The organism is Serratia sp. 14-2641, from assembly GCF_001692375.1.
GTDB classification, from domain to species: domain Bacteria; phylum Pseudomonadota; class Gammaproteobacteria; order Enterobacterales; family Enterobacteriaceae; genus Chania; species Chania fonticola_C.
On sequence record NZ_LXKR01000040.1, the window covers coordinates 1 to 42,752 of the forward strand.

The 42,752-nt window shown below is 51.8% G+C and carries 32 protein-coding genes and 5 pseudogenes; 19 read left to right on the forward strand and 18 right to left on the reverse strand.

The window, feature by feature from the left end; translation table 11 throughout:
- Nucleotides 1-377: 377 nt before the first annotated feature.
- Nucleotides 378-826 (forward strand): annotated as a pseudogene (locus A6U95_RS30675) (transposase); the annotation flags it as partial.
- Between the two features lie 139 nt (nucleotides 827-965).
- On the opposite strand, the gene A6U95_RS14670 reads toward A6U95_RS30675, so the two are convergent.
- From A6U95_RS14670 to A6U95_RS14680, 3 genes and pseudogenes are all read right to left on the reverse strand, one after another.
- Nucleotides 966-2,249: an IS91 family transposase gene (locus A6U95_RS14670; protein WP_241810662.1), complete on the reverse strand. Its 1,284-nt coding sequence runs from the start codon at nucleotides 2,247-2,249 to the stop codon at nucleotides 966-968.
- Nucleotides 2,250-2,494: 245 nt separating this feature from the next.
- Nucleotides 2,495-2,617, reverse strand: a pseudogene (locus A6U95_RS31485) (hypothetical protein); the annotation flags it as partial.
- 372 nt (nucleotides 2,618-2,989) lie between these two features.
- The gene (locus tag A6U95_RS14680; RefSeq protein WP_065684977.1) at nucleotides 2,990-5,956 is read right to left on the reverse strand and encodes a non-ribosomal peptide synthetase; all 2,967 of its coding nucleotides are present in this window, start codon (nucleotides 5,954-5,956) and stop codon (nucleotides 2,990-2,992) included.
- Between the two features lie 341 nt (nucleotides 5,957-6,297).
- On the opposite strand from A6U95_RS14680, the pseudogene A6U95_RS14685 reads away from it, so the two are divergent.
- Nucleotides 6,298-6,480: pseudogene (locus A6U95_RS14685) on the forward strand (IS6 family transposase); the annotation flags it as partial.
- Between the two features lie 141 nt (nucleotides 6,481-6,621).
- On the opposite strand, the gene A6U95_RS14690 reads toward A6U95_RS14685, so the two are convergent.
- Entirely contained in the window at nucleotides 6,622-7,845 is a 1,224-nt protein-coding gene (locus A6U95_RS14690) for an IS91 family transposase (RefSeq protein WP_065684978.1), read from the reverse strand.
- Nucleotides 7,846-8,003: 158 nt separating this feature from the next.
- On the reverse strand, nucleotides 8,004-8,351 hold the full coding sequence (locus A6U95_RS14695) for a replication initiation protein (protein ID WP_065684979.1): 348 nt from the start codon (nucleotides 8,349-8,351) through the stop codon (nucleotides 8,004-8,006).
- A 788-nt stretch (nucleotides 8,352-9,139) separates the two neighbouring features.
- Between A6U95_RS14695 and tssI the strand changes: the two are divergent.
- From tssI to A6U95_RS14715, 4 genes and pseudogenes are all read left to right on the forward strand, one after another.
- Nucleotides 9,140-11,305 (forward strand): annotated as a pseudogene (tssI, locus tag A6U95_RS14700) (type VI secretion system tip protein TssI/VgrG).
- Between the two features lie 4 nt (nucleotides 11,306-11,309).
- Nucleotides 11,310-12,647: a VRR-NUC domain-containing protein gene (locus tag A6U95_RS14705; protein WP_065684980.1), complete on the forward strand. Its 1,338-nt coding sequence runs from the start codon at nucleotides 11,310-11,312 to the stop codon at nucleotides 12,645-12,647.
- Between the two features lie 16 nt (nucleotides 12,648-12,663).
- On the forward strand, nucleotides 12,664-13,818 hold the full coding sequence (locus A6U95_RS14710) for a type VI immunity family protein (RefSeq protein WP_083196375.1): 1,155 nt from the start codon (nucleotides 12,664-12,666) through the stop codon (nucleotides 13,816-13,818).
- Nucleotides 13,815-14,084, forward strand: a complete 270-nt coding sequence (locus A6U95_RS14715) for a PAAR domain-containing protein (RefSeq protein WP_065684981.1) — start codon at nucleotides 13,815-13,817, stop codon at nucleotides 14,082-14,084. Before A6U95_RS14710 ends, A6U95_RS14715 begins: the two co-directional genes overlap by 4 nt.
- A 389-nt stretch (nucleotides 14,085-14,473) precedes the next feature.
- Here the strand turns inward: A6U95_RS14715 and A6U95_RS14720 are convergent, their stop codons facing one another.
- A complete protein-coding gene (locus A6U95_RS14720) occupies nucleotides 14,474-15,088 on the reverse strand; it encodes a DNA-binding protein (RefSeq protein ID WP_065684982.1) in 615 nt (204 codons plus the stop codon).
- 281 nt (nucleotides 15,089-15,369) lie between these two features.
- Here A6U95_RS14720 and A6U95_RS14725 point away from each other — a divergent pair, with 281 nt between their 5' ends.
- Nucleotides 15,370-16,248 carry a restriction endonuclease gene (locus A6U95_RS14725; RefSeq protein WP_065684983.1) on the forward strand — a complete coding sequence of 293 codons (879 nt, stop codon included), beginning with the start codon at nucleotides 15,370-15,372 and terminating at the stop codon, nucleotides 16,246-16,248.
- A 27-nt stretch (nucleotides 16,249-16,275) separates the two neighbouring features.
- Here the strand turns inward: A6U95_RS14725 and A6U95_RS14730 are convergent, their stop codons facing one another.
- The 3 genes from A6U95_RS14730 to A6U95_RS14740 all read right to left on the reverse strand — a co-directional run bounded on the left by A6U95_RS14730 (nucleotide 16,276) and on the right by A6U95_RS14740 (nucleotide 20,223).
- Nucleotides 16,276-16,692 (reverse strand): type II toxin-antitoxin system VapC family toxin, encoded by a 417-nt coding sequence (locus A6U95_RS14730; RefSeq protein ID WP_065684984.1) that lies wholly within the window; start codon nucleotides 16,690-16,692, stop codon nucleotides 16,276-16,278.
- Nucleotides 16,689-16,919, reverse strand: a complete 231-nt coding sequence (gene vapB, locus A6U95_RS14735; protein WP_065684985.1) for a type II toxin-antitoxin system VapB family antitoxin — start codon at nucleotides 16,917-16,919, stop codon at nucleotides 16,689-16,691. Before vapB ends, A6U95_RS14730 begins: the two co-directional genes overlap by 4 nt.
- 298 nt (nucleotides 16,920-17,217) lie before the next feature.
- Nucleotides 17,218-20,223 carry a Tn3 family transposase gene (locus A6U95_RS14740; RefSeq protein ID WP_065684986.1) on the reverse strand — a complete coding sequence of 1,002 codons (3,006 nt, stop codon included), beginning with the start codon at nucleotides 20,221-20,223 and terminating at the stop codon, nucleotides 17,218-17,220.
- Between the two features lie 163 nt (nucleotides 20,224-20,386).
- Here A6U95_RS14740 and A6U95_RS14745 point away from each other — a divergent pair, with 163 nt between their 5' ends.
- Nucleotides 20,387-20,953 (forward strand): recombinase family protein, encoded by a 567-nt coding sequence (locus tag A6U95_RS14745; RefSeq protein WP_065684987.1) that lies wholly within the window; start codon nucleotides 20,387-20,389, stop codon nucleotides 20,951-20,953.
- 80 nt (nucleotides 20,954-21,033) lie between these two features.
- Here the strand turns inward: A6U95_RS14745 and A6U95_RS14750 are convergent, their stop codons facing one another.
- The 3 genes from A6U95_RS14750 to A6U95_RS14760 are packed head-to-tail and all read right to left on the reverse strand — an operon-like array spanning nucleotide 21,034 to nucleotide 25,526.
- A complete protein-coding gene (locus A6U95_RS14750) occupies nucleotides 21,034-22,398 on the reverse strand; it encodes a TolC family protein (RefSeq protein WP_065684988.1) in 1,365 nt (454 codons plus the stop codon).
- Nucleotides 22,399-22,401: 3 nt separating this feature from the next.
- Complete coding sequence (locus A6U95_RS14755; RefSeq protein ID WP_065684989.1) at nucleotides 22,402-24,348, reverse strand: MacB family efflux pump subunit; 1,947 nt, start codon at nucleotides 24,346-24,348, stop codon at nucleotides 22,402-22,404.
- On the reverse strand, nucleotides 24,345-25,526 hold the full coding sequence (locus A6U95_RS14760; RefSeq protein ID WP_065684990.1) for an efflux RND transporter periplasmic adaptor subunit: 1,182 nt from the start codon (nucleotides 25,524-25,526) through the stop codon (nucleotides 24,345-24,347). The genes A6U95_RS14755 and A6U95_RS14760 overlap by 4 nt, the downstream gene beginning before the upstream one ends.
- Before the next feature lie 697 nt (nucleotides 25,527-26,223).
- Between A6U95_RS14760 and A6U95_RS14765 the strand changes: the two genes are divergently transcribed.
- Nucleotides 26,224-27,039, forward strand: coding sequence for a hypothetical protein (locus tag A6U95_RS14765; RefSeq protein ID WP_065684991.1), 816 nt, complete (start codon nucleotides 26,224-26,226; stop codon nucleotides 27,037-27,039).
- Nucleotides 27,040-27,122: 83 nt separating this feature from the next.
- Entirely contained in the window at nucleotides 27,123-28,199 is a 1,077-nt protein-coding gene (locus A6U95_RS14770) for a DUF4238 domain-containing protein (RefSeq protein WP_083196376.1), read from the forward strand.
- A 728-nt stretch (nucleotides 28,200-28,927) separates the two neighbouring features.
- Here A6U95_RS14770 and A6U95_RS14780 read toward each other — a convergent pair.
- The 3 genes from A6U95_RS14780 to A6U95_RS31490 form a co-directional block, all read right to left on the reverse strand.
- Nucleotides 28,928-30,547: an AIPR family protein gene (locus A6U95_RS14780; protein WP_198927299.1), complete on the reverse strand. Its 1,620-nt coding sequence runs from the start codon at nucleotides 30,545-30,547 to the stop codon at nucleotides 28,928-28,930.
- Nucleotides 30,548-30,955: 408 nt separating this feature from the next.
- A complete protein-coding gene (locus tag A6U95_RS14785; protein WP_065684993.1) occupies nucleotides 30,956-32,071 on the reverse strand; it encodes a hypothetical protein in 1,116 nt (371 codons plus the stop codon).
- Nucleotides 32,072-32,135: 64 nt separating this feature from the next.
- Nucleotides 32,136-33,122, reverse strand: a complete 987-nt coding sequence (locus tag A6U95_RS31490; protein ID WP_241810663.1) for a hypothetical protein — start codon at nucleotides 33,120-33,122, stop codon at nucleotides 32,136-32,138.
- 553 nt (nucleotides 33,123-33,675) lie between these two features.
- Here A6U95_RS31490 and A6U95_RS14795 point away from each other — a divergent pair.
- The 5 genes and pseudogenes from A6U95_RS14795 (at nucleotide 33,676) to A6U95_RS31780 (ending at nucleotide 37,774) form a co-directional block, all read left to right on the forward strand.
- A complete protein-coding gene (locus tag A6U95_RS14795) occupies nucleotides 33,676-34,599 on the forward strand; it encodes a hypothetical protein (RefSeq protein WP_065684994.1) in 924 nt (307 codons plus the stop codon).
- Between the two features lie 96 nt (nucleotides 34,600-34,695).
- Nucleotides 34,696-35,049: a hypothetical protein gene (locus tag A6U95_RS14800; protein ID WP_065684995.1), complete on the forward strand. Its 354-nt coding sequence runs from the start codon at nucleotides 34,696-34,698 to the stop codon at nucleotides 35,047-35,049.
- Nucleotides 35,050-35,082: 33 nt separating this feature from the next.
- Nucleotides 35,083-35,736 (forward strand): hypothetical protein, encoded by a 654-nt coding sequence (locus tag A6U95_RS14805; protein ID WP_065684996.1) that lies wholly within the window; start codon nucleotides 35,083-35,085, stop codon nucleotides 35,734-35,736.
- 114 nt (nucleotides 35,737-35,850) lie between these two features.
- Nucleotides 35,851-36,534 carry a site-specific integrase gene (locus tag A6U95_RS14810; protein ID WP_241810664.1) on the forward strand — a complete coding sequence of 228 codons (684 nt, stop codon included), beginning with the start codon at nucleotides 35,851-35,853 and terminating at the stop codon, nucleotides 36,532-36,534.
- A gap of 431 nt (nucleotides 36,535-36,965) precedes the next feature.
- A pseudogene (locus A6U95_RS31780) lies at nucleotides 36,966-37,774 on the forward strand (tyrosine-type recombinase/integrase).
- A gap of 160 nt (nucleotides 37,775-37,934) precedes the next feature.
- Here the strand turns inward: A6U95_RS31780 and A6U95_RS31205 are convergent.
- The 3 genes from A6U95_RS31205 to A6U95_RS14830 form a co-directional block, all read right to left on the reverse strand.
- Nucleotides 37,935-38,549, reverse strand: a complete 615-nt coding sequence (locus A6U95_RS31205) for a hypothetical protein (RefSeq protein ID WP_065684998.1) — start codon at nucleotides 38,547-38,549, stop codon at nucleotides 37,935-37,937.
- 341 nt (nucleotides 38,550-38,890) lie between these two features.
- Nucleotides 38,891-39,148, reverse strand: coding sequence for a hypothetical protein (locus tag A6U95_RS14825; protein ID WP_065684999.1), 258 nt, complete (start codon nucleotides 39,146-39,148; stop codon nucleotides 38,891-38,893).
- The gene (locus A6U95_RS14830; RefSeq protein WP_048795501.1) at nucleotides 39,142-39,777 is read right to left on the reverse strand and encodes an AAA family ATPase; all 636 of its coding nucleotides are present in this window, start codon (nucleotides 39,775-39,777) and stop codon (nucleotides 39,142-39,144) included. Before A6U95_RS14830 ends, A6U95_RS14825 begins: the two co-directional genes overlap by 7 nt.
- Before the next feature lie 458 nt (nucleotides 39,778-40,235).
- Here A6U95_RS14830 and A6U95_RS14835 point away from each other — a divergent pair, with 458 nt between their 5' ends.
- The 4 genes from A6U95_RS14835 to A6U95_RS14850 all read left to right on the forward strand — a co-directional run bounded on the left by A6U95_RS14835 (nucleotide 40,236) and on the right by A6U95_RS14850 (nucleotide 42,426).
- Nucleotides 40,236-40,880 (forward strand): DNA methyltransferase, encoded by a 645-nt coding sequence (locus A6U95_RS14835; RefSeq protein ID WP_065685000.1) that lies wholly within the window; start codon nucleotides 40,236-40,238, stop codon nucleotides 40,878-40,880.
- A gap of 16 nt (nucleotides 40,881-40,896) precedes the next feature.
- Nucleotides 40,897-41,118, forward strand: a complete 222-nt coding sequence (locus A6U95_RS14840) for a hypothetical protein (protein ID WP_065685001.1) — start codon at nucleotides 40,897-40,899, stop codon at nucleotides 41,116-41,118.
- A gap of 422 nt (nucleotides 41,119-41,540) precedes the next feature.
- Nucleotides 41,541-41,966, forward strand: coding sequence for an antirestriction protein (locus A6U95_RS14845; RefSeq protein ID WP_065685002.1), 426 nt, complete (start codon nucleotides 41,541-41,543; stop codon nucleotides 41,964-41,966).
- A 55-nt stretch (nucleotides 41,967-42,021) separates the two neighbouring features.
- Complete coding sequence (locus tag A6U95_RS14850) at nucleotides 42,022-42,426, forward strand: DUF1380 family protein (RefSeq protein ID WP_065685003.1); 405 nt, start codon at nucleotides 42,022-42,024, stop codon at nucleotides 42,424-42,426.
- Nucleotides 42,427-42,752: the final 326 nt, after the last annotated feature.

Consider the following 42,752-nt stretch of genomic DNA (forward strand, 5'->3'; position numbering starts at 1 on the left):
CTGATTTCTTCAGTGCACCAAGCAAATTGATGCCTGCGAATGTCAGGTAGCAGGCATCACCTCGTCTACGGCATATTTCGTCCAGAGTAAATCTCCTGCCTCTGAACTCACCCACGTGCTAGGTTTTTTTTAATGCAAACAGGCTGCGCAATGCGCAGCCTTGATATGATTTGCAGGCTAATTTTAAATTAATACAAAGGTGGTATCTTTTAGACTTTGTAATAATTAATGATGTAGCCCCCTGAAACACCGGACAGTAGCTGTATCTCCAGATAAGAGATAGGCTTGAATATATGTCTAACACTAACGCCAATTTTGAGATGACCGGGATCCTATTAGGGTAAGAAGTCCGTAAACGTAAAACTCCTCAGGAGAAGATAGCCATTATCCAGCAGACGATGGAGCCGGGCATGAATGTCTCCCATGTCGCTCGCCTGCACGGTATCCAGCCCAGCCTGCTGTTTAAGTGGAAGAAGCAATATCAAGAAGGCAGCCTCACCGCCGTTGCGGCCGGAGAGGAAGTCGTGCCTGCGTCTGAGCTTACTGCAGCTCTGAAGCAGGTCCGGGAGCTTCAGCGCCTTCTAGGCAAGAAGACGATGGAAGTTGAGATACTCAAAGAAGCCGTGGAGTACGGCCAGTCGCGAAAATGGATAGCACACGCGCCCTTGTTGCCAAAGGACGGGGAATAGCCCAGGTCAGCCGCACCATGGGCGTGTCGCGTGCGCAGCTGTCACTGCGGATTAAGCGCTCTGCCGATTGGCAGGACAGGCGCTGTCACCGGCGTAATGACGAAGCAGACGCTGAAATCCTGTCGGCTATCCTCGATGGTTAGGAATCTCAAAAGCATTTTTTGGGGATCCCTAACCATCAACCGTAACGCGCAACTCCTTCTGATGGTGCGGTATCGCGATAGGTTATGCGTGAAAATGCCGGTTTTGCTGTGTTTTTAATCTAAAACCCATTTTTCAGGCGCACTTATCCAGAGCCGGTGCCTGAAGCCATCGTTTTTTCTCCATCCGCTGCAACCTGGCCGACAGTAATTCTGTCGCACATCTGCCAGCCTCGGCACCGGCAAATCTCAGCCGATCGCCGCACAAGATGCATTGGTACGGATCTGTACCCAGGAAGCCTTTCATCAACACCGCGAACCCGGGCCGTTTGGGCTTATCCGGCACCGTCATCGACAGCGCTTCGTAGACCTTCGGCAACAGTTGGCCCCGTTTGCGGTTGGCCAAAAAGCCGTAGTAACGCACTATCTTAAAATGCCGCGCCGGAATATGGCTGATATAGCGCTGCAGCATCTCTTCCTGGCTGATTTTCTGGCGTTTGTGCTGCTGCGTGCGGTGGTCGTAATATTGATGAACCACTGAGCCGCCACGGTAATGCCGGAGCTGGGAAGCCGCCACTGGCGGACGCTTCAGATAACGGCCAAGGTATTTCACGCTGCGCCAGGCGCCACGGGTCTTTTTGGCAAAGTGCACTTTCCAGGCTCGACGATATTGCGCATGGAGGTAGCGGTACCACCGATCCTCGTTACGGATATGGCCGAGGCCCGGCAGGCCACCGGGGTTGATGTGCGCATAGTTGTCACGCAGCAGGTAAATGACGGCGTTGCGCCAGATTTGCTCTACCTCTTTCTTTTTAAAGAACAGGTGTCGCCAGACGTTGTGTTTGACGTCGAGCCCGCCGCGGGTGACGGAGACGTGGATATGCGGGTGTTGATTGAGCTGCCGGCCATAGGTGTGCAGCGCACAAAATATGCCCACTTCGATACCCTGCCTGCGGGCCCAGTGGAGCATGGCGCGGGTGGCGCAGCGAAACAGCTCATTAAGCAGCGGCCAGTTGTTGTTGAAGAACGGCCACAGCAGATGTGGCATGGTGAACGTGATGTGCTGCCAGTCGCAGTCGGGCAGGATGTGCTGCTGTTCGGCAATCCACTGCTCGGTGGCCTTGAGGCCACAGCTGCTGCAGGCTTTGGACTTGCAGCTCTGGCAAAAGAAGCGGGCATGGGTGCAATCCGGTGAGGTGCAGCAGTAACGGCGCACGCCCATGGCACAGGTGCCGCAGGCGAGCATGCGCTCGACGGCGAGTTTGGTCCAGTCGCTGAGGGAGTCGCCATGTTTATCCAGGTACTGGCTCCAGCCGTCGTCATGCTGGAACAGCAGCTTTGTGGGGCGCGGAATATACATGGTGCAGAGTATAGAGGGTGGCAGGGAATGGGAAAAGAACCTCGGCGTCAGCGTGCTCACGTCGCAGACGTGCTCATTTTATGCGGGTGTTAACGCGGCAGGGGGCATGTGCCCCCGAGCGAGCGATAGGGCTGTCAGACGGCGCGGGAGTTGAGGTGAGGCTGGATCTTAAAGACGGTTGAGGCAGCAGCGCTGCCGTGCTCGCCCCGCAGGGGTGCTACGTTCTGCGATGATTGACGGACTGACACTGTTATCAGGCTGAATGAATGGGAATAGCAGACGTCACAAAATTTTGGCGGGTTCCCGCTTACAACCCCAAGTGGCGGGTCCAGGGGCTTCATCAGTTTAATCCAGTCCCATTTACGCTGGGAAAGCTTATCAGCGGTAACGGAGAGCAGGACGGTATCGATACTTTTGCGGGTCATCATGGTGGGGAGGCTCTGAGCAAAATATGTCGTCAGAACATACCTATTTCACTCAGAGTATGGCAACGCCGGGTCTGGCAGACGGCGGGGTTTTCAATTTGCAGCCGACAGGCTGCTTAGTTCTGTCTAACCTTTACATGAGACGTTTTATTATGGGCTGGAAAAGGTTGAGGGGGCAACGGAAAGAATCGCTGGAAAAATCATAACTCATTCTTTATTATTTAATATAATAACTTTATAAATATCATATTATTATAGATATTTACTGGCAGTATGGTCGTATAATTAGGCAGCTCTACTGCGAACAGTATCGTTTTTTTGAGTGATTGCATACCGAGCGGTAACAGACCGCATACCGCTCGGTATATTCTTGCTTTATACCTGTGAGTTGTAACAGATGGAGCGCTGTAAATAACGTGCCAGCAGATCGCGATTAAATAGTGGCTCCTGAACACTACTGCCTTGCAAGAAGTGTTTTACGTTGCTGCAATCCCATAGATAAGTGTCCTGATAAAGCTGAACGGTAGATTGCCCATCCGTCATGTTGTCCTTAAATAAACTGAGTAATGGATAGAGCGGGGCATCTGCGTTATGTTCCCATTGAGCCAGCCAATCAGTAAAGGGCAATCGTTTGAATTTAAAACCGAAATCGTTCTCCAGTTGCTGGAAAAATGCCTCCAGAGTCAGATTATTCTTTTGGTCATGAATCAGGTTGAATTTTCGACCCAGCGCCAGTGGGTTGCGGGTAATAGTGGCAATGGCCTGGGTCATGTAATCCACAGTGGTGAGGCCCTCGCGTAAATCACGCAATATAGGAACGGTTTTGGTGTCCAGACAGGTTTTCACCAACCTTCCCCACCACTGATAATCTGCGCTGACGCCAGTTTTGCTATGGCATGTTGCGTAGCCCAGCCGAAAGGTCATCAACGGAAGGCCGCGTGAGGCTGCCAGATCGGCAATTTTCTCCATCACCCATTTGCTGCGAACATACCCGATATCTGTAACAACGGCTGGTAAATTCTGGTCAATGTTGTCATCTTCCCGCATAACCTGTTTGCCTGTATGAAGATGTCCCCAACTATAAACGGAGATTGTGGAAAGCAGCATTAAGGGTTTTGTTCGTACCGAGGCGGCGAAACGGAGAATTTCCCTTAGTCCCTGTACGTTATCGCGCTTCATCCAGGAATAAGGCTGAATAAAATTAACTGCACTTGCGGAGTGATAAATAATGTCAGTCTCCTGGCATAGTTGCTGATAAACTCCCTGCTCCAGCGCGAAATAGGGTTCTGCCAAGTCACCTGCCAGCGGGTGAATGCGGTTATGTAGTTCAACGGGTAGAGTAATAGCGTAACGTGTCAACGTTTCGTTGATTCTTTTCCACGCCTGTTCCGTATTTTTACCGCGGACCAGACAATAAATGTTGGCATGAGTACTTTGCAGCAGATCAGCTAAAAGGTGAGAGCCGACAAACCCGGTTGTTCCAGTCAGAAATATGGTGTTTGGCGTACTGATTTGCCGTTCATCAAAAGGCATTGAAAAATGGATGTCGTCCGGTAGGAAAACATCGTCCTGTAGAATACGTAGGGGTTCGCTATCGGCTGTCAGTGGGGCGGAAAGGCTGCGCTCATCCAGCGTTTGTGCCAGCGAACGGATCGTAGGGGAATCATAGATATCTCGCACGTAGGCTCGGATAGCTGTTTGCGCTGTGATGGTTGCTGCTAATTTCGCAGCCAGCAGAGAGTGTCCTCCCAGATCAAAGAAATTATCGTCAGAAGTGGGAACATCAGCCCCCAGCAGGTTTTTCCATATCACTGCCAGAATCCCTTCCAGCCCGCGAAACACCGTATTTGATGCGTCTGGCGCATCTGACCGATACCCCGCCAGCAATGCATGCTTATCCGTCTTGCCATTCTGAGTCAGTGGCAGGTGAGGCAAAATCTTAATGACTGCAGGCATAAAGTAAACAGGCAGCGTCTCAGCCAGCTTGCCGCGTAAGATTGATTGGCTGACGTTTTCAGCAGCAACAAAGGCCAGTATTTTTTTCTCACCAGGTGACTCCTCTTCAGCCACTAGTACAACAGCTGCTGTAACGCCTTCAACCTGCATCAACACGCTTTCAATCTCGCCCAGTTCTATGCGGTTGCCGCGAATCTTCACCTGATCGTCGAGACGGCCAAGAAATTGTATGCGTCCGTCGGGCAGCCTGCGGGCACGGTCTCCGCTACGGTACAGCCGTTTTTCTGGCGCAGATGGCAGCGTCAGAAACTTCTCTTTTGTCAGTTCAGGTTTATTGAGATAACCACTGGCCAGTCCCGGACCGGCAATAAAGATCTCACCTGATTGCCCGTCGACCACTGGCAGCAGATGTTCATCCAGAATAAAAACCTCTGCGCCGGCAATGGGAAAACCAATGTTGGCCACTGGATTTTGTGTCGCGCATTCCACTAGGTTGCAGGTGGTAAAAATAGTGGCTTCTGTAGGGCCGTAGTAATCAACGAGTGGATATCGGATATGGCTGAGATTGACCGGGTTCAGTTTTTCCCCTGCGGTAAAGAGATAGCGCAACGCGATATCATCAGGTTGAGCCTGGTTGATAAATTCGGCAACCAGTACAGTTGGAATAAACCCATGTGTGATGCCGCGTGTAACGAAAAAGCGCAGCAGAATATCCGTCTGTAAGCGTGTTTCCTCGTTGTCAGGTAGGATTAGCGTTGCACCGCAAATCAGAGGCGACCAAATTTCCCATTGTGCGACATCAAAGCTTATGCCCGCAATGAGCGAACTACGGCTATGCAGATTCATCTCAAATCGCGAGTTATGCCAGCTTACCAGATTATACAGGGAGGTGTGAGACACCATGACGCCTTTCGGTACGCCTGTTGTACCAGATGTGAAAATTACATAGGCAGTGTCATCCGGCGCGACTTGAACTGGGGCTATGGGTAAAGGAGTGTTTTCTATGTCACGATCGATGGCAATTACACACTTGGCTGATGTACCAATGATAGAGGAAAAAACACCATGGCTTATTAAAATAACGGGTGCGTCGCATTGCTCTGTAATTTGAATGATACGCTTCTGTGGGTAATGAATATCAACAGGAATATAGCTCGCTCCAGATTTTAAAATAGCAATAATACCGATGATAAACTCTGGAGTGCGCAGTGTAATTAATGGGATAATATCGCCATGTTTAACACCAGCTTGTTGTAACAACCAACATAAAATATCGCTTTTATGATTAATTTCCCGATAGGTTATATTACTATCACCGTGGCTAATAGCAGTGCTATCAGGATGGTCATTTACTTGCTGCATAAAAGATATCAAAACATTGAACATTATATATTCTCCCGAGGGGAAGTATGAGTTCTATCTCTGATAAAATGAGTGTTAAGTATAGACAGGCTTTGATGAGCCGTCTAGGACGGTTGAACTAGATAATAATTCCGTATATATCTCCACGAAAAGTGCCACCTGATGTATTAAAATTATTTGGTATCATAAGGTTAAGGTATGAAGTTAGGTTGGTTCAGCATTTATTTCATTATGCAGATTTCTCGTCTTTGAGAATTTTTTAGATGTTGAACAGGTAATTATGAGCTTGCGGGCAATTTCTTTGGTTGTGTTGCATTAAGCAAAGACTCAGGTAATATCTCATTAATTTGCCAGAGTCTCTGCCCATGTCGCTGATACGAAAAGCCTTCAAACGTCTGCATTATCCCTTCGACATTATCGCCCAATGTGTTCGCTGGTATCTGACGTACTCGCTCAGTCTGCACCACCTCGAAGAGATGATGGCAGAGCGCGGTATCATCGTTGACCATTCCACCCTGTACCGCTGGGTTATCAGGCTAACGCCCTTGATGGTTAGGAATCTGGATCACGTTTTTTGAGGGTGACTGACCATGAACCGTAGCGCGCAGCTCCCTGTGATGGAGCGGTATCACGATGGGTTATGCGTAAAAATGCCTGTTTTGCTTTCTTTTTAATCCCCAATCTGTTTTTTAGGCGCACTGATCCAGAGCCGATGCCTGAAACCATCGTTTTTTCTCCATCCGCTGCAGCCTGGCCGACAGTAATTCTGTCGCATGCCTGCCAGCCTCGGCACCGGCCAATCGCAGCCGATCGCCGCACAGGATGCATTGGTACGGATCTGTGCCCAGGAAGCCTTTCATCAACACTGCGAACCCGGGCCGTTTGGGCTTATCCCGCACCGTCATCGACAGCGCTTCGTAAACCTTCGGCAGCAGTTGGCCCCGTTTGCGGTTGGCCAAAAAGCCGTAGTACCGCACCATCTTAAAATGCCTCGCCGGAATATGGCTGATATAGCGCTGCAGCATTTCTTCCTGGCTGATTTTTTGGCGTTTATATTGCTGCGTACGGTGATCGTAATACTGATGGACCACGGCGCCGCCGCGGTAATGTCGGAGCAGGGAAGCCGCCACTGGCGGGCGCTTCAGATAACGGCCGAGGTATTTCACGCTGCGCCAGGCGCCACGGGTCTTTTTGGCAAAGTGCACTTTCCATGCTCGATGATATTGCGCATGGAGGTAGCGGTACCACCGCTCCTTGTTACGGATATGGCCGAGGCCAGGCAGGCCACCGGGGTTGATGCGTGCATAGTTGACACGCAGCAGGTAAATGACGGCATTGCGCCAGATTTGCTCTACATCTTTCTTTTTAAAGAACAGCTGTCGCCAGGTGTTGTGTTTGACGTCGAGCCCGCCGCGGGTGACGGTGACGTGAATATGCGGGTGCTGATTGAGCTGTCGGCCGTAGGTGTGCAGCGCGCAAAAGATGCCGACTTCGATCCCCTGCCTTCGGGCCCAGCGGAGCATGGCCCGGGTAGCGCAGCGAAACAGGTCGTTGAGCAGGGGCCAGTTGTTATTGAAGAACGGCCACAACAAGTGGGGCATGGTGAAGGTGATATGTTGCCAGTCGCAGTCGGGCAGGATGTGCTGCTGCTCAGCAATCCACTGCTCGGTGGCCTTGAGGCCGCAACTGCTGCAGGCCTTGGACTTGCAGCTCTGGCAGAAGAAGCGGGCATGGGTACAGTCGGATGAGGCGCAACAGTAACGGCGAACGCCCATGAGGCAGGTACCGCAGGCGAGCATGCGCTCGACGGCGAGTTTGGTCCAGTTGCTGAGGATGTCGCCATGTTTATCCAGGTACTTGCTCCAGCCGTGGTCATGCTGGAACAGCAGCTTTGCGGGTCGCGGAATATACATTGTGCAGAGTATAGAGGGTGGCAGGGCATGGGAAAAGAGCCTCGGCGTCAGCCGGCTCACGTCGCAGGCGTGCTAATTTATGCGGGTATCAGTGCGGGGCGAGATCGCGAGGGGCTGGGCACGATCAGCCGCCACCGGCGTTGATGTGAGGCAGGGTCTTAAGGACGGTTGAGGCAGCTTTGCTGCCGTGCTCGCCCCGAAGGGGCGCTACGTTCTTCATACTCACCATCAGATGGAAAGAAGGTGACTGAGCTGTTCGACAAAGCATCAATACCTTTCCTGACATCTGTGCTGGCCGTAGCTTGGCTCACCTTGAACAAGCGTTGGTAATCAGCAACCCGTACTGTGAATGTGCCTGGGTGATCTTCTTGGCGATAAGTTTCCATAAGACATAGCCACAGTACACGCTTAGCCTGCAGCGAGAGATAATAAGCTGCCTCAGTGAGTTCATTCGATTGCGCAATAGCTGGGCGATTAGTTTTAACAATCCCTTTTTTTTCATTCATATAGCTATCTATGGGCAGTTTTTAATATACCCATAGTTGCATCAGGTGGTTGATGCGGTCAAGGCAAACTTGTGTCGTTTCCCATACCAGGTAATCGAAATAATAAACTTTAGCTATTTCCCATACGTTCTTTAGTTATTTCCCATAGCTACTTTGGTTGTTTCCCATAACTACTTTAGCTTCTACCCATAGCAAGTTTAGGCCTTTCCCATGTTGACCGGGCTGAAGCCCGTGCCCTGCAAGAGTTTCGACGCTGTCTAAAAAGCTTTTAAAATGTTTTAAAAATCAAAAAAAAATTTAAAAAACAATCCTGTATATATGTGGATAACTCTATTCATGGGAAACACCTAAAGTTTATTCGATACAAACACCGGTAGCCCCCACCGGTAAACCGGCGGGTCCCATGACCAGACACAACACACTCCAATAATATGCAGAAAGACTAAGGTAGCTCTTTTGCCTGTAAAGATTGCATCGCAACGGCTCGTTGCGATCTAAGCCACAGTGGAGTGTCTAGCTATGTCAAAAGCTTTGTCTAGCAGGATGGGGGAGGATCCTTCTTGATCCTTTCTAAATTAACTGGTCTGAGATCAGGGGGCAATAAAGCCAAATAGTAGTACTTTGTCAAACTAGCCAGGCTCATCGGAGAGCTTCTATCCACTCGTAACTGACCTGGAAAATACTTATTAGTTGTGCTGTTCTTTTATATGCATTAACATTTTGTATGTATACATACAAAATTTTTTTATTTAACGGAAACATATTCACGCCATAAATAAGGAAGGCGGATGGCAAGCTTGAGCAAGGAAGCCAGTGGGCTTCGCTTTACGCTGAGTGTGGGCAGTCTGGAACCAGAAACTTTCGTGGTATCAGGCTTTACGTTGCATGAACAGTTCTCTACGCCATTTATCCTTGAACTTGAGGCTGCCAGTGCCAATCCCAGCATCGAGTTCGCTGCTATTTTGGATAGAACCGCCACGCTGACTATCTGGCGCGATACCGAGGTACAGCGGATCGTCAATGGCATCGTGGTTGAAGTGGAACAGGGAGACACTGGACTCCATCAGACACATTACCGCCTGAGTATACGCCCCGCACTCTGGCGCGCAGGATTAGTCAGAAATTCACGCATCTTTCAACAGCGGAATGTTCAGGAGATCCTGGAAACGTTATTGAAAGAACATCATATCAGTCACTATGCTTTTGCTTTGCGTGATACCCATGCCAGGCGTGAATTCTGAGTCCAGTACCAGGAAAGTGACGCAGAATTTCTCGATCGCCTTGCCGCTGAGGAAGGGATTTTCTATTTCTTTGAGCATAAAGATCAGCAACACACGTTGGTCTTTGCCGATGATTGCGCCGCACTGGATACCGGGCCAACACTCCCTTACCATCCAGCCAAAAGGGCAGATTCGGACGAGTTGTGTATCAGTACTTTTCGTCGCAAAGAAAGTCTGCGCTCGTCTGAAGTCTTGCTGAAAGATTACACCTTCAAAAATCCAAGTTGGCAGGCAGAATCCCGTGAGTCTGCCAATGACCTTGAACACCAGGCTTTCGATTATCGCCATTATGACTATCCTGGTCGCTTCAAAGGCACTGGCCCAACAGGCGATCAATTTGCCCGCTGGCGCGTCCAGGCGTTGCGTAACGACGCGCATCAGGGAGAAGGCGCGGCCAACAGCCCGGCGCTCCAACCTTGTGTGTGGTTTAGATTGGAAAATCATCCGCTGGAAACCCATAACGCCCGTTGGCAAATCACCGGGGCTACGCACACCGGCAGACAGCCGCAAGCATTGGAAGAGGCCACCGGGGAACAGGGCACCACGTTGGGATGCCAGTTTACCTTTATACCCGACAAGCAAACCTGGCGTCCCCTTTCGCTGCCAAAACCGCGCATCGATGGTGCACAGGTGGCGATCGTCACCGGAGCGGGGTCTGAGGAAATTTATTGCGATGAGTACGGCCGGGTCAAGGTGCGCTTTCCCTGGGATCTCTCTGGCAGAACGGATGATACCAGCTCCTGCTGGGTACGGGTTTCGCATCCTTGGGCGGGAGCGGGCTGGGGCATGTTAGCTATTCCGCGTGTTGGTCATGAGGTCATTGTGGAGTTTCTCAATGGTGATCCCGATCAGCCCGTGATTATTGGCCGTACCTATCATGCTAACAATCTGCCACCCGGTGACTTACCGGCGACCAAAACCCAGATGGCCCTACGCTCAAAAACCCATAAAGGCGACGGCTTCAATGAGCTGCGGTTTGAGGATCTTCGGGGCGGTGAAGAAATTTATATTCATGCGCAACAGGATATGAATACCGACGTACTGCGGGATCAGACGACTACCATCAACCGGGATATGACACTGACGGTCGATAATAACCGCACCTCGGTGATCAAAGTCGATGATGACGAGTCTATCGGCGGATATCAGACGCTCACGGTGGCGAAAGATCAAAACGTCACCCTCGAAGGCCAGCAGACCACGGTCGTGAAGAAAAGCCGCTTTCTTGACATTGCAGACAATGACTCCCTGAAGGTCGGCAAACATATCTCGATCCACTCTGCCAGCGGCCAGATTGAGATCGGCAATGCCGGGGGCCGCATTGTGATTGATCCCATGGGCCATATCCGCATTGAAGGGCTGAGTATTACGCTGGCCGAACACGCTTCCGGTGTCATGCCCACCACTCCGCTGTTTAATTACTCTGCCCGTTATACGTTGCTGCATGAACGCACGGGAGCGCCACTGATTAATACGCCCTACACCATCAAGGGGGCCAACGGTCAGGTGGTTTCAGGCAAAACCGATGCCCTGGGCAGAACCCTGATGGTGCGTTCAGAAAAAGAAGACAATCTGGAACTCGGCCTACCGGAAACCCAAAAACCGGCGAAAGAAACCTATTACCAGGCCAGCGACAATGCACCGGTAGAACGTGTCATGGAATTCAAGGAGTAAGAAGATGAGCAATCCAGGCAATATTTGTCCGGCAGTGACCTCCATTACCTGCACGATGGAACGCGGGAGATTTCCTGGCGATGAAGACCCCTGTTATCTGGCACAGAAAGCCGAAATCGCCATGCGATTGCCACTGCGTATTGTCACCAAAGCCGGTTTGGTGCGCTTTTTAAACCAGTTGATCATGAGCGGTTTGATCCAGAACGAGGAGGAAAAGGAAGAATATCACTGGCCCTATAAAGCCGAAGTCGTCTTTGCGATGGCATACCCCGTTCCCCTGCCTATGCTGGCCACCAGTATCGCCTCGAAAGAGAAATACGGTGAGGATTTACCACAATCCCGCAACCCGTTTGCCCGGCCTTCCCGTGAAGATTGGATAAAACGCAAGGTTAAACGAATACGCCGACCGGACATCATTCTGGTTAAAGAAAAGACTGAACGCTGGCCAGGACGTGAAGCCACCTATTTTGATGACAAGTTTCATGCCGATAATTTGAAAATGTTGATCGAAGTGAAGTTCCCAGGCGATACTTTATCAGAAGATCAAGACCTTGATTATACACTAATCGCTACAGAATCCCGTTTTGGTGTTCTGCGCGTTGAGGATAACCGTACTGAGAAACAAAAAGAGTACGACAAACAATATAACGCCGCTTTCAGCCCCAGTGCAGAAAAATATACCTTACTGCCGCCGCACCAGGGTGAGAAGCCGCTCCCTGTCCCTGTGCCACCTCCCGAAGGGGGGCCGGGAACCCTTCCGCAGCCATTACATAAAAATCTGCCGTTATTGAGCACGTCCCCCTGGGATTTTATGCCCTCGGTGGAGGACTGGGTGGTATTAGGTCATGAGGTTTCCAGTCTGGCAGAAGAGGGCTGGGAATATGTCAGCGAGAGCACTCGGCAGATGTTTCACCAGTTTGGTGCCTGGGTCTCCGAGAAAGGGGATTGGTTCTGCCAGCAAGTGCTCGACCCTCTCACCCAGCAAACCCACTATGTGTTCTCCTGGATGAACAAACAAACCGGTGACATCATCACCTGGAGCGTTGCGCAGTGCCAGGATTTATGGCGAACCGTGCTGTTAGGGTCGGAGATCTCCCTGGAGTATTTAAAACAGATCGAATGGGTACAGATACTGTCCGATATTGGCAATGGCACGGTACAACTGGTTATCCAGGCCGCAGTGACTGGGGCTGTCATTATCGTGACGCTCGCCGTGGCCGCCGCCGTGGTGGCGTTGGTTGCTATTGTCGCTGCGGCTGTCGCCGCAGGGGGAGCTGCAGCAGCCGGACTGTTCGCCGCTCTGGCGGCGGTGGGTGGCGGTACAATGGCTATAGCGCAATAATTTATCAGGAATCACTATGCAACACACTGAATACACGGCATTACTGGAACAGCGCGTGCCTGAGTTTACCTTTACCGACAATAACGATGTTGTTATTAGCCGGTTGGGCCTGTCGATCACCCTGTTTTTTAAACGTGGCTACACCCTGGAGAAACGGGAGAAGATACTGGCCTGTTTTAGTCGCTTCCGTGCAGAATTCGGTACACATTTACGTTTTCATGCACATTCCTTTAAAGGAATGAAAAAATACAGTCCGGAAAATATCGCCAAGGTGGAAGACAGCATCCGGAATAAAGGCATTTATGACTACGGTGGTTGGACGATCAGTGATGCGAAAAATATGTCTGAAGCCCCCAACTGCTTGATGCGTTATCTCGATTCGGGTGATGATGATGATAACGAAAACTCTTATCTGAGTTTAGTCTTGCCCTGGTTTTACCTTAAAGAAACACAGGGTATGGCGCGTTTTAATGACTGGCTGACTTACCTGTGCCAACAATTGGAACCCGACAGCGGGGACTGTGGATATTGCCTGATATTACCGCGAGATTATCACGACTATTTCTCTATTGAGTATGAATTGGCCAAACGCTATCCCCCAATGCAGGTAAATTCAGCCGTACATACGGCATCAAGACAGTATACAAACAGTATTCGTGGCGTTAACTGGATCACCGTTTTAGATAAGCGCTATATCAAGCGGTTAGGCGGCGAGGACTGGGTACGCCAAGTGCTTTCCCGCGACCCGGCGATCAGCATTGAACATTATCCCGGCGGGCTGTTAATCCGCGCCGGACAATACCCGGACTTGACCCCGTTGACGGCAGGATTATCACCGCAGTATCTGGCCGTCAATCAGTTGATCCGCCCGATACGTGTCAAGCACCAAGAAGGCCACTCTCTGCACTTCTACGGTGTTAATCATTTCGATGAGTTATCGACCCAGGCCTGGTATGCCCGCTATGACCAGGGGCCACTATCCCTGTCGCCATTAGAGTCGGGTACCCCGGCGTTGGTGAGCGGTAACTGGACGACTCCCTCATTCCCTCACACCATGCGCATTATTAAGCAAGGCGAAATGGCCCCGGCAGGAAAAGAGGGGGAAGTCATTTGGTGGGATCTGGCCAGTGAAGTGGAAGATGACGGTACTACTCAGGCTCCACAGTCATGAGAACGATTATCCAGGGGAAAAAAGTGATCCTGGTGGGGGACACCACCACGACCGGGGGTAAAGTGCTCAGTGGCTCGCCCTTGGCCAATCAAACTCAGGCGCTCGCCCGCAAGGGCGATCCGGTTTTTTGCCCGGCCTGCAAAGCCACCGGCATGATCAGTGAAGGCAGCACACTGGCCAATATTGCCGGTGTTGAGATTGCCCTTGAAGGACACAAAGTTACCTGTGGTTGCCCTGATGGCTGCAAGTTGGTGGCATCAGCATAGTGGTACACCAGAGACGGCGGTTTATGGTTCGCCGTTCCCGCTTACAGCTGGCGGGCAGTTAAGTGAAATTACTCCACGGAGGCCTTCACTGCATTCCGACGTCTTGCGTTGCCAGTTCTGCCATTCCGGATCCTTTGCCAGAAGATCATCCGCTGTGCTGCGCAACCAGTTATAGGGGTTTGACGTCCCGCAATGTAAAAAACAACGCTAAGCAGCCTCAGAAATCGATTTTGATAAGTTCCAGCCTCAAAATGACCAACAAACAATATTTAGAACCGCTTTTTTTCCCAAAACATGCAGTTTAGTAAGTTTCTATATTTCATACTGTTAATTCACTAACGTAGTTTTTCGCATGGTTGGCCTTCAAACCCCTTTACGCAATTGCGGGGTCATGCATTCCCGCCAGTCAACTCTTGACGCGCCAGGGCCAGCAGTTCGCCCTGCAAGGTACGGTTTTCCTCCCGGGCGGCCTTCAGCTCAGCTTTCGTTTCCTGCAGCTGCGCCGCCTGGTGTTCGCCGGTGGCAGTCAGGCGGGCCACCTGCTCGCGTAGCGGCAGCGCTTCGGCCCGCAGCTCACGGACCTCTGCCAGCAGACGGTCCCGCTCGGTGACCACCTCACGCAGCACGGCCAGTTCGCTCTCAAGTGTTGCCACCTGCGCCAAGGCGGTGTCGCGCTCCTGGTCAGCCTGGGCGATATCCGCGTCGGCCTGCTCACGCGCCGCCAGGGTGTCCGCATCCGCCTGTTTGCAGGCCGCTTGCCACAGCAGCCCCAACTGGCCAGTGAGCAACTGAAGCAGCTCCGGCGGCAGCGCCGGGGCCTGTTCGCTGGCCCGCTCGCGCTGCCGGGCGCGGAACGCGCGCATCACAGGGGATATGTGGGACAGAGAGCCGCCACCGAGGTGCTGGCGTACCTGCTCGTTGGTCGGGTTCGGGGTGCCGGCGGCGATGAGGGCGGCGGCGGCGTCTTCAATGCGGCGTACGGTGTCGGGGGGAAGGCTGCTCACAGTGTCTCTCTTGGATGAGGGGTAATGGCGACAGTGTAATCGTTGGGTAGAATAGACACAATACATAAAATACAAATCGTACATACAGTACAGATAATACATTTAGTACATACAATACAGTTGATACATACATTATGAGTATTACATACCTACGGTACGCCTTTTCTCCGTCAGATCCGTTTTCTGGTAAAGTCGGAACACGCATAAGCCGGCGCAAAGACTCTTACTTAGTACCACCTACACTTTCATCCCGTTATACTGAGAAAAAACAGGAGGCTGGCGTGAAATTGAAAATGCAGGATCTGAGACTGTTCAATCTCGTATTTGAAAGTGATCCAGGCTGGATACTGGATTTCTCTAACCGCACGTTGTCAGCTTTTTTTGATGAAGAACTGAACATTGATATTGATGATGAGCGCTATCAGGAGGAGGGAACATCGAAAGCCAAACGAGTCAGAAGCTTACTAAAACAGGTGGATCGTGAGACCGCCCTGCGGGTTCTCAGCGCCCTCTGGCAATATAAAACTGAATCCATGCCTGAGCAGGATGAACAAAGCCGTAATGACTATCTTGCATTAATTTCCCGTCTGGAAAATACCGACGCTGATACAGCGAAGGGCGTCAAGCCTGTCCAGGCATGGCTCGGGATTGACTGGCCTTCACTTATCGCCGAAATGAACGAGATGAAAACACTGGCACCGCATCCACGGGGTTTCCGGTTTGAAACCTGGCTCGCTGAACTGTTCAGTACCTTTAAGCTTGCTCCCCGTTCATCTTTTCGAAACACAGGCGAACAGATTGACGGCAGTTTTCGGCTGAATGATGAATTTTACCTGATGGAGGCAAAGTGGCATCAGAACAGGACGCCGGCTGCAGATCTTCACATCTTTGAAGGAAAACTCAGTACTAAGGCAACCTGGACACGAGGCGTGTTCATCAGTTGGATGGGGTTTACTACTGAAGGCCTGACAGCCTTTGGTAAAGGGAAACGGGTTATTTGTATCAGCGGTTACGATCTTTATCATTCACTCAGTCACGGGATCGCACTGCCCGAACTTCTTGAGGCAAAACTTCGGCATGCAGCCGAAACGGGGGAGCCTTATGCGGAATTTGACAGGCTTTACACCCTTAAAAACAAAATACCCAGCACGCTGAAATAACCTACCGGGCGTTATGCAACCATCTGCTTACTTCACCCAGTCCTCCAACTTCAGGTCCGGTACCCGCGCAAATTCCCGCGTATTATTCGTCACCAGTATGGCGTCTGTCGCAATGGCATGCCCGGCAATAGCCGTGTCGTTGGGACCGATGGGGGTCCCGGCTGCAGACAGCGCCGCCTTAACTTCAGTGGTGGCGTCCACCGCCGCCCGGTCCCAGGCTAGGACGGCATCCAGGCGGGCGCAGAATGCGTCAACCAGTTGCGCGTGGCGCGGGGAGGCCTTTTTTCCGATAGCGCCGAAGCGCATCTCTGCGTAGGTGATGGCCGAGACCACGATGCGGTGATTGCGCAATACGGCCTGCTCAAGCCGCTTAATTACGGCTTCCGGCTGCTCGCGCATGATGAACGAGCAAATGTTGGTGTCCAGCATATAGGTCTTGTTCACAGGTCAAATCGTCCTTCGTCGCTGACAACGTCCTCACGCTCCGCCATAAAGTCCGTGTCGGCTTTTTCGAGTTGTGTGAACGATCCCCAGGTCGGCCGGATGGGACGCAGAATGATACGGTCCCCTTCCCGGACGATCTCCAACTCGCTCACCCCCTCAAAATCCAGATCGCGGGGCAGACGGATAGCACGGTTATTGCCATTCTTAAATATAGATACGGTTCGCATGTTGTCCTCCTGGAACTATGGCCTCATGGCCCTATGCATATGCTAAGTATAGGCTAATTCCTTAGTATATGCATATCCCTTTCCTATACAGACGCTATGCATATGTCTTAGCCTATCCTCGGCATATGTTATTTTCTCTTTTTTCACGTCAAAACCGAAAATCGGTGAAACTGGAAGCAAGAGGTACCCCGAAGACTCCGAATAAAATTTTTTCGGGTACCGACATCGTAGGCGCGACTGTTAATAATGGAGCCAAATCGGTATAGGGGTCTGACGCTCAGTGGAACGAAAACTCACGTTAAGCAACGTTTTCTGCCTCTGACGCCTCTTTTAATGGTCTCAGATGTCCTTTGGTCACCAGTTCTGCCAGCGTGAAGGAGTAATGGCCGAGCATATTGATATGTCCGTGGCAAAGCGGGGAGAGGCGTGCGATATCTTCATCATTCAGTGTTTCACCCTGCGCCCGGAGATGATCCAGTGCTGCCTGCATATAAATAGTGTTCCATAACACGACGGCGTTAGTGACCAGCCCCAGTGCTCCCAACTGATCTTCCTGACCGTCGGTATATCGTTTTCTTATCTCACCTTTTTGACCGTGACAGATGGCTCTGGCAACTGCATGGCGGCTTTCTCCCCGATTAAGCTGGGTCAGAATGCGCCGGCGGTAATCTTCATCATCAATATAATTAAGCAGATATAGCGTTTTGTTGATGCGCCCCACTTCAATGATTGCCTGCGTCAGTCCGGAGGGACGTTCACTTTTCAGCAATGAACGGACTAGCACTGAAGCCTGTACTTTGCCCAGCTGCAGGGAACCTGCAGTCCGGATCATTTCGTCCCACTGAAGGACTATTTTTCGGGGAACTGATTGCCCTCTGGCAATATCATTCAGCACGCCATAGTCGGCATCATGGTCCATTCGCCAGAAAACCGAAGCACCGGCATCAGCCAGGCGCGGAGAAAACTGGTATCCCAGCAGCCAGAAAAGGCCAAAGACAAGATCGCTGGCCCCGGCGGTATCGGTCATAATTTCGTTTGGATTCAACCCGGTCTCCTGTTCCAGAAGTCCTTCCAGCACAAAGATAGAGTCCCTCAGCGTCCCCGGTATAACGATGCCATGAAAGCCGGAATACTGATCGGACACAAAGTTGTACCAGGTGATCCCTCTGTTATTACCAAAGTATTTGCGGTTCGGTCCGGCATTGATTGTTCTGACTGGCGTAACAAAGCGCATTCCATCTGCAGATGCCACTTCTCCTCCACCCCATATCTGTGCCAGTGGCAGCGTTGCTTGAAAATCAACCAGTCTGGCATTAGCGCTGGTGATAGTTTCAGCCCGAAGATAGTTCGCTTTTGTCCAGTTCAGCCGGTGTCGGGTCAGTGCAGGAACATTTGATCTGATCAGTGGTTCCAGACCGATATTGCAGGCTTCAGCCATCAGCACGGCGCTGATGCTGACGGGCAGATCATCAACTCTGGCACTGGCTTCACTGGCGTGGAAAAACTCATCAGCAAATCCGGTATGGGCGTTAATTTCGAGCAGCAACTCCGTTAAATCTACCGGAGGGAGCAGATCACTGACCATTTTGCTCAGTCGTTTCAGACTGTCCGGCTCATCAAGACTGGCGAGGGGAGAAATTGTCAACCGGGGCTTCGGGCCAGAAACATCGAGTTCGACAGCCTCATTTTCGCCAAGACGTGCAGCAACCTGTCTGTAACGACTATCAAGCTGATGACCCAGAGATTTTATTGCTTCCTGCGGGTCTGTTGGGTGCCCCAAAGAACGATAAACCTTAATCCGGTTTGCCTGCCAGTCAGCACCCTGTAGTAATCTTGCACGGGGATCTCCCCACCGGTTACTGCCGGTAACGTAGACATCCCTCCGTCTCAGACTATCCTGCAGTTTACTGAGAAAGCAGATCGTGTATCCCCTGCGGGTGATATGTTTTTCCTTGTTAATCACCAGCCGTTTCCATGACCGACTGATGATTTCCGTTGGTGCGTCGTCAAAAAACTGCCGCCGTGAGCTGAACTCCCGGCTGAGGTAGTCACAGGCATTCAGAGTGGTAACCCCGGCAGGTGCGGATGAAAATTTAACGGTATTCAGCAGATGGGGCAGGAAACGACGAACGCGCCCGTACTGCTCCACCATTTCATCATGAAAGTTATCGTCTGAGGGGCGGGCAATTTCACGGACAAGCGCGATGATGTCGGCCAGTTTTTGCCTGGGGATGTGGCTGAACACCTCAGCCCGGATTGATTCGTCCGGCGTTTCTTCTTTCAGCAGGTACGAACACGCGCTGGCGAGCGCCAGTGCTGATTTATCGAGATCTTTCAGCGATCGGAGCCGTTTTTTCTGCCCAATCTTTCTGGCGTCACGGATGATGACAGCCAGCATGGCGTCCAGAACGTCCAGTGCATCATCCAGCGCCAGCGTCTCCCATGAAAGGACAAAGGCAACCAGTATCGCAGTTCTTTTCTGCGGTGCCATCCTCGCAATATTGAACACCGAAGTCATCCCAGCATAACGAGCGAGATTCTTCAGACGTACTGTCGGGATCGCATTCAGGCTTTCATTATGAAGGCCAAAATCGCTCAGCGTTTTCCAGCGATAAATTGCCTCATTAAACGCCGGGCCGCTGATGGTGACCGGGCCTTTCTTCAGTGATTCCAGTAAAGACAGGCGGCCGGAATCAGCGGGGTCCAGCAGCGTCTCCAGCTGTGAACGCTGCACGGCAGACGGTATCATTGCCAGCCTGTTCCACAGGCGCAGCGTTGCCTTTTCCCTTACCTCTGAAATCAGTCGGGTCAGCGTGGTGGTGCCGGGGAGAATAATTCTGTGCTGCATTAGCCACCCTGTCGCCAGGTCGAAAAGCAGGCCGGGACGTTCGTTGCTTATCCAGCTCCGGGTATATAAAAGACGGGTAAGACGAAAAGTCCAGGGCCAGGCAAATTCACGATAATCATAATACTGACGTATCAGCGCGGCATGCTCACGGCGGGTATTTTCTCTCTGGCCGTATTCTGCCAGCACGGTGATATCATGGATCGCGAGCTGTCTGGCGATAAAATGCCGGACGCCGGAAGGAATATGATTCATATCGGTAAGAAAGGTGCCCAGAAAACGCACGCTCCCTATTTGCAGGGCAATTCCCAGACGGTTGTGATCGCCTCTGCTTTTTCCGATAAATTCCTTGTCTGCTTCATCAAGATGAAAATAGCGTGCCAGCTGAAGCTCATCCGGTTCACCGGTGAACCGGCCATAGCCTTCAGTCTGCTCAGTGGTCAGAAAATCAACGGGCATATCGGGCTCCCTGCCTGACGGGCATCTGTTAACAATTCCGCAACCGTCCGAAATATTATAAATTATCAGACAGCATAAAACGGCAGGCACAGACTGTCTATTAAATCGTATTTTTGCCATAATAGACACAAGATGTCTGATATTCGATTTAAGGTACATTTTTATGCGAACTTTTGGTTATGCACGGGTCTCAACCAGTCAGCAATCCCTCGATATCCAGATTAAGGCACTCAAAGATGCAGGGGTGAAAGCCAACCGCATCTTTACCGACAAAGCATCCGGTAGCCATACTGACAGAGAAGGACTAGACCTGCTGCGTATGAAGGTGGAGGAAGGTGACGTCATCCTGGTCAAAAAACTCGACCGACTTGGCCGCGACACAGCCGATATGATCCAACTCATAAAAGCATTTGATACTCAGGGGGTCGCTGTACGGTTTATTGACGACGGAATCAGCACTGACGGTGAAATGGGAAAAATGGTGGTCACCATCCTGTCGGCCGTGGCACAGGCCGAACGCAGGAGGATCTTAGAGCGCACGAATGAGGGCCGGCAGGAGGCCAAGCTGAAAGGCATTATATTTGGCCGCAGACGTACCGTGGATAGGGACACAGTGCTGATGCTTCACCGAAAAGGCACTGGCGCAACGGAAATTGCCCGCCAGCTCAGTATTGCCCGCTCCACTGTTTATAAAATTCTGGAAGGCAATAAAATGATGCAATCAGCCTGAACTGACAGATTAATCGCATGATAATAAATAGTTTTAATCCATCAGATGTAATCTCCAGCGAAATGCGCTTGGAAACCCAACTATTGCTGTGAACCGCCAAACTCCAGATAGATTTTTGCCAAATTCTGGTACTGATTAAAGTGGTTTTCATCAAGTGAAAGCTCGGCCTGACGGCGTTTCTCCTGCGCATCCAGCCAGAAGGTAATGGGCACGGCACCCTGTTGGTAGCGGACTTCATTTAGCCGTTCTGACTTTCTCGCAAGTTCAAGCGCATTACGCAGATGTGTCTCCTGTGCCAGCAGTTGGGTGCGGTAAGAAAGCGCATCGTCGATACCGATCATGGCTTTGTAAAGTGCCTGCTTAAACTCCAGTACACGCTGCTCGTATTCGTTGCGAACGATCTTGATATCTACCTCTCTTTGCCGCCATTCCAAGAACGGCAGTGTCAGACTTGTCCCTACAGAGCTGACAGGATTATGTAGGAATGTCAGCAACGAGGAGCTGGAGGTTCCCAGAGAACTGGTCAGACTAAACGCCGGGTAATACTCTGTTCGTTTTATATCGACGTTCGCAAGCGCCTCGCGCACCCGCCACTCTTTGGCACTAATATCTGGTCGGTGGCTCAGCACGCTTGCCGGGATACCCGCACTTATCTGCGGCATGGGTCCCGCTGGCAGTCGTGCAGGTTCAACGACCGGGCTACCTGGCGGAGCACCCAGCAGTAGCGCCTGCTCATTAAGTGCCTGAAGGCGCTCGTGCTTGAGCGCTATAAGGCGATTTTCTTGGATCAACAGGCTCTGTTCGGCGTCGGCCACATCCAGTGACGAAACACTGCCTGCGCGGTAGCGAGCGTTAGCCAGCCGCAAGGTCTCTTTGGCATGGTCGATACTCTGTTGAAGCACATTCACTTGCTGGTTGATAAAGCCGATCCGCCAATAGTTTTTGCTGGCGTCGGAGAGCAGCGTCAGGCGCGCGGCTCTTAAATCCTCTTCCGTCGCCTGGCTTTCCCATTCCGCAGCGTCCTGCTGGCGCGCGATTTTGCCCCACAGGTCGACCTCATAGCTGGTGCTAAAGCTGGCAGAACTGCTTTTCGTCCATGCTGATGAATGGTTAAGCTCATTCGTACCACCAGTGTTCAGCGCAGCGCGCAAACCGGGATCGTTAACGATGCCAACTCGCTCCGCATTAAGCCTGGCACGGTAGACACGCAGCGCGGCGCCGGCAACGTCGTTGTTGCTTGCCATAACCTGCCGGATCCAGTTATCAAGTTGAGGGTCGTTAAACGCCTTCCAGTCAAACGGCACCGTCGTGCTGATATTGTCATCTTTGTGCCAACTGGCCGGGTAATTAACATGAGGCGTCCGGTAATCGCTTTTCAGGCTGTTTCCGCAGCCAGCGCTGAGTGCTGCGGCGAGGCAGACGGCTAAAGGTGATAAAATTTTCATGGGTTACTCGCTGGCCAGTGAAACAACCGGATCCATCCTTGCCGCCTTGCGGGCGGGGAGATAACCGAAGATCATGCCGATTAACGTTGAGCAGAAAAACGCGGCAGCAGCGGCCTGCCAGGAGTAGATAACCGTTAGCTTCCCTCCCGCCAGTGCGGTAAGCAACGGCCCGGCGGCATACGACAGTGCGATACCTAAAGCGCCACCGATCAGGCATACCAGTACAGCCTCAATCATAAATTGCTGCATAATGTCACTGCGCCGCGCGCCAACGGCCATGCGCACGCCGATTTCATGGGTACGTTCGGTGACAGAAACCAGCATAATGTTCATCACGCCAATACTGCCGATCATCAGGGAGATAGACGCTACCATCAGGATCAGAATGCTGAAGGTCATCGAGGTACGCTCGATAGATTTTCGAATCTGCTCGAAGTTGTAGACTTGGAAGTCCTTAACACCGTGGCGCTGGGTGAGCAGTTGAGTAATCGCACTGACCGCAGCCTCGTTAGCGACATCGTCCTTCAGCCGGATGCTGATGCCATTCAGCACTGGCTTGCCCACGATGCGGTACATTACCGTGCTGTAGGGCATCCAGACGTTGATGCGGTTTGCCTCATATCTCGAGCTATTGCTTTTGGCGATGCCGACTACCCGCGCCGGAACGGAGCCAAGAAAGACAGTTTGCCCCAGTGCTTCCAGCCCCGCGTCATCGAATAACGCCTTACGCGCGTTTTCGTCGATAATCACTTCCTGCAACGCATTGCGGTCATCCCGGAAGGTTGCCCCCTGCAAAAGTTCAATGCCGTTGACGCGAAAGTAATTGCGCCCAACTCCATTGATTGAGGCGGTGGCAGATTTGCCGCGAAAGCGGATTTTATCTGAAGCGCTAACCTCAGGACTCACGCTGTCGACAAAGCGCTGCTTCGCCAATGCATCCGTATCCGCCGGAACCAGAGTACGGATACTGTCACTGTCGATGCTGTCGTCGAAGAGATCCCGGCCGGGATAGATCTTGACTACGTTAGTACCAAGATCCTTGATCTCCTCCAGCGTTTGCTGCTTGGCACCCTCGCCCAGGGCCACCACCGCCACTACTGCGGCGATGCCGAAGATAATGCCGGCCATGGTTAACGCCGTGCGCAGGCGATGTGCGTTCATCGCTTTCAGCGCCATGTGCAGCGATTCGCCTGTGCGATCAAGCAGGCTTTGCCAGCGACTTTGTGGGGTGCGGTTTGGCGACGGTAACGATCCCGAGGTGGTCACGCGGCTGCCGCTATCAGAGATGATCTCGCCGTCCCGCAGCTCAATAATGCGCTGTGCGTGCTGCGCTACTTTCATATCGTGGGTGACTATCACCACCGTGTGTCCGCGCTGGTTGAGCTCACTGAGAATGGAAAGCACTTCCTGCCCGGATTGTGAATCCAGCGCGCCGGTCGGTTCATCTGCGAGAATAATCTCGCCCCCGTTGATTAACGATCGCGCAATACTGACACGTTGCTGCTGCCCACCGGAGAGTTCGCCTGGCTTATGGTGTTCACGGCCTTCCAGCCCCAGTCTGGCAAGCAGCGCAGCGGCTCGCTGTCGGCGAAGGTCACGCTGGCTGTTTGCGTAAATAGCGGGGATCTCGACGTTGCCGAGCGCACTCAGATCTGGCATCAGGTGGTAGCGCTGGAAGATAAATCCAATATGTTCGCGGCGCACTCTTGCCAGCTCATCCGGGGAGAGATGAGCCGCATTCTTGCCGTTGATGAAATAGTCACCACAATCCGGCACATCGAGGCAGCCCATAATATTCATTAGTGTGGACTTGCCAGAGCCGGAGGCGCCGATGATCGCGACCAGTTCACAGGCGGCGATGCTCAGGGTGATATCCTTCAGCACCGTCAACGTCTCTCCGCCGTTGGTATAGGTGCGACTGATACCCTTTAGCTCGATAATATTGCTCACAGGATGAACCCTTCCCCGGCCGGTTTCTCACCCGGCTGCGACAGCACCACTATTTCCCCGGCCTTTAAGCCTTTAAGGATCTGAATGTCGACACTATTGGTAATCCCAGTTTTCACCTCACGGGTTTCCAGCTTGTTATCACCGGTCAACACCTGTACCTGCTGTTTATTCCCTTCAACTTTATGCACGGCCTGAATCGGCACCAGCAGTGTATTTTTGGCTTCACCTACCACTAACGTTACCTGCGCCGTCATGGCGATGCGTAGTCTGTTTTCAAGGTTTGGCACGTTTAACAGCGCGTTGTAGTACACGGATGCATTCGATGTTCCGGAACCGGAGGCGGAGCTACTGCTGGCAAGGGGATCATCTTTCATCACCGACTCAGGTGCTAGCTCCACGCTGCGCAGCGTGGTGTCATAGCGGCGGTCAGGGTCGGAGAAAATGGTGAAGTACGCCTTTTGCCCTGCGACAATACGGGTAATGTCGGCTTCAGAAATTTGGGCCTTGATGGTCATTATATCCAGCCGGGCCAGCTTGATGATGGTTGGCGCACTCTGGCTTGAGTTCACCGTCTGTCCCTGCTGAGTCACCACCGCAATCACGATGCCGTCCATCGGCGCTAGTACTCGGGTATAGCCCAGATCGACCTTTTTCTTGTCGACTTCAATCTGCGCCTGCACCAGACGAGCGTTAAGGGACAACAACTCTGCGCGGGTAGTCGCCAGGGTAGCCTCGGCAGATTCAAAATCTTCACGTGAGCTGGCATCTTCGCTCAGCATGCTTCGCTGACGCTTGAAGCGCAGCTCAGCCTGCTTCAGCAGCGCCTGTTTAGCCTGCAAGTCGGCTTTTACAACGTTCAGCGCCGCCTCGGCGTTACGCAAATCATTACGTTGCGGCACATCATCAATGTCAGCTATCAACTGCCCTTTGGTTACGTGGTCGCCAAGTTTCACTTTCAGCGACTTCACCTGACCGGAAACCTGAGCACCGACATTGACGCGTTCAATCGCGTCTATTCGCCCGGTGGCCAGAACGGCATTTTCGATGTCGCCTAGGCGTGCCGGAGCGGTAACGTAGTTCGACAACTGTGGACTCTGCAGATAAATGGCCACTGTGGTGATGATGATAATGAGTAAGGCTGCAACGATAAGCAGCATGCGGCGAGAAATGAATTTCATTAGCATTGTGCTCAAGTATTCCATGACAATAAAAGCAGCGATCCAAACGGTTCACATTAACCTCTTTAGCTTCTACGAGAGGTCAACACATAGCCAATAAGTTCGTGAGAAAAGCGGGAACAATCCGGCGATAGTTTGTAGCAACATCGATTCTTCACGGCCCTTAGCCCCGATGATTGTGGTGAAGCTACCTTGTTCAAAGGCACGTTTAATCTGCTTGGTCAGTGGCTGCCCGTGGTGGCTGGTCGGCAGGTTATCCTATTAAGTCATAGCGCTAGTCACGCCCGACTAATCGCTGGCCCACAGCTAGCACGGCAGTGACATAGGCGAAACGAATAAACCAGACTGCACAAAGAGTGTGCACCGTAAAAGGCGAGAGATCATAGAACTACATCAACTGACATAACACAACACATAAATTGATGTGAAAATTGGGAAGCTAAATTGAAAAATTACTCGGCCTATGTGTTGAGGCATGTAAAGGTGAAGTGATCTTACCCAGCAGACGAGAGAGAAACTACACACGAGAACTAAGGGTAAAAAGCAGAAAATATGCGGATAAAAAAGCTGCTGGTCACCTTATTAGTGACCAGCATTATCCTCACAGGATCCTTTTTATAATCGCAGTACCAAAATCTCTTAGCGTGAGTTTTCGTTCTACTGAGCGTCAAACCCCGTATATGACGTGAGGTGAACCATGATTGATAACACTAAAGATGTTGCTGCTCAGGCACTTCAGATTCTGAAGGAAAAACTCAGTGACTGGCGGGATGGACCTGAACCAGTCTGGAACTCCACGTGGTCGGTTTTTGAGCGAATGATTACCCGCCACGACGAAATGAAAACTGTGTACGTTGAACTGCAGGAAAAGAATGTGGGCGGTCAGCGACTCTGGGTACTGCTGGAACAGTGCATTTTTGCCGGTACGTTCGCTACAGAAAGTAATCATGCGGTTCTGCGCGCTGATTACAGAGAGCTGCAGCTGCTTAGTGAGGAAATATCTTGTGCGGCTATACGGCTGGAAATGATGCTCCGTCGCAGAAGTGACATTCTTAACAGGAGCGGTAGTTTCAGTATCGACAGGCTAGTTCGTCTGACAGATTACATTGATGAGGCTGGCCAGGAAAATGGATTATATCGCAACTATATTCAGCCGCGGCTGCATGATCTTAATGACTTTGACCTGAAATACTGGCCGGATATTGCCGATTTGCTGCAGGTGTTGGGGGGGCAAAGTGCAGAGGTGTATTGCCTGGATGGCGCAACTGAGGCGATCGTGGAAGCGCGACGTGCATCGTTGACTGATTTTTTTAAGGAATTTTTCAGGCGATTGCATGATATTTCAGACGACTCTCTCTACGGGCTTCCGGGCGGGTTCAGGTTATCAAACAGTTCGGCAGCGACTCTTTGTAATGTTATCTGCGATCGGCTGCCTGATCAGATGATTGATGAAGGGTATGTCAAGCGTCTCCGGCAAAGACTAAGAGAACAAGGGGTTACAGTGATGTGGTAAGGTTCTGTTCACCACGTAATAGATACGCGCAGCCACGGCGAACGTACAGGCGACCCTGCGCTGCCCATCAAGGAGATATTTTCATGGCCGAACCATTAAATCTGCAGACCGACGTCGTCAGGCAGCATACGGTCCCCCGTTTTTTGCTGAGGCACTTCAGTGCGCCGGGAAAGGGAAAGCGCCGGCGGCTGCACGCCTTTGACAAGGCAACCGGGCGCGCCTATGCCACCACACCCGACGACGCCACCGTACGGAACACGTTCTACAACCTCGACGATCACCCCGAGCGGCTGAGCCTTGAGCCGCTACTGGGGATCTACGAGCATGACGCCGCGCCGGTGATTGCGGCGCTGCTGGCGCACAGAGATATCCGTCGGCTGACTGATGACGAGCGGTATAAGCTGGCCGTGTTTGTGGCCGTGCAGCGCGCACGCACTTTTGGTGAGCAGCAACGCATCTCAGGTATGATCTCAGTGCTCACTGACAAGATCGCTGCTATCGGCGCAACACAGGACCAGGTTGCTGAAGCGCTGGGCTTCTCGCCCGAGCACGATATCAGGAATATTTTTCTGCATCAGCTCGTGCAGCAAACGTCTCACATAGATCACCTGCTGGCCAAGGACTGGTATCTCTATGAGAGCCCGCCCGATCATCCGTTCTATGTGTCTGACAATCCTGTGGTACTACAGAACAGCAATGACTTTGGGCCGTACGGTAATCTCGGACTGGCCGTACGCGGCATAGAAATATATCTGCCGCTATCGTCCTCGCTGATGCTGGCCATGAACTGCCCCTCCCTCCGGGAACAAAAGATCCGCCAGAAGCAGCAGATTGAATTTCTCCTTGCGCACGCGCCGCAACGAATCCCGTCTCACATGCGCCCGTTTGAAATACTTGAGCACGTCCGGGGTTTCATGGACTACCTTCTCATGCCGTTGCGCCCGGAGAATGTCACACGGTATAACGCGCTGCAGGTAGAGTTTGCAGAACAGTATGTGTTCTGCGGGAAAAACGATTTTTCTCTGGCCCAGTTGATGCTAGCTGATGACGAACGATATCGGACAGGCCCTAGGTTTAATGGGACGGATGGCACTCGTTCATTCTCACCTGGCGGTGATATCCTTGGCTGCGATCGAGGAGATGTACCTCGATCTGGATAATGCACAGTACGTAGATGTTTTCGCCAACGCTGATGATACGGACTGAGCTGAGTCACTCTGGTTTAGAATCTTACATAAGAAAAAGGCCACCGGAGGGGCCTCAGATCGATTACCTCGTTGATCCCGTAGCTGTACACATCAAGCTCGCAGTGGCCGTCAACAAAGAGGAATCCTGACTCGATTATTTGACGCAATACCGTATCCGGCAGTTTGCTGGCTGCCAACTAGGTGACATGATAGGGATTATTCGTACCGACAGGGCTGTTCATAAAAGTACGGCTCACATAGGGCAGATATTTCCTCTGCGTAGCGGACGGCCACCCCCTATCCAGTGCACAGGTTCTGATCGTGCCGAGGAGCGCAATTTTTGGATTGAGGAGATGGACCGCCTCATGGGCAACCTGGTAGAAGAACTGTTCCCAGCTGTCATAGCGCCAGCCAATACAGACCCCATAATCGTAATCTTTTGCGAGAGGGTGCCCTGGATGAAACGAAATCACCTGCGAATTCATCACCCCCCTATTCTTCACGCTGGAGGTTGTAGAAGGGCGTCGTAAAGGTGGTAAGCGGGAACTGCATAACGCCGTATGGTGTCCGAGTTCGCGTCACAACCCTGTTATGCGGAACGGAGAAAGGTGAATACCGGCCGCCTGGACTCCATGTGGGAAAGGTTTGTCCTCTCCCTGAAAGCCGCATAAGCGGCCTTTTTACATCGAGTTGGAAAGATATTAAGGCTGGTACTCTGAATCAAGGATACTATTTAAATAATCCCTGAAACGTACCTGAATCATTTTGCGGGCATCAGTAAGATTAACTCCTCCAGTATCAAATGATTCCAGCACCCGCTCAAGAGTATCTATACATTGCTCGTAACTCATGTCTCTTCGCATATTGCTCATATATATTATGTAAAAGATCTTTTGCTCTATTTTTTGAATGCTGTCTGTAGAGGATGCATATGCTTTTTTGATATCAAAGTAACGTTCAATTATTTCAGGAGCCTGGGAGATGTTAAATATTTTCTCATTAAATATTTCGTCGTAATATTTTCCAAAAATGTGCTGCTTCTGGTTAGATGATTTTTCTGGACTTCCCTGCAAAGCAAATAATATCTGTCCGAATTGTTCCATGCTGATCTTATAGCGATAGTCCTTTTTATCATCAATGCCAGTATCGCCATTTTTTCTGGAGTAGATAATCCCATGTTCATCAAGCAACTGTTCAAGCTGAATTTGCAGTGTACTCAGTGATTTCAGATCAATATTAGATATGGAGTTCTGGCTGTTAGTGTACTCTGCTATTTTATTGGCTGTTTCGCTGCTGGATGCATTAAATATACGAACAAGTATTTCACTCTCGGAAAGGTACTCAGTAATATGGGATTTGTCCGCCGCATTAAAATCATGAAGTGTCCTGAGTGTTTGCCCCCCGTTCAGCACCTGCACACCAGTCAGGCTTATACGAACCTTACGGTTTCCGTTAACTGGGTGCGCTTTGATATCTTCAGCAACTATAGTTAATCCATTGTTATACATGAAAAATTTACCAGGCTCTTCGCGCAGGGTTCTGGCAATTGCGGCATTGTAGCGTGAACGTTGAACCAGTCCACGGACATTATCAAACAGTACACCAAAGTCGATTTTTTCAAAAGCAAGCTGGTCTATGTTTTCACAGTTATGATCAAGTCTCAGATCGGTGTTTCTGCATGTCATTCTGATCACATCAGCTGCATTCAACCTGACAACATATGACTTTGATGTTGAAATGGAACTTTCCGAGTAAGACATTAAAGCATCATTATCTATTATCAGTTCGGCATTTATGGGCGCGGGGCGTATGGACATCATACTCGCTATTTGAGGAAGACAGACAGAAATCACCTCCATGTCATAAAAAGCTTTCAGCTGTTGTATGGCACTTTCGTCGTGCTCTATCGGCACCGCCTCATTGCTGATCATATAGAGGGATAGCTTCCAGACATCATTACCGTTAAGTTTTTGGTTAGCGGAATTAACACAGGCCCGGATTTTTCCTTCCAGACCGTTCGTGCTGTCGTTCATGATGCAGTTAACTAATTTTGTTGACACAAATGCATCATTGAAGCTTTGCTTTTGCTCTGGCTTATGATTTTCTCGGAACTTAAAATTAAATAATCTTATTTCTTTGCTTTCTTCATCAATGTAAAAGGCGTCAATCCCATGGTCATCATATCGTTGTCCTGATATATAGGAGTTGTATTCGGTATCAGTAATATATTCGCTGATGATGTCAATATCTTTTTCGTTGCAGAGGGACTCTAACATAAATAAATAAATAAAATCCAAATCTCTGCTGTAGTTTTGTTTCAATCACAGGTTGTGCGAAGTTGTTTGTTTTACTGAATGGATCGAAATATTTCTGACATTTAATATTCAGCAATTTGAAATCATTGATACTGACATACGACATACAGGATTCCTTACGGCCAGGGATGTTTGTTGTGTATTATGCCTTATCAACGTTATCAGTGTCTCTGCTATTCCGCCATTATTGTCCTCTCGCTTTTCCCTGGGGTATGCAGATGAGTATGATCCCTGTGTACGTGAACTGAAACGGGGCCGTCGCTGACCCCATGAGGTAATGTTGTGCAATTGCGTTGTTGCCTGGCCACACGGCACAACACAAGGGCTGCATTCTGGTGTTGACCACATTGTCCGGAACCTTCCATATAACTCACGGAAGGTTCTTTCCTGTATATGTTATTCAGCCAGCGGAGGTTATGTTTTATCCGGTAGTGAAGGCGTATTCTGGCGGAGGGAAAATGTTTGTTCACGTAGCAGCGCTATTGATTCAGAGTCACTTATGGCTCCACGTTCAAGATCCTCTCCCCGCATTAGGAGGTTATCCACATTGGCAATCATGTTGAGCACTGACCTGACGCTACTGACCAGGTCCCTGTCAGCCTGAGTTCGCCTTACCTGATGAAAGTTGCGGGAACACAGGTTGTTCCTCGAGTATTCATCAAAATGCAGCGCCAGTCTGTCGGCATCATTATCCTGCATCCATTGTCTATTCTCATCCTTACCAAAAACCCGCTGGGCATAGTCGTCGTATTCCGGATTTTGAACATCAAACCCGAAGACCAGTTTTTTCAGGACGACCATTAACTTGGAACGCAGGGTCTTCAGGGTTTCCTCATAACCCATGTACAATTCCTGACAGAAGCAGACGGAAATAATGTTCAGTCGATTCATCATCTCAATCAGTGCAGGAATAAACTGCTGTACCCGTGACTGCCGCAAATCGGGGTAGGTAATCTTCTTCACATACCAGTACTGATGGGAACGACTGCCTGCCTGGTAGTCCTTATAACTTTTTGTCAACGTGTCCCGGCCCCAGTCAAAAGTGATCTCTGCGCTGTCAAAATAATCGTTAATCAACACATCGATCATTCCGGCAAGCCTGGCCGCTAACAGTCCCCCCGTCTCCATTATCCTCTCAGCTCTGTCCACATCCCCGGATTTCAACGTTTCGTAACGGAGGAAAAAGTGGCTAATTTCCCCGCTCAGTTGCCCCATTGCGGTGTCTGTCTGGAAATCAATTTTTCCCTCAAGTTGCCTGAAAGCCTGTGATACAGAGTCCTCGAAGCGCCGAAAGCCTTCTCTAATCTGTGACGAAATCAGTTGCTGTGATACGAAAATTTCATTATGTATGGTCACGAATAACGCCGGGGTGTAATCGTTATTCTCCTCTTTCACGACGGTCTTCAGATTCGCCACTATTCTTCCTTTTGCCGTGTCCTGGACAACGGCACCGATAACCCGCAATGAACCATCCGCGAGTTTCTCTTTTACTCCCGGTGGCAGGGAGGCTTTGAGGTCAATGGATTGCATTTGTTTGATCCTTTTCAGTCAGTTCGTCAACACTGTAGTAAAGGCCGCCACAGCGGCCTGGGGTTTACAACATGTTGACAGGAATGGTTGACGCATAGGCCTTGAGGGGTTCGTCAACGTAACGGACGAGCTCTACCGCGACTTCCGTTAACGTCTGGGTGTCTCCTATCTGGGGGGCTTCAACGCTGTAACAGTGCAGTGAACAGGACTCTTCCCGGAAACGGAACCCCATACCGAGTACATTGTTGGGAAAAATTAACGGGGCACCATAGCCCGGGTCAGGCGTCAGAATGTGGCCATTACAGATAGGCAAGGTGAACAGCTGGATTGCGTCAGCCGGCAGAGCCCGGGTGTTCTCAGTGCGCAGCGTCAGCAGGACCTGTCTCAGCCCTTTTTCACCATCTTCGCCCTCGAAAATCTCTGCCTGGCTGTAAACACCTTTCGCCCGGGCCTGATAAAGACGCTCTGCAGGATCAAGATCTAAAACACTGCGCAGCTGGTTGATCTGTTGGTAATAATCCTGCCGGCGATACCATTGCCCCCAGAAGCGGGCAATGCTGGCCCAGAATGCTTCAATCGTCTGGTCATCACGACGGGCGACATCACAGAACAGCGCAAAATACAGCGCAGTGCCGCCGTAGAACTGCTGCCCCCGCGGCATCACCTGGCTGGTTCGCATGCGTAGATACTGTGCATTGCGGAGCAGAATACGGGTCAGGTCGTCTTCCGTACGGATCCCCAGCAGATCGCGGTAGGCGGCCTCGAACTGGGGGGCCGGCGGAGCAGCGTTCCAAGCCGGCAGGACAAGACTGCCGTTATACTGGGCGATGTCCTGATCCAGGGAAGCGACCAGCGGGCTCTTGAGACAGAATACGTGGATAATGCTGCCCATGCTGGCATTGACCATCTCACGCAGCAGCGCGGACTGGTTAATGTCCCGTGCTTTGGCCACCTCCTTCAGCGCCTGGCCCTGATCGGTCGGGATACCCTTGAGCGAGACCGACACCGTCCCCTGGGACTCGTTTTGTTCAGATGACGTATGAATGTTCAAGATGAGCACCTCTTTGACGTTTGAAGCTAAAAAGTTAATTTTCCCATAGAATGGATTTTTAACGCCATTTCTTGGTTGGTATTACTTTTATCAAAATGTATTACCAATGCAAGATATTTATTACCTTTTCTCTGATTCTTTCATTCAGATCCGATTTCTGGTGGTCCCGGATCTTTCAGAACTGCACCGTCGCGCAGCGGCGCGGAAACACAACATGTGCCACCCCTTCAGCGGAGTTTTCTTCTAGATGTTGTGTTTCCCTCTTCTTTCGTGACCCGCCGCGCAGGGGCGAAAAAGGGCGCGTTGCGGCTTTCGGCACCGTGGTACACTTCCGGAAAGTTTGAAATAGAAGAAGAATCGGATCATACCGGGACGGGTATCCGGTAATTTACTTGAGTGATTACTCCCTACCTATGTAGTTATGAAAATTGCCTTATGTATTCATTTTGAATCTTTTTGTATACTTTGTGTGGCTTTTGACTATTAATAGTGGTGTGAGTATTTATTGCGCTATTTTGCATACAATGTAGGCATTGAGAGTTGGAGAGAAGATATGGCTAAGATCCAGGCGCGAAATGTCGATGACGCGTTATACCAGCGCATCGAAGCCTCAGCGATGCGGCATGAGCGTTCGTTAGAGGGCGAGATCCGTATTGCCCTGCGTGAGTATTATGCGCCGAAAGAAGCTGATGATGCTCCGCCGTGCTCGCTTCGTGAACAGTGGCAGCAGCAGACCGGTCACCGTCTGCAGTGGCTTTTTGATCGGCTTATTGCCGATGGCTACCTGGATAAATGGAAAAGGGAGCGCCCTGCCGGGATCGCGGATTTTGTCCGGGTAAGCCGACAGTTGCACGCCAGTCCAGGGCAATTGATGGATCTGATTGAAGGTCGCCGTGAAATGACGCATGGGATGGCCGATGAACTGGCCAAGCAGTTCAGTGCAAACAGTGACTGGCTACTGACCGGAGAAGCCTCACCGTTCAGCGTCACCCGTATGGGCAGCAGTGGGTACAGCGAGTTTTTTCTGCCAGCGGATAAGGGGGAATATACCTTTGAGCTGCTCCGTATCAAACAGGGCCGTCATGAAGGTACCCTCATTATCCTGCGAACCCGTACGGATACCGGCCAAACAGCGTTTGGCATTGTGACCGAAGCTTTCTATCTCAGGTCTGGCATGGGCGGTGGCGGCCATGCCCATCTGAAAGCGTTTCTCCTCTTCCTGAAAACGAAATGCGCCCATCTACCGATGAATACCTTCGACTTTACGCCGCCTGAGCCGGATTTTGATTTTTGGTCCGTGATTGGCCATCACCATCCGGTGTGGTTCCAGGATGCGGATCTCCGTTCAACGGCCCGCTGGTTGCAGCAAGTGTTTAACGGTGACGATCCGGGTGACTGGTTTGAAGGGTGGTCATCAGATTTGAACGATATCGCGGGTACGCCGTTCGGCGGCAGTGCAGAACATGACGTTGAGTAACCAGCAGGAAACAGAAAGGGCGAACTTCGTCACCTGCGTGAATAATGAGGTGGTTGCGGGGTGTGACAATTTTACTGTTAACAAAAGGAGTTCAGGATGGGACGTTCCGTTAAGGTTGAAATTAGTGGAAGGGAGTTCCCTTCCAAAAAAGCCGCTGTGGACTATTTCATGGATCAGCGTGAGGCCGTGAAGGGATCAGGCCCGATCCGTGAAGGGCATTTATTTGAGGATCTCAGGGAGCTCTATACCCGCTATTGTGAACTTACAAAATGGGAGCTAGGTAACCGGGAAATTTACGCCTTCAGCGTGGACTATGACCCCCGTCATACCGACCAGAACTATGGCTCGTATCTGTGCTACTGGGTCCAGTTTTCACCAAAGGACAGATTGTCCTTTTCTGTCAGAGAAGCGGTGGATGAGATCGCCAAAACTGCTGCTGAACAACCCTGACAGTGGGCGGGATTTCTCAATAAAGGAACAAATATGGCTGACTGGATTATTGTTACAGAGGGCGTGAAGGTCGCCAAAGACAGCGTCAGTCTGTGGCCGCAGATAATTACGGCGGTTTCAACCATTACCGCTGCGCTGGGTGCTGTTAGTCTGACGCACCGCTTTACCCGCAAGAGGGAGCAGGCGGCTGCTGAGCAGAAAATCGCGGCCGATCGCTATTTCATTGCCACCGAGCTGGTTTTCAAGCTGGAAGACTATGCCGAGACGTGTGCGACTGTCACCCAAGATGATGGTGAGCCGGATGAGCGCGGTTTTTATCGTGCTACCACCCGAGTACAGCCGCTCGAATTTGACGATGTGACCGGCGACTGGCGCGCCCTTCCAGCTTCGGTCATGTACCGTGTGTTGGAGTTCCACGTTCTTCAGCCCGAAGCCAGTGGTGCGATAGCTCACGCCTATGATCATGACTCTCCTCCCGACTTTTCCTGGGCTTTTCGTGAAAGGCAGTACCAGTACGCGCGTCTCGGTCTGCGGGCGCTGTTCCTGGCCAAGCGTCTGCGCAAGATCACCGGCATGCCCTCTTCCCGCCTCGACAAGTATCTCTGGTCGCCCCAGAACACGCTGTGGCAATGCTGGCGCACAGAGCGGAAGTTTAGGAACAAACTACGACTTAAAGAGGGATCATGAATGACCGGTCTATTACCGACAGGATTCATCCCGGCGTTGCCTGGGCAACAGAACTCCTCGCTTGTGTCGCTACCGGTTGCTATCGATTACCCAGCGGCGTTAGCGCTGCGGCAGATGGCGTTGATCCACGATGATTACCCGAAGTACCTGTTGGCCCCAGAGGTCAGTGCCCTGCTCCATTACGTGCCAGATCTACACCGGAAAATGCTGATTGCCACTTTGTGGAACACCGGCGCGCGGATCAACGAGGCGCTCGCGCTGTCGCGGGGGGATTTTTCGTTAGAACCGCCCTACCCGTTCGCGCAGTTGGCCACGCTCAAACAGCGGACAGAGAAGGCGGCGCGAACTTCAGGTCGGCTACCGTCCGGCAGTTCGGTGCACCGCCTGGTGCCGCTGTCTGATCCACAATACGTCGCGCAGCTGCAGACGATGGTGGCCACGCTGAAAATTCCGCTGGAGCGCCGTAACAAACGCACAGGCAGAATGGAGAAAGCGCGCCTCTGGGAGATCACCGACCGGACTGTCAGGACCTGGCTGAACGAGGCCGTTAACGCCGCCGCGGCCGACGGCGTGATGTTCTCCGTACCTGTGACACCGCACACGTTCCGCCACTCCTACGCCATGCACATGCTGTATGCGGGGATCCCTCTGAAGGTGTTGCAGAGCCTTATGGGCCATAAGTCAGTGAGCTCGACGGAGGTGTACACGAAGGTGTTTGCGCTCGACGTGGCTGCACGGCATCGTGTTCAGTTCCAGATGCCGGAACTTGACGCCATTGCCATGCTGAAAGGAACATGAACGTATTACTAACCTTCGATTGCGAGCCGTTACAGATACAGGTGAGATTTTGGAGTGGTCTGTCGTTGTAGCCTAAGCCCGTATCCTATTCAATAAGCCCCGACTGGGGCTTATCCTTGTCTGTTCGCCCGGATTCGGGTTTACCGGCAGTTTACCGAACGGTACCCCCTACCCGACCTGGCAGCGCGAAATCCTCTATCTAGTGGCTTCCGCTGCTGACCGGCGTACTATATCTTGTGTCGGTGGCGGAATATCCCCGTCTCAGGACTTATCAAGAACGCCGCTGGTCAGTGTCATGAAATCGGTTAAACTTCCATGAGTAACTATTTAACCGAAGGTTGGTCCGGACCAGAATAATTATTGTGAGCGATCACCTGGCGCGGATACGGCAAAATAGACGCAGAAAGACATTGATTGCGGATAAAGAAAAAATGCGCCCTGCCCCTCTGCAAAACTCTCAGATTTTACGTAGCGCGATCGGTTGTGGTCTGCTGGCTACCGATGACCGTTATGTCCGTGCCCTCACCTTGCGCAACCGCGCGGCGGTGCACGGTGACCTGCCCTACTACCTATTGCCACCGGAAATCGCGGTCTTACTGTCCTGTTGCCATGACCTGGAAAAACGCACCCTGTTCGAGTTGTTGTGGAATACCGGCGCGCGGATCAACGAGGCATTGGCCGTGCGACCGACTGACGTGGAGTTTGATGCATCGCAGGCGTTCGTGACGCTGCGTACCCTCAAACAACGGCTGCACCCCAAAGTGGGACGGCCGGCAACGGTGAAACTAAAAACACGGGTCAGGCAGACAAGAAGCCCGTGCGTGCGGCCTCGGCGGTCAAACGCACCGTGGCCCTGGACGATGCGCCCTTTGCCGCCCGGCTACATGACCATATCCACACCTTCACCGAACACAAGACCAAACCCATCTGGCCAGTGACCGATGATACAGCTCGTAACTGGCTGAAGAAGGTACTGCTCGAGGCCGATCGTCAGGGCGTGCGGTTCAGCCTGGAGCGCATCACCCCACACACCTTTCGGCACAGCTTTGCGATGCATTTATTGTTTCATGGGGTGGCGCCACAAACCCTGCAGGCGGTGATGGGCCACAAGGACTTCAAATCGACGCAGGTTTACCTGAAAGTATTCAGTCTGGATTATGCTGCAAACCGGGGCAGCGTACCGTTCTCGATGGACGCGGGTGTGGCGGCGGAGATGCTGCAGCTGGCCGGAAATGGTTAAAAACTAGTGCCATAATGGTGTTTTTTTGATGTCTTTTTGGTGCTAATTTGATGCTAGGTTTTCTGATCGTCCTTACGATTGAGTGAACATCAATGTTGTGATTAATTGGTGCTATATTGGCGTGATAGTGGTGCCATTTTGGTGTTTTTAAGGCTCCTTTTTAGTGTTTCTTTGACTCCACTTTATAGCGCAGATGACGCGGTAGGACTGCGCCGGCATACTGGAAAAACAATGTCTGAACAGCCACTGGCGACGTAGACCGATGCCCGATACCTCGCTGCAGCAACTGAGCGTCACGGTGATTATAGGTATGAACGGGTAACCGCTCGGCGCCATTGGCCAGTAGCCAAATGGTCCGGGTGATCCCATTGGTAAAGCTGAGTGCAGGAACCGGCAAACCACGCTCCAGAATAAATCGGCAATGCGGATCGGCTAGCGGTACCGGGTTACCCGCGCCGTGGGAAAACCCCTTTTCGGCTTCGTGAAATTTACGGTCACGTCGCCACGCGGACTCATCTCCGCGACTGAGTTCTGGCACGATTGAGTTTGGATTATTGCGCCAGGCTGACAAGAGTCTGTGCCGGTCGGCAATGACAATATGACTTTCACTGGTGTCCGAAAGCGCCTGTTCCATAAAGGCAAACTTTCCCTGGCGCAGTGGGATTTTGAAGCGGCAGTATATGGTGTCGTTGAACCTGCAACTGAATACCCCCTCGAGCAGGTGCTGAGGGTAGTCTTTCACGTCAATGTGTTTGCTGATTAAATCTGGTGTCATATTGGTATTCCTTGGGTGCTTTTTTGGTACCAATTAAGTGCCCTACTGGTACTGCATTTTCCATTTATGTGGCATCTGGATAGTGTCTGGTACTGTTCAGTCAACGTGTTCACTGCCAGGCATCAGTCTGACATACCTTGCCAGTGCTGGCCAAATGCGAGGAAATTAAACAGAGGAAGATATTGACCAGTTTCGGTTGGGTCTTCTTTGTACGTGGAGTAAAGAGTGGTCAGCACGATGTGGTGTAGTGAACGCTGGGTACATGAACAATACTAAAATGGTGCTTTATTGGTACCAAAAAGGAGCCTTTTAGGCTCCTTTTTAGTGGTGTTACGGTACTGTTAATCGCTGTTCTCATCATAATATTTTAGGGCATGCCTGATCATGTTGAGTTTGGATCGATTTGTCTTTTTGCACAGTTTTTCGAGCAATTCATACTCGTATTGATTGAACGGTACCCGGATTGCTTTGTAATCCCGAGGCGCTTCACTGTCGGTTTGCATGGGCGGTGTGACGACATGATCCGCAGCGGCGGCAAACTCTTCGATACGTTTTTCCACTGAACCAGGGATGCCGGTAGGTTCTCTGCGCTTTACCATGTCAGCAACTCCTTCACCAGGCTCTGTATTTCGGCCTTAGCCTTAGGGTTCTCCATCTCGACAACGCCACGGCCTTCGGACATACAATCCCGGTACACTTTTCGGTCACGAACTACGGTACTCATCATATCCAGTTCAGGGAAATCCTTCAGGTACTCTTTGGCATCCTGGATCTCATTGATGATGGGGTTGGTCGGCGCCAGAGTCAGCATGGCTATTGCCTTCAATTTAGGATTGAGATCTTTCGCTTCCGTCATGATTTCAGTCAAACGTGGGAGCGTATCCAGATCGGGTTGAGAAGGGCGGAAAGGTACCAACAAAATGTCTGCTGATGTCATCCCGGTTCGTAGTTCTCTGCTGTCACGCCCGGCCGTATCTACGACGACGTATTTATAGCGCTTATCAAGATCAAGCAAGGTGTCGCGGATATTATCGAACTTCTGAATGCAGTGGATCGTAGGGATATCGGTGATGGCATTCCGGTCTGCTATCCAGTTAGCTGCAGTTCCCTGACGGTCCGAATCGACCAGGATAACGTCGTGGCCTTGTCGGGCCAATTCCGCTGCGATATTGACGGCGGTGGTCGATTTACCACAGCCGCCCTTTTGACTTCCGATTAGTATAATCATGATGCCTTTTTAGCTCCTTAATGGTTCCTTATGGGTGCTAATTTAGTACCAATTTAATACCCTGTCAACCATCTTTATGTCTATTATGGTACTGATGCCCTTCCTGTCTTACTTGGTGTTGTTATGGTGCTGTTCTGGTGCCGTTATTGCACTAATTCTTTATCTTCATGGGAAGTGTCATACCCACTTGATAGCCGCCAAACAACAATTCAACGTACTTTTGTTTCCCTTCTTCATTGCCCCTGCAGCCCGATGACATCTTGCCATACCCCGGCTTGGGCGGGGCGACGGGCGTCCCGTCTTCAAGCAGCTTTCGCGGCATATCCTTGCCGCAAGCGGCTGCGGTATTCCACGTCCGCTTGACCCGCAGCGGTGCCTGGCCGCGCTGACATCGGGCAGCAGGGAACGGTGGCCGTACCGGCCTCCTCCTGCACCCCTCGAATGGCGAGGTATTCCTTATGTCCCGATATGTCCTGGGTGATTCCGTGCAGGTGATGGCTGGCTTTCCGTCAAACAGCATTGATTTTGTGCTGACCGATCCCCCTTATCTGGTCGGCTATACCGATCGCAGCGGCCGCAGCATTGCCAACGACAAAAATGATGAATGGGTGCGGCCGGCGTTCCGTGAAATGTTCCGGGTGCTCAAGCCTGACAGTCTGGCGGTGAGTTTCTACGGCTGGAACCGGGTAGATACCTTTATGGCTGCCTGGAAACAGGCCGGGTTCCGCGTTGTCGGGCACATGGTGTTTACCAAACCCTACGCCTCCAAATCGGCCTTTGTCGGCTACCAGCATGAATGTGCCTACATTTTGGCAAAAGGGCGCCCGGCATTGCCGGCTCAACCCCGCTCTGATGTGCAGCCCTGGGAATACACCGGCAATCGTCATCATCCGACCGAAAAGCCGGTGTCCATTCTGCAACCGTTGATTGAGTCGTTCACGCCGCCCGGCGCTATCGTCTTCGATCCCTTTGCTGGCTCTGGTTCGACTTGTGTCGCCGCCGCTCAGGCCGGGCGGCGTTATATCGGCATCGAGCTTTTGGCGCAGTACCACACCATCGGACAGCAGCGGTTATATCGTCTGCGCGCCCAGAACGCGGCATAACAAAGGGAAATCAACGATGAATTATACCGGAAATGAAGACCTGCGCGCCGCTATTGCGGCATTGTCCAACGACATGTGTGAGATGCATCTGCGGCTGCGCGAGCTGGTCAGCGTGTATTTCTGGAACAGCGAGGTGTTGGCTGAACGCCTGGCCGGTCAGATCCTGCGGGACGCGCATGATCGTTACGCCGAAATCTACAGGGCTATCAACGAACTGGATCACCATTTCAAAGATTGAACAGCAGAAGACAGCATACGGGCGGGCAGGGCAACCTGCCCGGGTTGTCAGGAGTAAGCCTACGGACGCAGGGCGCATCGAACGCCCCGCGTCCGTTGAACCGCCACGCGGCCCTTGCCGGCGATGCCGGCGCCGCAAAGGGTGCAGGCTGGGCCTGCCCACACCTTTCTAACTCTTTTTCCTTTGTGACCTCGGTGCAGTGACGGCCTGTGCCGTCCCCAAACGCTAGTCCGGCGCGGTTGTGCCGCAAGGGAAGATGAACCGCCGCCGGCACACGTTCGCACCCGTTGCGGGCATTCAGCCCACAACGGCTTTGCGCTGCGTCTTTGGCGTCGCCCTTGCGCCCCGCCCTCAAGGCCAGACTTTCGAATGGGTACGGCACCAGCCGGTGTCGCGAACCCTGAAACTCTGGAGGTAGTCCCATGCAACATGGTCATTCCGTCACGCTGCAAGTCTGTGAATCCGATCGCCTGTCGTTCCTGCCGGATCTATTTGGTGAGGATTTTTTGCCCGCTGAGATGCAGGTGTATTCCCTCGCCGATCGCTATCTGCCGCAGTACACCGGCGGGTTTTGGCACTTCATCCGTTTACCGGAGGGGGGCGGCTATATGGCACCTGATAGCGATCGCGTGCACCTGATCAACGCCGATAACTGGTTTGACAAGACCCTCAGCGGTGACGCGGCCGGTATCGTATTGACGGCACTGGCCATCAATCGCCGCTGTTGGTTGCATCACGATCGGGGCAATGCCGGACTGGTGAAACTGCTTATGCAGCGGGAAGAGCAGCTTTGGCGCTATATCGAGACGCACCCGGAACGCGCCGACATCTGCCGCGCGCTGGACTGACAGAGATTCGAATACGGGCGGCTATGCCGCCCCTTATAAAGAAGGAGGCAGAATTATGTTTGGTAGTGTGAAAGAAGTGTGTGCGGAATTATTCCGTGAGTATGGCAGCGACGAACCTATTACCGTGCTGATATGGGACGTACACGCCGTGCGCTATTTTGCACAGGAGTGGAACCCAAACGACGGCGATGTGCTGGCAATACTGGAAACCATTGGCTGCTCTGATATTGAGAACTATCAGCGGTACGGTATCAATCAACAATACATTCAGGATGCAATGACGAAAATCGCCGATAGCCGCAGGCGGACTCTACAGGTCGAGGTGAGCGCCAGTGCGCTGGAAACCGTGTTAGAGCTGGCTGCAATTACTATAGATATAGACGACCCGGAAAATTGGGATGAGGACACAGCCAGAGGGCAATGTGCTATCGAGGCATTGCGGGCCGCGTTACATCCTTGAGTTACACAGACAAAGGGCCGTCAGCGTGGCGGCCTGCTTGCCCTAGCGTACTTTGGCCGCGCGGAAAACCTTGCTAGCCGCCTTCGGCGTCAGGCTACCGAAGATGGCGGCTGCGCCGCCCTCTTTCTCTGCTGTGCGGGAGGCTGCTTAGGGGGATGGGTCAGGACGGTTTATCGTCCTGGTAGAGTGATGCTTGCTGTTTCTGCATTTTTGGTGAGGGGGCTCTGTACTGAGTGGATACCGGTATCGGGCGTCCGGGCGGGCTGTCGTGCTGCGCATGGCGCCGGCACACCGTCGCCCCCCTGCGGGTCGGGTAGCAGTAGCAC

Excerpts from the sequence above, each read along its gene's own strand:
- A6U95_RS14760 (WP_065684990.1), bottom strand. The coding sequence starts at position 25,526 with ATGAAATTCATTTCTCGCCGCATGCTGCTTATCGTTGCAGCCTTACTC.
- A6U95_RS14835 (WP_065685000.1), top strand. The coding sequence starts at position 40,236 with ATGTCCCGATATGTCCTGGGTGATTCCGTGCAGGTGATGGCTGGCTTT.
- A6U95_RS14710 (WP_083196375.1), top strand. The coding sequence starts at position 12,664 with ATGCAACACACTGAATACACGGCATTACTGGAACAGCGCGTGCCTGAG.
- A6U95_RS14695 (WP_065684979.1), bottom strand. The coding sequence starts at position 8,351 with ATGAATGAAAAAAAAGGGATTGTTAAAACTAATCGCCCAGCTATTGCG.
- A6U95_RS14765 (WP_065684991.1), top strand. The coding sequence starts at position 26,224 with ATGATTGATAACACTAAAGATGTTGCTGCTCAGGCACTTCAGATTCTG.
- A6U95_RS14705 (WP_065684980.1), top strand. The coding sequence starts at position 11,310 with ATGAGCAATCCAGGCAATATTTGTCCGGCAGTGACCTCCATTACCTGC.
- A6U95_RS31205 (WP_065684998.1), bottom strand. The coding sequence starts at position 38,549 with ATGACACCAGATTTAATCAGCAAACACATTGACGTGAAAGACTACCCT.
- A6U95_RS14830 (WP_048795501.1), bottom strand. The coding sequence starts at position 39,777 with ATGATTATACTAATCGGAAGTCAAAAGGGCGGCTGTGGTAAATCGACC.
- A6U95_RS14740 (WP_065684986.1), bottom strand. The coding sequence starts at position 20,223 with ATGCCCGTTGATTTTCTGACCACTGAGCAGACTGAAGGCTATGGCCGG.
- A6U95_RS14805 (WP_065684996.1), top strand. The coding sequence starts at position 35,083 with ATGGCTGACTGGATTATTGTTACAGAGGGCGTGAAGGTCGCCAAAGAC.
- A6U95_RS14825 (WP_065684999.1), bottom strand. The coding sequence starts at position 39,148 with ATGGTAAAGCGCAGAGAACCTACCGGCATCCCTGGTTCAGTGGAAAAA.
- A6U95_RS14680 (WP_065684977.1), bottom strand. The coding sequence starts at position 5,956 with ATGTTCAATGTTTTGATATCTTTTATGCAGCAAGTAAATGACCATCCT.
- A6U95_RS14800 (WP_065684995.1), top strand. The coding sequence starts at position 34,696 with ATGGGACGTTCCGTTAAGGTTGAAATTAGTGGAAGGGAGTTCCCTTCC.
- A6U95_RS14785 (WP_065684993.1), bottom strand. The coding sequence starts at position 32,071 with ATGCAATCCATTGACCTCAAAGCCTCCCTGCCACCGGGAGTAAAAGAG.
- A6U95_RS14850 (WP_065685003.1), top strand. The coding sequence starts at position 42,022 with ATGTTTGGTAGTGTGAAAGAAGTGTGTGCGGAATTATTCCGTGAGTAT.
- A6U95_RS14795 (WP_065684994.1), top strand. The coding sequence starts at position 33,676 with ATGGCTAAGATCCAGGCGCGAAATGTCGATGACGCGTTATACCAGCGC.
- A6U95_RS14810 (WP_241810664.1), top strand. The coding sequence starts at position 35,851 with ATGGCGTTGATCCACGATGATTACCCGAAGTACCTGTTGGCCCCAGAG.
- A6U95_RS14770 (WP_083196376.1), top strand. The coding sequence starts at position 27,123 with ATGGCCGAACCATTAAATCTGCAGACCGACGTCGTCAGGCAGCATACG.
- A6U95_RS14750 (WP_065684988.1), bottom strand. The coding sequence starts at position 22,398 with ATGAAAATTTTATCACCTTTAGCCGTCTGCCTCGCCGCAGCACTCAGC.
- A6U95_RS14745 (WP_065684987.1), top strand. The coding sequence starts at position 20,387 with ATGCGAACTTTTGGTTATGCACGGGTCTCAACCAGTCAGCAATCCCTC.
- A6U95_RS14840 (WP_065685001.1), top strand. The coding sequence starts at position 40,897 with ATGAATTATACCGGAAATGAAGACCTGCGCGCCGCTATTGCGGCATTG.
- vapB (WP_065684985.1), bottom strand. The coding sequence starts at position 16,919 with ATGCGAACCGTATCTATATTTAAGAATGGCAATAACCGTGCTATCCGT.
- A6U95_RS14715 (WP_065684981.1), top strand. The coding sequence starts at position 13,815 with ATGAGAACGATTATCCAGGGGAAAAAAGTGATCCTGGTGGGGGACACC.
- A6U95_RS14845 (WP_065685002.1), top strand. The coding sequence starts at position 41,541 with ATGCAACATGGTCATTCCGTCACGCTGCAAGTCTGTGAATCCGATCGC.
- A6U95_RS14690 (WP_065684978.1), bottom strand. The coding sequence starts at position 7,845 with ATGTATATTCCGCGACCCGCAAAGCTGCTGTTCCAGCATGACCACGGC.